Origin of the sequence: Mycobacterium sp. RTGN6 (assembly GCF_033804605.1) — a bacterium.
Classification (GTDB): Bacteria; Actinomycetota; Actinomycetes; order Mycobacteriales; family Mycobacteriaceae; genus Mycobacterium.
The window spans coordinates 54389-110609 of sequence record NZ_JAPZKZ010000015.1; the positions used below are offsets into that span (position 1 = coordinate 54389).

58 protein-coding genes, 1 tRNA gene, 1 other RNA gene and 1 pseudogene (2 of these 61 cut by a window edge) are annotated in these 56221 nt (G+C 66.9%); 38 read left to right on the forward strand and 23 right to left on the reverse strand.

Features of this window, described 5'->3' with window-relative positions:
* From glnT to SLQ33_RS30205, 7 genes are all read left to right on the forward strand, one after another.
* Positions 1-263, forward strand: partial view of a type III glutamate--ammonia ligase gene (gene glnT, locus SLQ33_RS30175; RefSeq protein ID WP_319457597.1) — the final stretch only. 1051 nt of this gene lie to the left of the window's left edge; the window shows 263 of its 1314 coding nt (coding positions 1052-1314); its start codon lies beyond the left edge, outside the window; the stop codon is at positions 261-263.
* Positions 263-1159: a glutamine amidotransferase gene (locus SLQ33_RS30180; protein WP_319457598.1), complete on the forward strand. Its 897-nt coding sequence runs from the start codon at positions 263-265 to the stop codon at positions 1157-1159. The genes glnT and SLQ33_RS30180 overlap by 1 nt, the downstream gene beginning before the upstream one ends.
* Positions 1147-1833: a protein glxC gene (locus SLQ33_RS30185; protein ID WP_319457599.1), complete on the forward strand. Its 687-nt coding sequence runs from the start codon at positions 1147-1149 to the stop codon at positions 1831-1833. The genes SLQ33_RS30180 and SLQ33_RS30185 overlap by 13 nt, the downstream gene beginning before the upstream one ends.
* Entirely contained in the window at positions 1833-3161 is a 1329-nt protein-coding gene (locus SLQ33_RS30190) for an FMN-binding glutamate synthase family protein (protein WP_319457600.1), read from the forward strand. The genes SLQ33_RS30185 and SLQ33_RS30190 overlap by 1 nt, the downstream gene beginning before the upstream one ends.
* Positions 3158-4345 carry an FAD-binding oxidoreductase gene (locus SLQ33_RS30195; RefSeq protein WP_319457601.1) on the forward strand — a complete coding sequence of 396 codons (1188 nt, stop codon included), beginning with the start codon at positions 3158-3160 and terminating at the stop codon, positions 4343-4345. The genes SLQ33_RS30190 and SLQ33_RS30195 overlap by 4 nt, the downstream gene beginning before the upstream one ends.
* Before the next feature lie 10 nt (positions 4346-4355).
* Positions 4356-5003, forward strand: coding sequence for a helix-turn-helix domain-containing protein (locus tag SLQ33_RS30200; RefSeq protein WP_413467745.1), 648 nt, complete (start codon positions 4356-4358; stop codon positions 5001-5003).
* Positions 5004-5076: 73 nt separating this feature from the next.
* The gene (locus tag SLQ33_RS30205; protein WP_319457603.1) at positions 5077-6744 is read left to right on the forward strand and encodes a CHAT domain-containing protein; all 1668 of its coding nucleotides are present in this window, start codon (positions 5077-5079) and stop codon (positions 6742-6744) included.
* Between the two features lie 6 nt (positions 6745-6750).
* Here SLQ33_RS30205 and SLQ33_RS30210 read toward each other — a convergent pair whose 3' ends face one another.
* From SLQ33_RS30210 to SLQ33_RS30225, 4 genes are read right to left on the reverse strand one after another with little or no spacing between them, the layout of a single operon-like run.
* Positions 6751-7632, reverse strand: a complete 882-nt coding sequence (locus SLQ33_RS30210) for a caspase family protein (protein ID WP_319457604.1) — start codon at positions 7630-7632, stop codon at positions 6751-6753.
* Positions 7633-7656: 24 nt separating this feature from the next.
* Positions 7657-8526 carry a caspase family protein gene (locus SLQ33_RS30215; protein WP_319457605.1) on the reverse strand — a complete coding sequence of 290 codons (870 nt, stop codon included), beginning with the start codon at positions 8524-8526 and terminating at the stop codon, positions 7657-7659.
* Positions 8527-8533: 7 nt separating this feature from the next.
* Positions 8534-9391 carry a DNA/RNA non-specific endonuclease gene (locus tag SLQ33_RS30220; RefSeq protein WP_319457606.1) on the reverse strand — a complete coding sequence of 286 codons (858 nt, stop codon included), beginning with the start codon at positions 9389-9391 and terminating at the stop codon, positions 8534-8536.
* Between the two features lie 46 nt (positions 9392-9437).
* Positions 9438-10793 (reverse strand): M14 family metallopeptidase, encoded by a 1356-nt coding sequence (locus SLQ33_RS30225; protein ID WP_319457607.1) that lies wholly within the window; start codon positions 10791-10793, stop codon positions 9438-9440.
* Between the two features lie 397 nt (positions 10794-11190).
* Between SLQ33_RS30225 and leuA the strand changes: the two genes are divergently transcribed.
* Both leuA and SLQ33_RS30235 read left to right on the forward strand, forming a co-directional pair.
* Entirely contained in the window at positions 11191-13008 is a 1818-nt protein-coding gene (gene leuA, locus SLQ33_RS30230) for a 2-isopropylmalate synthase (RefSeq protein ID WP_319457608.1), read from the forward strand.
* 50 nt (positions 13009-13058) lie between these two features.
* On the forward strand, positions 13059-13445 hold the full coding sequence (locus SLQ33_RS30235; RefSeq protein WP_319457609.1) for an SHOCT domain-containing protein: 387 nt from the start codon (positions 13059-13061) through the stop codon (positions 13443-13445).
* On the opposite strand, the gene SLQ33_RS30240 is transcribed toward SLQ33_RS30235, so the two are convergent.
* On the reverse strand, positions 13442-14071 hold the full coding sequence (locus tag SLQ33_RS30240) for a class I SAM-dependent methyltransferase (protein WP_319457610.1): 630 nt from the start codon (positions 14069-14071) through the stop codon (positions 13442-13444). The genes SLQ33_RS30235 and SLQ33_RS30240 overlap by 4 nt on opposite strands.
* A 72-nt stretch (positions 14072-14143) precedes the next feature.
* Between SLQ33_RS30240 and SLQ33_RS30245 the strand changes: the two genes are divergently transcribed.
* The gene (locus SLQ33_RS30245) at positions 14144-14989 is read left to right on the forward strand and encodes an AraC family transcriptional regulator (protein ID WP_319457611.1); all 846 of its coding nucleotides are present in this window, start codon (positions 14144-14146) and stop codon (positions 14987-14989) included.
* Here the strand turns inward: SLQ33_RS30245 and SLQ33_RS30250 are convergent.
* Positions 14986-15975, reverse strand: coding sequence for a DEDDh family exonuclease (locus SLQ33_RS30250; protein WP_319457612.1), 990 nt, complete (start codon positions 15973-15975; stop codon positions 14986-14988). The two genes, SLQ33_RS30245 and SLQ33_RS30250, sit on opposite strands and share 4 nt — an antisense overlap.
* Before the next feature lie 88 nt (positions 15976-16063).
* Between SLQ33_RS30250 and SLQ33_RS30255 the strand changes: the two genes are divergently transcribed.
* Together SLQ33_RS30255 and SLQ33_RS30260 are read left to right on the forward strand one after the other, a co-directional pair.
* Positions 16064-17293, forward strand: a complete 1230-nt coding sequence (locus tag SLQ33_RS30255; RefSeq protein ID WP_319457613.1) for a Mur ligase family protein — start codon at positions 16064-16066, stop codon at positions 17291-17293.
* On the forward strand, positions 17286-18002 hold the full coding sequence (locus tag SLQ33_RS30260) for a glutamine amidotransferase (RefSeq protein WP_319457614.1): 717 nt from the start codon (positions 17286-17288) through the stop codon (positions 18000-18002). The genes SLQ33_RS30255 and SLQ33_RS30260 overlap by 8 nt, the downstream gene beginning before the upstream one ends.
* 17 nt (positions 18003-18019) lie before the next feature.
* Here SLQ33_RS30260 and SLQ33_RS30265 read toward each other — a convergent pair whose 3' ends face one another.
* From SLQ33_RS30265 to SLQ33_RS30275, 3 genes are read right to left on the reverse strand one after another with little or no spacing between them, the layout of a single operon-like run.
* The gene (locus tag SLQ33_RS30265; protein ID WP_319457615.1) at positions 18020-18418 is read right to left on the reverse strand and encodes a hypothetical protein; all 399 of its coding nucleotides are present in this window, start codon (positions 18416-18418) and stop codon (positions 18020-18022) included.
* Positions 18419-18427: 9 nt separating this feature from the next.
* Positions 18428-19039, reverse strand: a complete 612-nt coding sequence (gene recR / locus SLQ33_RS30270) for a recombination mediator RecR (RefSeq protein ID WP_319457616.1) — start codon at positions 19037-19039, stop codon at positions 18428-18430.
* Position 19040: 1 nt separating this feature from the next.
* Complete coding sequence (locus SLQ33_RS30275; RefSeq protein WP_319457617.1) at positions 19041-19373, reverse strand: YbaB/EbfC family nucleoid-associated protein; 333 nt, start codon at positions 19371-19373, stop codon at positions 19041-19043.
* Between the two features lie 110 nt (positions 19374-19483).
* On the opposite strand from SLQ33_RS30275, the gene SLQ33_RS30280 reads away from it, so the two are divergent.
* Positions 19484-20245 (forward strand): Rv3717 family N-acetylmuramoyl-L-alanine amidase, encoded by a 762-nt coding sequence (locus tag SLQ33_RS30280; protein ID WP_319457618.1) that lies wholly within the window; start codon positions 19484-19486, stop codon positions 20243-20245.
* Here the strand turns inward: SLQ33_RS30280 and SLQ33_RS30285 are convergent.
* Positions 20242-20682, reverse strand: coding sequence for an SRPBCC family protein (locus SLQ33_RS30285; protein WP_319457619.1), 441 nt, complete (start codon positions 20680-20682; stop codon positions 20242-20244). The genes SLQ33_RS30280 and SLQ33_RS30285 overlap by 4 nt on opposite strands.
* An 87-nt stretch (positions 20683-20769) precedes the next feature.
* On the opposite strand from SLQ33_RS30285, the gene SLQ33_RS30290 reads away from it, so the two are divergent.
* Positions 20770-22161 carry an FAD-binding oxidoreductase gene (locus SLQ33_RS30290; protein WP_319457620.1) on the forward strand — a complete coding sequence of 464 codons (1392 nt, stop codon included), beginning with the start codon at positions 20770-20772 and terminating at the stop codon, positions 22159-22161.
* Entirely contained in the window at positions 22158-23471 is a 1314-nt protein-coding gene (locus tag SLQ33_RS30295; protein WP_319457621.1) for a class I SAM-dependent methyltransferase, read from the forward strand. The genes SLQ33_RS30290 and SLQ33_RS30295 overlap by 4 nt, the downstream gene beginning before the upstream one ends.
* Here the strand turns inward: SLQ33_RS30295 and SLQ33_RS30300 are convergent.
* From SLQ33_RS30300 to ffs, 3 genes are all read right to left on the reverse strand, one after another.
* A complete protein-coding gene (locus SLQ33_RS30300) occupies positions 23468-25315 on the reverse strand; it encodes a DNA polymerase III subunits gamma/tau (RefSeq protein WP_319457622.1) in 1848 nt (615 codons plus the stop codon). The two genes, SLQ33_RS30295 and SLQ33_RS30300, sit on opposite strands and share 4 nt — an antisense overlap.
* A gap of 27 nt (positions 25316-25342) precedes the next feature.
* Entirely contained in the window at positions 25343-26635 is a 1293-nt protein-coding gene (locus tag SLQ33_RS30305) for an aminotransferase class I/II-fold pyridoxal phosphate-dependent enzyme (RefSeq protein ID WP_319457623.1), read from the reverse strand.
* 32 nt (positions 26636-26667) lie between these two features.
* Positions 26668-26764: signal recognition particle sRNA small type (gene ffs / locus SLQ33_RS30310), an RNA gene on the reverse strand.
* Between the two features lie 69 nt (positions 26765-26833).
* Between ffs and SLQ33_RS30315 the strand changes: the two genes are divergently transcribed.
* The 6 genes from SLQ33_RS30315 to SLQ33_RS30340 all read left to right on the forward strand — a co-directional run bounded on the left by SLQ33_RS30315 (position 26834) and on the right by SLQ33_RS30340 (position 31168).
* Positions 26834-26919 (forward strand) — tRNA-Ser (locus SLQ33_RS30315).
* A gap of 70 nt (positions 26920-26989) precedes the next feature.
* On the forward strand, positions 26990-27784 hold the full coding sequence (locus tag SLQ33_RS30320; protein WP_319457624.1) for a hypothetical protein: 795 nt from the start codon (positions 26990-26992) through the stop codon (positions 27782-27784).
* Positions 27785-27866: 82 nt separating this feature from the next.
* Positions 27867-28883: a S1C family serine protease gene (locus SLQ33_RS30325; protein WP_319457625.1), complete on the forward strand. Its 1017-nt coding sequence runs from the start codon at positions 27867-27869 to the stop codon at positions 28881-28883.
* A gap of 50 nt (positions 28884-28933) precedes the next feature.
* Complete coding sequence (locus tag SLQ33_RS30330; protein ID WP_319457626.1) at positions 28934-29998, forward strand: dihydrodipicolinate reductase; 1065 nt, start codon at positions 28934-28936, stop codon at positions 29996-29998.
* Positions 29999-30116: 118 nt separating this feature from the next.
* Positions 30117-30407: a hypothetical protein gene (locus SLQ33_RS30335; protein ID WP_319457627.1), complete on the forward strand. Its 291-nt coding sequence runs from the start codon at positions 30117-30119 to the stop codon at positions 30405-30407.
* A 515-nt stretch (positions 30408-30922) separates the two neighbouring features.
* Positions 30923-31168, forward strand: coding sequence for a hypothetical protein (locus SLQ33_RS30340; RefSeq protein ID WP_319457628.1), 246 nt, complete (start codon positions 30923-30925; stop codon positions 31166-31168).
* An 8-nt stretch (positions 31169-31176) separates the two neighbouring features.
* On the opposite strand, the gene ligD is transcribed toward SLQ33_RS30340, so the two are convergent.
* The 3 genes from ligD to SLQ33_RS30355 form a co-directional block, all read right to left on the reverse strand.
* Positions 31177-32226: a non-homologous end-joining DNA ligase gene (ligD, locus tag SLQ33_RS30345; protein ID WP_319457629.1), complete on the reverse strand. Its 1050-nt coding sequence runs from the start codon at positions 32224-32226 to the stop codon at positions 31177-31179.
* A gap of 1 nt (position 32227) precedes the next feature.
* Positions 32228-33310: an ATP-dependent DNA ligase gene (locus SLQ33_RS30350; protein WP_319457630.1), complete on the reverse strand. Its 1083-nt coding sequence runs from the start codon at positions 33308-33310 to the stop codon at positions 32228-32230.
* Between the two features lie 122 nt (positions 33311-33432).
* Positions 33433-33753 (reverse strand): hypothetical protein, encoded by a 321-nt coding sequence (locus tag SLQ33_RS30355; protein ID WP_319457631.1) that lies wholly within the window; start codon positions 33751-33753, stop codon positions 33433-33435.
* A gap of 71 nt (positions 33754-33824) precedes the next feature.
* On the opposite strand from SLQ33_RS30355, the gene SLQ33_RS30360 reads away from it, so the two are divergent.
* Positions 33825-34058 carry a hypothetical protein gene (locus tag SLQ33_RS30360; protein ID WP_319457632.1) on the forward strand — a complete coding sequence of 78 codons (234 nt, stop codon included), beginning with the start codon at positions 33825-33827 and terminating at the stop codon, positions 34056-34058.
* Positions 34059-34080: 22 nt separating this feature from the next.
* On the forward strand, positions 34081-35157 hold the full coding sequence (locus SLQ33_RS30365) for an ATP-dependent DNA ligase (RefSeq protein WP_319457633.1): 1077 nt from the start codon (positions 34081-34083) through the stop codon (positions 35155-35157).
* Here SLQ33_RS30365 and SLQ33_RS30370 read toward each other — a convergent pair.
* Positions 35154-35849 (reverse strand): FadR/GntR family transcriptional regulator, encoded by a 696-nt coding sequence (locus SLQ33_RS30370; RefSeq protein WP_319457634.1) that lies wholly within the window; start codon positions 35847-35849, stop codon positions 35154-35156. The genes SLQ33_RS30365 and SLQ33_RS30370 overlap by 4 nt on opposite strands.
* A gap of 115 nt (positions 35850-35964) precedes the next feature.
* On the opposite strand from SLQ33_RS30370, the gene SLQ33_RS30375 reads away from it, so the two are divergent.
* Positions 35965-36384 (forward strand): FCD domain-containing protein, encoded by a 420-nt coding sequence (locus SLQ33_RS30375; protein WP_319457635.1) that lies wholly within the window; start codon positions 35965-35967, stop codon positions 36382-36384.
* Here the strand turns inward: SLQ33_RS30375 and SLQ33_RS30380 are convergent.
* Positions 36381-36959 (reverse strand): helix-turn-helix domain-containing protein, encoded by a 579-nt coding sequence (locus tag SLQ33_RS30380; RefSeq protein WP_319457636.1) that lies wholly within the window; start codon positions 36957-36959, stop codon positions 36381-36383. The two genes, SLQ33_RS30375 and SLQ33_RS30380, sit on opposite strands and share 4 nt — an antisense overlap.
* Positions 36960-37069: 110 nt before the next feature.
* Here SLQ33_RS30380 and SLQ33_RS30385 point away from each other — a divergent pair, with 110 nt between their 5' ends.
* The 4 genes from SLQ33_RS30385 (at position 37070) to SLQ33_RS30400 (ending at position 40949) form a co-directional block, all read left to right on the forward strand.
* Complete coding sequence (locus tag SLQ33_RS30385) at positions 37070-38575, forward strand: amino acid permease (protein ID WP_319457637.1); 1506 nt, start codon at positions 37070-37072, stop codon at positions 38573-38575.
* A gap of 151 nt (positions 38576-38726) precedes the next feature.
* Entirely contained in the window at positions 38727-39032 is a 306-nt protein-coding gene (locus SLQ33_RS30390) for a hypothetical protein (protein WP_319457638.1), read from the forward strand.
* 97 nt (positions 39033-39129) lie between these two features.
* Positions 39130-39786: a response regulator transcription factor gene (locus SLQ33_RS30395; RefSeq protein ID WP_319457639.1), complete on the forward strand. Its 657-nt coding sequence runs from the start codon at positions 39130-39132 to the stop codon at positions 39784-39786.
* Positions 39787-39788: 2 nt separating this feature from the next.
* A complete protein-coding gene (locus SLQ33_RS30400) occupies positions 39789-40949 on the forward strand; it encodes a HAMP domain-containing sensor histidine kinase (RefSeq protein ID WP_319457640.1) in 1161 nt (386 codons plus the stop codon).
* On the opposite strand, the gene SLQ33_RS30405 is transcribed toward SLQ33_RS30400, so the two are convergent.
* Genes SLQ33_RS30405 through SLQ33_RS30425 form a run of 5 tightly spaced genes read right to left on the reverse strand, consistent with a single transcriptional unit; the run spans position 40943 to position 47197 of the window.
* The gene (locus SLQ33_RS30405; RefSeq protein ID WP_319457641.1) at positions 40943-41302 is read right to left on the reverse strand and encodes a hemophore-related protein; all 360 of its coding nucleotides are present in this window, start codon (positions 41300-41302) and stop codon (positions 40943-40945) included. The genes SLQ33_RS30400 and SLQ33_RS30405 overlap by 7 nt on opposite strands.
* 35 nt (positions 41303-41337) lie before the next feature.
* A complete protein-coding gene (locus SLQ33_RS30410; protein WP_319457642.1) occupies positions 41338-43059 on the reverse strand; it encodes a diol dehydratase reactivase ATPase-like domain-containing protein in 1722 nt (573 codons plus the stop codon).
* Positions 43056-43391 (reverse strand): diol dehydratase small subunit, encoded by a 336-nt coding sequence (locus SLQ33_RS30415; protein WP_319457643.1) that lies wholly within the window; start codon positions 43389-43391, stop codon positions 43056-43058. The genes SLQ33_RS30410 and SLQ33_RS30415 overlap by 4 nt, the downstream gene beginning before the upstream one ends.
* Positions 43388-45625 carry a propanediol/glycerol family dehydratase large subunit gene (locus tag SLQ33_RS30420; RefSeq protein ID WP_319457644.1) on the reverse strand — a complete coding sequence of 746 codons (2238 nt, stop codon included), beginning with the start codon at positions 45623-45625 and terminating at the stop codon, positions 43388-43390. Before SLQ33_RS30420 ends, SLQ33_RS30415 begins: the two co-directional genes overlap by 4 nt.
* 27 nt (positions 45626-45652) lie before the next feature.
* The gene (locus tag SLQ33_RS30425) at positions 45653-47197 is read right to left on the reverse strand and encodes an APC family permease (protein ID WP_319457645.1); all 1545 of its coding nucleotides are present in this window, start codon (positions 47195-47197) and stop codon (positions 45653-45655) included.
* 196 nt (positions 47198-47393) lie between these two features.
* On the opposite strand from SLQ33_RS30425, the gene SLQ33_RS30430 reads away from it, so the two are divergent.
* The 10 genes and pseudogenes from SLQ33_RS30430 to SLQ33_RS30475 all read left to right on the forward strand — a co-directional run.
* On the forward strand, positions 47394-48671 hold the full coding sequence (locus SLQ33_RS30430) for an aspartate aminotransferase family protein (protein ID WP_319457646.1): 1278 nt from the start codon (positions 47394-47396) through the stop codon (positions 48669-48671).
* The gene (locus SLQ33_RS30435; RefSeq protein ID WP_319457647.1) at positions 48671-49663 is read left to right on the forward strand and encodes a phosphotransferase enzyme family protein; all 993 of its coding nucleotides are present in this window, start codon (positions 48671-48673) and stop codon (positions 49661-49663) included. Before SLQ33_RS30430 ends, SLQ33_RS30435 begins: the two co-directional genes overlap by 1 nt.
* 28 nt (positions 49664-49691) lie before the next feature.
* The gene (fabG, locus tag SLQ33_RS30440; RefSeq protein ID WP_319457648.1) at positions 49692-50471 is read left to right on the forward strand and encodes a 3-oxoacyl-ACP reductase FabG; all 780 of its coding nucleotides are present in this window, start codon (positions 49692-49694) and stop codon (positions 50469-50471) included.
* Between the two features lie 64 nt (positions 50472-50535).
* The gene (locus tag SLQ33_RS30445) at positions 50536-51318 is read left to right on the forward strand and encodes a GntR family transcriptional regulator (protein WP_319457649.1); all 783 of its coding nucleotides are present in this window, start codon (positions 50536-50538) and stop codon (positions 51316-51318) included.
* A 94-nt stretch (positions 51319-51412) separates the two neighbouring features.
* Positions 51413-52060 (forward strand): MBL fold metallo-hydrolase, encoded by a 648-nt coding sequence (locus SLQ33_RS30450; protein ID WP_319457650.1) that lies wholly within the window; start codon positions 51413-51415, stop codon positions 52058-52060.
* Positions 52061-52163: 103 nt separating this feature from the next.
* Positions 52164-52763, forward strand: coding sequence for a helix-turn-helix domain-containing protein (locus SLQ33_RS30455; protein ID WP_319457651.1), 600 nt, complete (start codon positions 52164-52166; stop codon positions 52761-52763).
* 10 nt (positions 52764-52773) lie between these two features.
* Positions 52774-53529, forward strand: coding sequence for a sterol desaturase family protein (locus SLQ33_RS30460; RefSeq protein ID WP_319457652.1), 756 nt, complete (start codon positions 52774-52776; stop codon positions 53527-53529).
* Between the two features lie 9 nt (positions 53530-53538).
* On the forward strand, positions 53539-54411 hold the full coding sequence (gene gluQRS, locus SLQ33_RS30465) for a tRNA glutamyl-Q(34) synthetase GluQRS (RefSeq protein ID WP_319457653.1): 873 nt from the start codon (positions 53539-53541) through the stop codon (positions 54409-54411).
* Between the two features lie 95 nt (positions 54412-54506).
* Positions 54507-54761, forward strand: a pseudogene (locus SLQ33_RS33665) (transporter substrate-binding domain-containing protein); the annotation flags it as partial.
* Positions 54762-55208: 447 nt separating this feature from the next.
* Positions 55209-56221: the 5' portion of an ABC transporter permease subunit gene (locus tag SLQ33_RS30475; protein ID WP_319457720.1), read on the forward strand. It continues 442 nt past the right edge of the window; only the first 1013 of its 1455 coding nucleotides appear in the window; it begins with the start codon at positions 55209-55211; its stop codon lies beyond the right edge, outside the window.

The window sequence follows — 56221 nt, forward strand, 5'->3', positions numbered from 1 at the left end:
CGCTGGGCGCAGGCATCGACGGCATCAAGCGCAGCCTCGACCCTGGCGCGGTGGGTGCCGTCGCCGCAGGGCGACCCACGCTGCCACCGACGCTGCTGCACGCCGTCGACGAATTGGCCTCCGACTCAGTGATATCCGGCGTGCTCGACAGCGTCGGCGAGGGCGTCGCGAGCTACTACGGCGGACTCAAGCGCGACGAGTTCTTCGCCTACCACAGCACGGTCAGCCCCTGGGAGATCGACCAGTACCTGACGGCGTTCTGATGTGCGGCATCGTCGGGCTGCACCTGCGTAATCCAGCCCTGTATCCGCGGTTGGGCGAACTGTTGACCGGCATGCTGTGCGAGATGTCGAACCGCGGCAGTGACTCGGCAGGCGTCGCGGTGTACGGCGACCCGGAGTGGACCCCACCCGGACAGGGTTGCGTATCCCTGCTCGAGGTCGACGGCGACGCCGAATCCATCAGCGCGGCAGTCGGTTCCGCGCTTGGCGCACCGGTGCAGGTGACGGCGCTCGGCGATACCCACCTGCTGACCGCCGACGTCGATTCGGCGGCTCTGCTCGCCGCGGCCAAGACGGCGCATCCCGCCGCGTTGGTCGCCGGCTTCGGCGCGGACCTCGCCGTGCTCAAGGGCGTCGGCGACCCCGCGACGCTGGCCCGGTCCTGGGGCCTCGCGGGTGCACGAGGCTGGCAGGGCGTCGGCCACACCCGCATGGCCACCGAGTCGGCCGTCACCCCGTCGGGGGCCCACCCGTATGCCGTCGGACCCGAACAATGCCTGGTGCACAACGGATCGTTCGCCAACCACGCCACCATACGGCGCGAATTGCAGGCCACCGGTGTGCAATTCGACAGCGAGAACGACACCGAGGTGGGTGCGCGGTTCGTCGCGGCCCGGCTCGCCGAGGGCCGCGACGTCGAGACCGCATTGAAGGACCTCTGCGCCACGTTCGACGGTTTCTACACCCTGCTGGTGTCCAACCGCGACTCGTTCGCCGTCGTGCGCGACGCGATCGCATGCAAACCCGCCGTCATCGCCGAGACCGCCGATTGGGTGGCGATGGGCAGCGAGTACCGCGCCCTCTCCGGCCTGCCCGGGGTCGAACACGCCGCGATCTGGGAACCGGAGCCGGAGGTCGTCTACGCATGGACGCGGTAACGAGATACGACCTCGCGAGCACTGCACTGCGTGACGTCAACGCCGCGCTGCACGCACCCGCCCTTCGCGGCGAAATCGTCATCGAGCATCCCGCCGGTGCACACAACGTTGCGGTCGGAATCGATGCGCCAGTCAAGCTGACCATCGACGGACACGTCGGCTACTACGCCGCGGGCATGAACCAGCAGGCCGATGTCACCATCGACGGCAACGCGGGCACCGGAGTCGCCGAGAACATGATGAGCGGCAGCGTGTGGGTCAAGGGCAACGCGTCGCAGTCGGCTGGCGCCACGGCGCATGGCGGACTGCTGGTCATCGAGGGCAATGCCGCTGCGCGGTGCGGTATTTCGATGAAGGGCGTCGACATCGTCGTCGGGGGGGACGTCGGGCACATGAGTGCGTTCATGGCTCAGGCCGGACGGCTGGTGATACGCGGAGACGCGGGTGACGCGCTCGGCGACTCGGTCTACGAGGCTCGCATCTACCTGCGCGGCACACCCGCCTCACTGGGCGCCGACTGCGTGGCCAAGGAGATGCGGGCCGAACACCACGAAGAGCTCGGCCGGCTGCTGAAGGCAGCGGGCTTCGAGAACGACGACACCAGCGACTACACGCGCTACGGATCGGCCCGCAGCCTCTACCACTTTCACGTCGACCACGCCGGGAGCTACTGATGCTGACCGATGACGCCAGGGCGCGACTGGGGCTGCGCGAGTCCGCCACGTTCGACCGCGCCACCATCGCAGGCATTCAGCGCGCCGCCGAGACGGGCATCTACGACATCCGTGGGTGGGGCGCCAAGCGGCCGCTGCCGCACTTCGACGACCTCCTGTTCCTCGGCGCGTCGATGTCGCGGTATCCGCTGGAGGGCTACCGGGAACGCTGCGACACCGACGTCGTGCTCGGCGACCGGCACGCGAAACACCCTCTGCACCTGGACATTCCCGTCACAATCGCCGGGATGTCGTTCGGCGCACTGTCCGGCCCGGCCAAGGAGGCCCTTGGGCGCGGCGCCAGCGAGGTCGGCACGTCGACCACCACGGGTGACGGCGGCATGACCCCAGAAGAGCGCGGGCAGAGCAAACACCTGGTGTACCAATACCTTCCGTCGCGCTACGGCATGAACCCCGACGACCTGCGCAAGGCCGACGCGATCGAGGTGGTGCTCGGGCAGGGCGCCAAGCCTGGCGGCGGCGGCATGTTGCTCGGCCAGAAGATCTCGCCTCGCGTGGCGGGCATGCGCACGCTGCCGGAGGGCATCGACCAACGCTCGGCCTGCAGACACCCGGACTGGACGGGCCCCGACGACCTCACCATCAAGATCAACGAGCTGCGCGAGCTCACCGACTGGGAGAAGCCGATCTACGTGAAGGTCGGCGCCACCCGCACGTACTACGACGTCAAGCTCGCGGTGCACGCGGGCGCCGACGTCGTGGTGGTCGATGGCATGCAGGGCGGAACGGCGGCCACCCAGGACGTGTTCATCGAACACGTGGGGATACCGACGCTCGCCGCCGTGCCCCAAGCGGTGCAGGCGCTGGCGGAACTCGGCGTCCATCGGAAGGTTCAGCTCATCGTGTCCGGCGGCATCCGCACGGGCGCCGACGTCGCGAAGGCGCTGGCGCTCGGGGCCGACGCGGTGGCGATCGGCACGGCGGCCCTCATCGCCCTTGGCGACAACCACCCCCGGTACGAGGCCGAGTACGAAAAGCTTGGCAGCGCAGCCGGTTTCTTCGACGACTTCCAGGACGGCACCGATCCGGCGGGCATCAGCACGCAGGACCCCGAACTGGCCGCCCGGTTCGACCCCATCGCCGGCGGGCACCGGCTGGCCAACTACCTGCGCGTGCTCACGATGGAGGCCCAGACCATCGCCAGGGCCTGCGGCAAGGCACACGTGCAGCACCTCGAGCCCGAAGACCTCGTCGCCGTCACCATCGAGGCGGCCGCGATGGCCCGCGTGCCGCTGGCGGGGACGGACTGGATCCCGGGATCGCGATGAGCGAGACCGCGGACGTCGTCATCGTCGGCGGCGGCATCGAAGGCGCCTCTACCGCATGGGCGTTGGCCCAACGCGGCGTCACCGACGTCATCGTTCTGGAACGCAACACCGTCGGCTCTGGCATGACGGGCAAGTCCAGCGGGATCGTCCGCTGCCACTACGGCGTCAGCTCGCTCGCCGCGATGGCGACCGCCAGCCTCGAGGTGTTCGAGAAGGCTGAGGAGCTCTTCGGGTCCGACATCGGGTTCCGTCCAACGGGTTACGTCGTGGGTGTCGGCGCACCGAACGTCGACTCGCTGCGCAAGAGCCTGGTCGCCCAGCGATCGGTCGGCGTCCAGACCGAGGAGATCGACCACGCGGAAGTGGCTCGGCTGTGGCCATTCGCCGACCTCTCGCCGTTCGCCGCATTCGCCTGGGAGGCCCGCGGCGGGTACGGCGACGCCTATCAGACGGCACAGGCGTTCGCGATCGGGGCCCGCGCCGCGGGAGTGCGAATTCGTCAGGGCGCCAACGTCACCGAGCTCGTCCAGGCCGGCAGTCGAGTGACCGGCGTACGGCTGGCGGACGGCAGCGTGGTGTCCGCAGGCACCGTCGTCGTCGCCACCGGCGTGTGGGCCCGCCCGTTCCTGGCGCCATACGACGTCGACGTCCCGATCCGCGTGGTGCGCGAACAGCTCGTCATGATCTCCCCAGGCGTCGAGCTTGGCCGCGTCCCAGTGTTCTCCGATCTCGTTTCCCTGCAATACATCCGCCCGGAACCCGACGGCACCGTGCTCTTCGGCAACAGCGACCTCTCCCATGTCGAGGACGCCGACCCCGACGCGTACTCCAACCGCGCGAGCGACGCGTTCATCGAGTTGACCATCGACCGCGTCGGCACCCGATTCCCCGGCTTCCCAGCCCCCGCCATCACGACCAGCTACGCCGGCTGCTACGACGTCACGCCCGACTGGAATCCGGTGATCTCCCGCACCGACGTCGACGGGCTCTTGGTCGCCGCCGGGTTCAGCGGGCACGGCTTCAAGATCGCGCCCGCGGTCGGGCGACTGGTCGCCGACCTCGTCGTCGACGGTCGCAGCGCCGATCCACGCATCCCGGAGTCCGACTTCCGGCTGTCCCGCTTCGCCGAGGGCCAGCCGCTCAAGACGCCGTATCCGTATGTCGGTGCCGGCGAGATGCGTTAGACAGGAAGCCGTGAGCGACATTCCGCTGCTTCGCAACAAGTCCGGCACCGCCCGTGACCGCGACCCGCGCGAACCCGTCGACGAGCTCGAGATCGAGGTGGCCATCGGCCGCAACGTGCGTCAGCTCCGGCAGCAGCACGGGCTCACCGTCGCGGACATGGCCACGCGCGTCGGCATCTCCAAGGCGATGCTGAGCAAGATCGAGAACGCGCAGACGTCGTGCAGCCTGTCCACGCTTGCGCTGCTGGCCAAGGGTTTGGACGTCCCGGTGACCAGCCTGTTCCGCGGGGCGGAGGTCGAGCGACCTGCCGCATTCGTGAAGTCAGGAACTGGGGCGCGGATCGTCCGCAACGGCACCAAGGAAGGCCACGAGTATCAACTGCTCGGATCGCTGCGCGGCGAACACAAGCGGCTCGAATGTCTTCACGTCACGCTGTCGGAGAAGAGCAGTACCTATCCGCTGTTCCAACACCCCGGCACGGAGTTCATCTTCATGCTCGAGGGCGTCATGGACTACAGCCACAGCCGGTCGGTGTACCGCCTGCACGCCGGCGACTCATTGCAGTTCGACGGCGAGGGCGCGCACGGACCGGTCGACCTGGTCGAGGTGCCGATCCGGTTCCTCTCGGTGATCGCCTTCCCCGACTCCCAGATCTAGTCGCCACCTGGCCTGGTGCCCGTTTCACGAATTCGGTAGCGGACGGCGAAGCGTGTCTCACACTGGAGGTGCCATGGCCAGCATCATTGAGTTAGAGGTGACCGCCGCCGCGGCGGAGGGCAGTTACACCGTGCGCGTAGTGCGGCCGGCTTCCGACGAGCACGCGACCACGACGATGCAACTAGATGCAGGAGCGTTCATCACCTCCCGCGACGACTTGGAGACGGCGGTGTTGGCGTCCGCGGTGGCCGGCCGCAGGATTCTCTCCCCGGGGGAGCAGCGACTCCGCACCGTAGGTACGGAACTGTTCGACGCATTGTTCAGCGGGCCAGTGGGTGAGACCTACCGCGCAAGCGCAAACGCAGCCAACCTGCGTGGCGAACGGTTGCAGGTGGTGCTCCGGCTGGACGTACCGGGGCTGGCCGCCATCCCATGGGAGTCGATGTACGACAGGCAGAACGACGAATACATCGGCCTAACGGATCCGGTGATACGCCACATTCCGTCGGCGGATGCCGAGCCGCTCGCGATCGTCGCGCCGCTCAAGGTGCTCGTGTTGGTGGCGTCGCCGGACGGTATGACGGCCTTGGACGTCGAGTCCGAGCGTACGAAACTGTCTCAAGCGCTCGCGGAACCCATCGCCGATGGCCGGATTCAGCTCAAGTGGCTAATGCAGGCCAGTTGGGAGCAAGTCCAGGACGAATTACTGTCCGGCACATGGCATGTATTGCATTTCATCGGCCACGGCGACTACGACCGTAGGACCGACCAAGGGGTGATCGCGCTCGTCGGTGACGACGGAGGCACACACCTCGTGGAAGCCGACAGACTCGCGCGCCTGCTCAACGAGGCCAGACCAACGCCCATGCTGGTGGTGTTGAATTCGTGCCAGTCCGGCAGAAGCGGCACGCAGGATCTGTTCTCGAGCACCGCGGCGACGCTGGTGCGCCAGGGCATCAGCGCCGCGGCAGCGATGCAGTTCTCGATCAGCGACGCCGGCGCGACCAAGTTCGCCCGCGGGCTGTACAGCGCGCTGGCCAGTGGCCGCAGCATCGGCGACGCCATGGGAAGCGGACGTGTGGGTCTGCTGAGTACACCCGGTTCCCTGGAGTGGGTGACCCCGGTGCTCTACGTACGGGGCGACACCTCGACGCTGTTCACGATCACTGCTGCGCCCGCTCCAGCTGCGGCGCCAGCCGATGTCCCAACCCGAACCGGGCCAAACAAGAAGATGCTGGCCATCATCGGCGCGATCGCTGCTGCGGTGGTCGTCGGCGTGGTCATTCTGGTGATCCTGCTCAATTCGTCCGACCCCAAGCCGCCCCTCACGGGGCCCACGACCACGCCGGCAGTCACGTCGCCCACGACGTCCACCTCCGAGGTCGTCACACCACCACCGAGCGACGCTGACACACTCATCCGGACACTCGCCGCAGCGGGCATCGACAACACGCTGCGGGGCGGAAACACTGAACTCGCACGCTATCTCGCGAATTCCGAATACACGGTGTATCCAGCCGTCGCCAGTGCACTTCTCGACGCGATCGGCACCATGCAGCTACGACAGCCCGTGGCGATCGACGCCATCGTCTTCGACTACGAGGTGTTCGCAGGTGCGCCGCCGCCGAACCGGGCCGATCTCGTAGACGCCGACGTGCTCAAGAGGTCAGTGGCGTACGAGTACATGAGTCGGTACGGGGGCGGTGCCGTCACCTTCGAGTCGTTGTTGGTCCGGCGCTAGTCCGAATCAGACTGCTGCGACGGCGCTTTCGTCGCTGAATGGCCGCTGCGCCAGCATCGCTTTGACACCGTCGCCATAGTAGAAGATCTGGGGTTCCTGGTCGGAGTTCTCGATGGCGTGGAGCACGTCCTTCTGGAGGTCCCGATAGTCCTTTCGGTAGTCGCCGCCGGTCTTCTCCCAGACCTGCAGGAACGCGTAGGTGAACGCGCCGTTGCCCGGTCCGTCCATCGACGTCTGCTCGTCCTTGCACCCGGAGATCAGCACCACCTTCGCGGGAGAGTCGGCGCCGGGCAGCTGTTTCGGCGGCCACCACGTCTTCTGCTCCTCATAGGCCTTCTCGTTCTTCTCGTACTCGGCCGTGGTGAATTCGAGCGGCGCTCGCTTTGACTTGGGTCCCCCCTGGTTGTCCACGAATGCGCGCCGATTTTCGCGGGCCCCGATGCGGTCGCGTCCAGGTCCGCGGCGAGCGACGGTCTCGCTGTGGCAGCTGTCCGACATCATGAAGATCCGCACTCCCTTCTTGAAAGTGCACAGGGCACCGTAGAGGGAATCGTCGACGAGTTCAGTGTCGTAGAGGCACCACGTCTCGTCATAGCCATCGATTTCGTCGCCGTTCTGGTCGGGGACTTGGCCGCCATGTCCGGAGTAGGTAAGGAAGAAGAAGTCGCCGTCCTCAAGCTCGGCCGCGTACTCATTGAGCTTGTCACGCACATTGCCGATGGTCGCCTGCTCATCGATCAGCTGTTCGGCTGTGAAGCCGCGGCTTTCGGCAATCTCCTTCATGGCGTCGGCGTCGTTGATGCACCCCGAGAGCGCACCGTCCCAGCCGCCGTACTGGTCCGGGTCGACGCGGTTCAATCCGATGTGAAGTGACTTGCGTGTACTCATGATCTCTCCTCCTGTGATTGTTGGTTAATTGAAGATGCTCCTGAACCCGGGCCGACCTGCCGCCGGGGCGCGGTCATCGCTGAACGGGATCTGCGGCAGCATGCCTGCCACGTCGACGCCGTAGAAGAAGATGCCGGGGGTCTGGTCTGCGTTGTCGACCGCAGCGACGATGTCGTTCCTGAGTTCCTGGTAACTCTTGCGGTAGTCGCTGGTCCACACCTGCAGGAACGCGGTGGTGAACGCGCCGTTGACCGGTCCGTCCATCGACGTCTGCTGATCTTGGCATCCCGAGATCAGCACCACGTTCGCATCGGCGTCCTTCGGCACCAACGGCTGCGGCTCCCACCAAGTGCTTTGCGCCGCATACACATCGCGGTTCTTGGCGAACTCCGCAGCCGTCGCCTCGAGCGGGGCCAACTTCGCCTTGTGACCGGGCCGCTCGGCCGCGCGCGACCGTGGCCGACGCCCTCGGGTGACGGTTTCGCTGTGACAGCTGTCCGACATCACGAAGACCCGCACACCGCGCTTGAAGGTGCAAAGCGCGCCGAAGAGCGAGTCGTCGACGAGCTCGGTGTCGTAGAGACACCACGTCTCGTCGAACGAATCACGTTCGTCTCCAGTGAGATCGGCGACCTGTCCGCCGTGGCCCGAGTAGGTCAGGAAGAAGAAGTCATCGGCGTCCAGCTCGGCGGCCGCCGCGTCGAGCCGGTCGCGTACCGCGGCGATCGTGGCGTGCTCGTCGATCAACAACGCCGGGGTGAAGCCGCGACCAACGGCGACGTCTCGCATGGCGTTCGCGTCGTTCACGCAGCCCGATAGTGCACCGTCCCAGCCGCCGTACTGAGCTGGATCGACCCTGTTCAGTCCGATGTGTAGGGACCTCCGCCTCGACATCTTCAGCTCACCAGTCGAGTTCGGCTTCGCGTTTCACGACGCGCGTCGCAGCACGCGCGCGCGTCTTTGGGCGCCCCCGGTGCTGAAGCTCGAGCAGGACGGGATCGAACTGGACCTGCGCCTTGTCCGCAATCTCTTCGACGGTCTTCTCCACGGTCACGAACTCGGCGAACGCATCGCGCGTCTTCAAGCCGTCCAACGATTGGGTGAGGATGAACGCGCGGGTCCGAATCTCGTTGTCCCGTTGGTAGACGAACACCTTCCAGAACTCGATGGGAACCCGAACCGCATCCTTGTACGACGGGTCGGTTTCGGACAGCACGGGGCCGCCCAAGACCGCGACCCTCGAGTTGTCCTCGTCGACGTGTTCGAGCAGTGCGTTCTCCAGCCGCCCCCACACGCCGTGGCGGGAGGACTGATTGAAGTTGTCCATCTGCGGGGTGATGTTGGTGAGGACGAAGGAGTCCGCGTTGGCCTGTACGGCCTCATCGTGTTCGCCCCACAACAGGTCGGCCCGACGGGCGACGTGGCCGCGGTCCAGCCGGTTGTTCTTGTAGACGTCGTTTCCGGTCTGCAGCTTCTTGTCGATGCGGTCGTCGGTGGTGAATGGGAGATCCTCGCGCCCGATCGGGTCGGGGCTGCCTTTGCCACGCAGCGTGGCTCCGTCGATGTTCCACGCCACCCAACGGCAGAGTCGTCGACTCTTGCTGAGTCCCAACGAGAAATGCGTGTAGTTCACGACGGGCGATCCGTCCACCAGCACGGCGTCGTCGGTGTCGAGGCCGGCGGGCGCATCGACGTGCTCCCCGACGAAGTTGGGGTCGTAACCCGCCCGCTGCTGCAACGTGTCGTCGGTGGTTGTCATCGTCAAACCTCCTGGTGTGGGTGTGCGCCCTGCCGGACATTCATCGTCAGCCCACCGCCGTAAGCGCACGGGAGGCGTTGATACGAACCGCTTCACCACAGAACGCGAGCAGCCCGCTCGTCATCTCGGCGATGATCTTCTTCATTTCCGGATAGGGCGGATGGAACGGCGTCGGGTTGTCCTCGGAACCCCATTCCACGGTGAAGGCAAGCACTTTGGTCAGTGCAGGGTCGACGAGGTGACGGCTGTAGGCGTAGTCGTCGGACGTGCCCGCGGTCGGATAGAGGTTCGCGGACTGCTGCACCCGGTAGCTGTGGCCCCGGGAGGCCTCGATGCCGGTGGCCATCGCCTCCCCGAGCCGAACAAGCAGTCGACGATCCTCGGAGGGCAAGTACTCGCGATACTCGTCGTCGAACACGCCGCGCCGGCGATCCCACCGGTCGTTGGTGAAACTCATTGAGGCATCGTCGGTTTGGTTCTCGTCGTCGCCCCAGCTGTACATGATCAGCTCGCCGTAGCTGTGCACGTCGACGAGATACGAGATCTCCGGATGCTCGTCGAGCAGCCATACGACGTTGCGCGTCTCCGGCTCCGACGTTGCGGTCGGACCGATGTAGACCTCCTTGTCGCACGGGCGGGTCGAGCACGACACCGCCGCGTCGGGACTGAAGGCCGTGGCGTAGTCCCACATGAAGTCGAAGTTGCGGTTGAGATCCACTCCGACGCATGACTCGTCGCCGTCGCGTTCCGATGGCGCGGGCCTGCGGTTCTTCCGCCAGAGCGGGTCGACGGTGAAGCTGTGATGACGCCCGTCGGGATTCACCTGGGGAACGATGTACACCGCGGTTTCGTCGACGAGCCGCGCAACGGCGGACGCCTGGAACCGGCGCCTGCCGATCGCTATCCCCTTCTTGTCGCGCCACGCCGAGAGCAGTCGCTCGGCGAAGCCCACCAGGATGTCGGGGCTGCCCCACTCACGCGCATGCAGACCTCCGAGCAGCAGGATCGCCGGCGCCTTCGCATCGCTACTGCCGATCCGGATCGCACGACATTCGCGGTTCTCCCAGGTGCGGTGCGGAAGCTCGACGAGGCGGGCTGCCCCCGCATACTTCCTGGCGAGTTCGACGACACGTTCGTCGACGTCCGCGACCGACAGGTAGCCGCCGGATGCCGCTCGGCCCCGTTCACGTGTGGGCGGACCCGTCCTCACCTCCTCGAGACGTTCCACGGCGAAGCCGGCGTCGGTCAATGCGTTGAGCGCATCGCCTTCGCCATAGGCCTGCACGCGGTACCGGCCATCGTCGAGCTCGCGAAGGGTCTGGCGGACGACCTGGACGCCGTCGGCGCGCATCAGGTCGGCCATTGCGCGCCGGTTCTCGCCGGTGATGTTCACGCGTTGCATTGATGACCTCCCGCACGACTCGCGTTCAGGGAATATGGTCCTGGCGTCGCGACGATCGGTATTGAGTAATCCACTACTCGAATGCGGTCGGGCGCGACACCACGCGGAGCGTTCACCAACGATTCGACGCGCATTCCCCACCTGCTTGCCCCGGTTCGCGGCTGAATTCGATTCTCTGCTCAGCTAGCCGCAATGCGACCACGTGCGCATGGGTCGCGGACCACATTCGCGAACTTTCCCGAGTTCTTTTGGCGGCCCGGTCTTGGTAGAGTGGTCGACGTGCAGCGGCTGCTCCTCCTCGGACGCCGCGACGGGGTCTGATCCAGACCGGCTTCCCGTCGCGGGTGTTCTTGATGCGCCGGTCTGAATTCGAACCAGACGAATCCGGAGCAGAACCGTGAACAACCCCAGCCACACCGAATCTTCCACCGACGCGTTCTCGTCGGTACGCACCATCTCCACCCCATCGGGCCCGCCGCACGCGGGCCAGCCCGCCTGGAACACCCAGCGCGCGACGTCGATGCCCGTCAGCAGGTACCGAACGTTCGCCGAAGAGGTCGAATCCGTCACCGTGGCCGATCGCACCTGGCCCGACAAGGTCGTCGAGACCGCCCCGATGTGGTGTGCCGTCGACCTGCGCGACGGCAACCAGGCCCTGATCGACCCGATGAGCCCTGCGCGCAAGCGGCGGATGTTCGACCTCTTGGTTCGCATGGGTTACAAGGAGATCGAGGTCGGCTTCCCGTCGGCCAGCCAGACCGACTTCGACTTCGTCCGCGAGATCATCACCCAAGGCGCGGTGCCCGACGACGTGACGATCCAGGTGCTGACCCAGTGCCGGCCGGAACTGATCGAGCGCACCTTCGAGGCGTGCGCGGGCGCACCAAGGGCAATCGTGCACTTCTACAACTCGACGTCGATCCTGCAGCGCCGAGTGGTGTTCCGCGCCGACCGCGATGCGGTCAAGGCCATCGCCACCGACGGGGCCCGCCTGTGCGTCGAGCAGGCGACGAAGTACCCGGATACGCAGTGGCGCTTCGAGTACAGCCCGGAGTCCTATACGGGCACGGAACTGGAGTACGCCGTGGAAGTCTGCGATGCGGTGGCCGACATCGTGCAGCCGACGCCCGAGGTGCCGCTCATCATCAACCTGCCTGCCACGGTCGAGATGGCGACGCCCAACGTCTACGCCGACTCGATCGAGTGGATGAGCCGAAACCTGGCCCGACGCGACTCGATAATCCTGAGCCTGCACCCGCACAATGACCGCGGAACCGCCGTCGCCGCAGCGGAATTGGGCTACCAGGCCGGAGCCGACCGCATCGAAGGCTGCCTGTTCGGCAACGGCGAGCGCACCGGCAACGTGTGTCTGGTGACGCTCGGGCTGAACCTATTCTCCCGCGGCGTGGACTCGCAGATCGACTTCTCCAACATCGACGAGATCCGTCGCACCGTCGAGTACTGCAACCAGCTGCCCGTCCACGAGCGGCACCCGTACGGCGGTGACCTGGTGTACACGGCGTTCTCGGGCAGCCATCAGGACGCCATCAACAAGGGCCTGGACGCCATGAAGATCTCTGCGGACGAGGCCGACGCCGACGTGGACGACATCCTGTGGCAGGTGCCGTACCTGCCGATCGACCCCAAGGACGTCGGCCGCACGTACGAGGCCGTGATCCGGGTGAACTCGCAGTCCGGCAAGGGTGGCGTGGCCTACATCATGAAGGCCGATCACGGGCTGGCGCTGCCGCGGAGGCTTCAGATCGAGTTCAGCCAGGCAATCCAGAAGATCACCGATGGGGAGGGCGGCGAGGTGTCGCCCAAGGAGATGTGGGACGTCTTCGCCGACGAGTACCTGTCGCCGATCCGGCCGCTGGAGCGGATGCGGCAGAAGGTCGACGCGGCCGAAGTCGACGGCGGCACCGACACCATCACGGCGGTGGTCAAGGTGAACGGCGTCGAGCGCGAGATCGTCGGCGCGGGCAACGGCCCGCTCGCCGCGTTCGTCGACGCCATCGGCGCTGTCGGCTTCGACGTGTCGGTGCTGGACTACTCCGAACACGCGATGTCGTCGGGCGAGGAAGCGCAGGCCGCGGCCTATGTGGAGGCGTCAGTCGGCGGCAAGACGGTGTGGGGCGTCGGCATCGCGACGTCGATCACGACGGCCTCCTTGCGTGCGGTGGTATCGGCCGTCAACCGCGCTGCCCGAAGCTAGGCTGACGAACGCGTCAAAACGACGCGGATCACAACGCTTAAGGAGTAGACGTGAACTGGGGCTCGACGTGGGACTTCCTGTGGCACTTCCTCATCATCTTCGCGTGGGTCGCCTATCTGTTGGTGCTGTTCCAGATCCTCACGGATCTGTTCTGGCGGGACCACAAGACGTCGGGCTTCATCAAGGCGGTGTGGGTCTTCTTCCTGATCCTGATCCCCTGGCTGACGGCCGTGCTGTACCTGATCTTCCGCGGTCAGGGCATGGCGCAGCGCTCCCACGACGCCGCCGTGGCGGCCAAGCAAGCGACCGATAACTACATCAAGCAGGCCGCCGGCCGCTCGCCCGCCGAGGAGATTGCACACGCCAAGGAACTGCTCGATGCGGGCACGATCTCCCAGGGCGAGTACGACTCGCTGAAGGCGAAGGCGCTCAGCTAGGGCCGAATCCCCCGGTAGAACGCCACCGGACCAACCACGCGCAGCCGCCGCGAGCCACCCGCGGTGTATTCGAAGCCGCTGTTGCGCAGCAGGCCCGGGATCGCGTCGGCGTCGTGAGCAACGGACAGGTGATGACCAACGACGTCGACGATGTGGATGCTCCCGCCCGGCCTCAACACCCGGAAGGCCTCGGCCAGCGCCGCGGCCTTCACGCCGTCGTCGAGGTGATGCAGCATCATCGACGACAGCACCCGATCGAACGACCCGTCGGCATACGGCAGCTCCTGCGCATACCCCTGCTCGAAGCGGATGCCGACCAGGCCGTCGGCCTTCCGGCGGGCCCGGCCCAGCGCCCGCGGATCGGGGTCCACCCCGGTGAGCTCCACGCCCGGGTGCGCACGTTTCGCCCTGATTGTGAGATTGGCTGTTCCGCAACCGATCTCGAGCACCTGGGCGCCGTCGTGGAGCTCGGCGGCATTGATGAGCTCGTCGTACGCCGGGGGCATGCCCAGCAGCCGGGTGAGCAGGTCGTAGGCCGGGAGCAGCAGGTCGTGCCCGGCGGCGGGCAGGTAGTCATGGCGGTTGCCCCACGCCCGCGTCACCGAATGTGAATGATCTTTCGTCATGACTCCATCATGGCGAGCCGCTCATCACAGGTGTCGTGACATCTTCGGCAAAAGTGGGATTATCTTTGGAGCATGACGTCGTCGGTCCGACCGGTCAGCCACCTCGACGGAATCCCCGTCTACGACTACCCCACCGACCCGGCGATACCGCCGGTGACGGTGTTTCGGATGCACCCCGGCAGCCTGCCCGAGAAGGGTCGCCACATCCACGCGTTTCCGATCCTGGCCTACCTGCCCGCCAGCGGAACGGTCCACGTCGTGGCCGCCGGCAAGACGATCGACCCGGCCTGGGCAAGTGGGCGCGACGACGGCATCGCGGTGTTCTTCGATCCCGGAGCCCTAGACGACGGCCCCCGGTCGCCATGGCCGACGTGGCGGAGCCACCCGCTGCTGTTTCCGTTCCTGCACGGACGCACCGGCGGCCTGCTGCACCTTCAGCTGCCACGGCAGCGAAAGGCGTTCTGGGACAATGTCATCGATTCCATGGAAGCCGAGCTACTGGATCGTCGGGAAGGCTTCCGGCAAGCGGCACTCGCGCATCTGACGCTACTGCTGATCGACCTGGCGCGGCTCACCGACGACATGGTCGGCGATCTCCGCCGCAGCGGCGAACCCCTGATCGCCGATGTCTTCGCAGTGATCGAGCGCCGCATCGGCGAGCCGCTCTCACTCTCCGACGTCGCCCGCGAACTGGGGCTCACCCCGGGTCATCTGACCACGGTGGTGCGCCGCCGCACCGGCCGCACGGTTGGCGAGTGGATCATCGAGCGCCGCATGTCCGAGGCGCGCACCCTGCTCGGCGGAACCGACCTCCCGATCGCCGACGTCGCCCGTCGCGTCGGCATCTCCGATCCCGGCTACTTCGCCCGCCTGTTCCGCGGCGTCCACGGTGTGTCACCGCGCAGTTGGCGCGCCTAGAAGAGCGTGAACTGGTCCCCGGTCAGCGTCGGGTCGGTGAACTCCTCGAGGTCTGTACCACCGACGACGTGCTTCAGCAAGGCCATGAACTCGGCGTCGCCGACCTGCGGGATGCCCAGTTCACGGGCCTGATAGCCCTTGCCTTGATCGGGTTCCGCCTCGTCGCAGATCACTAGCGACGTCTGTTGGTCGACCGCCTCCGCGTAAGACAGCCCGGCATGCAGCGTCCGCTCGATGAGCTCTTCGTAGGTATGCGATACCTCCGCCGACAGCGCCACCCGCATGCCCTGCACCAACGGACGCCCCGTCATGAATCGGCCCGGATTCTCGTACGCGCACGGCAGCCGCGCGGCGACGGCCTTGAGTGGACGTAGTTCCTCATGGGTGGTCTGCCCGTTCGGCCAGGTGCGTCGGGTCACCGGGCGCACGGGCAACCAGGCCCCACGGTCGACGGCGCCGGCCAAGGCCGGCTTGAGGATCTGCGCCAGCACCAGTGCGTCGTCGAGCGCGTCATGCGGTCGCATCTGCGTGACACCCCAGTGCGCGGCAAGGGTTTCCAGCCGCAGGTTCTCGACGCCGAGGCGGAGCCTTCGGCTGAGTTCGACCGTGCACATGGCGGTGTCGATGGGCAGCTCGGCGCTGACCAACTCGGCCTCGGCGGCCAGGAACGAATAGTCGAACGCCACGTTGTGGGCTACCAGGGTGCGGCCCGCGAGGACGTCGACGAGGTCGCCGACGATGTCGGCGAACGTGGGTTGGCCCTCCAGCATCTCGGTGGTCAATCCGTGCACGTGCGTCGGCCCCGGATCGACACCGGGATCGAGCAGGGTGGAGAAGCTGCCCTCGAGGTTGCCGTCGTCACCGACCGCCAACGCGGCGACACTGACGATGCGCGCCTGCCCAGGCCGGAAGCCCGTCGTCTCGACGTCGACGACCGCCCAGCCCGCTCCGGGCTCGGTGGCTGGTCGGCCCCACTCCTGGCTCACGTTTCGAGGATGACACGCTCCCCCGACAAGCCCGCAGCGGTGACGCCGCGTGTCGCCCACCCAGTTTTGCCCTCCTAGACTGCCGGGGATGGTTACCGCTCGAGGACGCGTCGCGCTGGGCGCCGGTGGCGCTGCGCGCTGGGCGTCGCGGGTCACCGGTCGCGGCGCGGGCGCGATGATCGGCGGACTCGTCGCGATGACGCTCGACAAATCGATCCTGCGGCAGCTCGGCACGGGCCGTCGCTCCGTCGTCGTCACCGGAACGAACGGCAAGTCGACCACCACCCGGATGACCGCCGCGGCCCTCGCCACGCTGGGGCCCGTCGCCACCAACGCCGAAGGCGCGAACATGGACGCCGGGCTGGTGGCCGCACTGGCGGGCGCCCGCGACGCCGAGCTTGCCGCACTCGAGGTCGACGAGATGCACGTGCCGCACGTCTTGGATGCAGTGGAAGCTGCGGTCACCGTCTTGCTGAACCTGTCGCGCGACCAGCTGGATCGCGTCGGCGAGATCAACCACATCGAACGCACGCTGCGCGGTGGGCTGGCCCGTCACCCCGACACCGTGGTCGTGGCCAACTGCGACGACGTGCTGATGACGTCGGCCGCCTACGACTGCCCACACGTGGTGTGGGTGGCGGCCGGCGGCGGCTGGGCGGCCGACTCGGTGAGCTGCCCGCGAAGCGGCGAACTCATCGTCCGCGACCAAAACCATTGGTACTCAACGGGAACCGACTTCAAGCGGCCCACCCCCCAGTGGTGGTTCGACGACGTCAACGTTTACGGCCCGGATGGGTTGGTGCTGCCGATGAGCCTGTCGCTGCCCGGCACGGTCAACCGCGGCAACGCCACCCAGGCCATCGCCGCGGCCGTCGCACTCGGCGCGGATCCGGCGGCCGCGGTGGAGGCCGTCTCGTCGGTCGACGAGGTCGCGGGCCGCTACCGGACGGTGAAGCTCGGCGCGCACACCGCGCGGGTGCTGCTGGCCAAGAATCCGGCAGGCTGGCAGGAAGCGCTGTCGATGGTCGACAAGCAAGGGGCGGGTGTCGTGATCGCGGTCAACGGTCAGGTGCCCGACGGCGAGGACCTGTCGTGGCTGTGGGACGTGCGCTTCGAGCACTTCGAGGACACCGCGGTGGTGGCCGCGGGTGAGCGGGGCACCGACCTCGCGGTGCGGCTCGGCTACGCAGGCGTCGGGCACACCCTGGTGCACGACACGGTCAAGGCCATCGCGTCGTGCCCACCCGGGCATGTCGAGGTGATCGCCAACTACACGGCGTTTCTGCAGCTGAACAGGGTGTTGGCACGCAATGAGTGATTCGACCGTGCGGATCGGGCTGGTGCTGCCCGACGTGATGGGCACCTACGGCGACGGCGGCAACTCGGTGGTGCTGGCGCAGCGGCTGCGGCTGCGGGGCATCGACGCGGAGATCGTCGACATCACGCTGGCCGATCCGGTGCCGGATGGCCTCGACCTCTACACGCTTGGCGGTGCCGAGGACTACGCGCAGCGGCTGGCCACCAAGCACCTGATCCGCTATCCCGGATTGCAGCGGGCGGCCGAGCGCGGCGCGCCCGTGCTGGCGATCTGTGCGGCCATCCAGGTGCTCGGCCACTGGTACGAGACGTCGGCGGGCGAACGCGTGGAGGGCGTCGGACTGCTCGACGTCACCACGTCGCCGCAGCCGACGCGAACGATTGGCGAAGTGGTCTCCCAGCCCGTTGTGGATGGACTGACGCAGCGGCTCACCGGATTCGAAAACCACCGCGGCGGAACGGTTCTCGGGCCCGCGGCGCAACCGTTGGCCAAGGTGATCACTGGCGCAGGCAACCGGGCGGGCGATGGCATCGACGGAGCGGTGCAGGGCAGCGTCGTCGCCACCTACCTGCACGGCCCCTGTCTGGCGCGCAACCCCGAACTGGCCGACCAGCTGTTGTCGAGGGTCGTTGGTGACCTGGCGCCGCTGGAGTTGGCCGAGGTAGACCTGCTGCGTCGTGAGCGGCTGGCCGCTCCGCGGAGGGCTTAGGGCTTCCAGCCGCGGGCTTACAGGCCCAGGTCGCGCAGGAACTCCGGCTTGTAGGCCTCGAGGATTACGTACGACGGATCGGGCGCGGCGGTCTCGCGCGCACCATCGGACACGACGCCGCCGTCCGTCGGGTCGACCCACTCCTGCTTGCCGCCATCCCAGCGACTGATCGTGTACGTCGCTTCGAGGTGGTCGTCGGCCACCAGCTGCCGCACGGTGCGCTCGGCCTCCTGTGCGTCCGCCAGCGTGTGCGTGTACAGCTGAATCCAGTTGCCGTCGCGCGTCAGGGTCACCCGCGAACCGAGACGCTCCCGCGCCTCGTCGTCGAGATCCAGCGTCCTGAGCCGCTCCCAGAACGAGAACCCGTGCTCGTCGGTGCCAAGCTCGACTTCGACCTTGAACTCTTCGTCAGCCACCCGACAAACCTAAGCCATGGCCCTGCGGCCCGTGAGCGCCCGGCCCAGGGTGAGCTCGTCGGCGAACTCCAAATCCCCGCCCATCGGCAGCCCCGACGCGATGCGCGTCACCGTGAGCCCTGGGATGTCGCGCAGCATCCGCACCAGGTAGGTGGCGGTGGCCTCACCCTCGGTATTCGGGTCAGTGGCGATGATTACCTCCGCAACGTCCACGCCGTCGACGCGCTCACCAATCCGGTTGAGTAGTTCACGAATACGGAGTTGCTCAGGACCCACGCCCGACAGCGGATCCAGCGCGCCACCCAGTACGTGGTAGCGGCCGCGGTACTCACGGGTGCGCTCGACGGCCTGGACGTCCTTGGGCTCCTCCACCACGCACACCAGTGACGCGTCGCGCCGCGAGTCACTGCAGATGCGGCACTTGTCCTCGTCGGAGACGTTGCCGCACACCGCGCAGAACTTCACCCCGTCGCGCACCTTGCCGAGCACCGCCGTCAGCCGATCGATGTCCGGCGGCTCGACCGAAAGTAGGTGAAATGCGATGCGCTGCGCGCTCTTTGGCCCGATCCCCGGCAGCTTGCCGAGTTCGTCGATGAGATCTTGGACGGGCCCTTCGAACAACTCAGAGCCCCGGCATGCCGAGGTCGCCCAGCCCGCCCGCCAGCGGCCCGAGCCGTGACTGCGCGAGGATGGTCACCTGCTTGGCCGCGTCCTGCAGCGCCCCCACGATGAGATCCTGCAGGGTCTCGACGTCGTCGGGGTCGACGACCTTGGGGTCGATCTGGATCGCGATGATCTCGCCGCTGCCCTTCGACGTGACCTGAACGAGCCCTCCGCCGGCCTGCCCGTGCACCTCGGCCTTGGCGAGAGCCTCCTGCGCTTCCATCAGCTGCTGCTGCACCTGCTGTGCCTGCGCCAGGAGCGCCGACATGTCGGGTGCTTGACCGGGTTGCATGTCTGGTCCCCTTGCGTGTTGGTCTCGTGTCGGTATCGACTTGATTGCGCTCGTCCGCACGCGGCGGTTTGGGGTCCAAGACTAGTCGTCGCCGGGGCTACCGTGGCGCCGTGCACGTACCTGCCTGCCTGCGTGTCGGCGCCTCAGCCGCCGCCGCATTGCTCATCGCCGTGTCCACCGCGGCCGTCCCCGCCAGCGCGGCGCCCGTCAGCATCGCGGGGATGATCGTCTTCCTCGACCCCGGTCACAACGGCGCGAACGACGCGTCGCTCACGAAGCAGGTCCCCACGGGTCGCGGCGGAACCAAGGACTGCCAGACCAGCGGGACGACGACCGACGGCGGCTACTCCGAGCACTCGTTCAACTGGGAGACCGTGCTGCGCATCCGCCAGGAGTTGACGGCGCTCGGCGTGCGCACGGCGATGTCGCGCGGCGACGACACCAGCGTGGCCGCCTGCGTCGACGAGCGCGCGGCCATGGCCAACGCGTTGCGCCCCGACGCGATCGTGTCGATCCACGCCGACGGCGGGCCCGCCACCGGCCGCGGGTTCCACGTCAACTACTCGTCGCCGCCGCTCAACGACGTCCAGAAGGGACCGTCGGTGCAGTTCGCCCAGATCATGCGCGATCAGTTGCAGGCGTCTGGCCTGATGCCCTCCAACTACATCGGTCAGGCCGGGCTGCTTCCACGCGCCGACCTGACTGGGCTTAACCTCGCGCAGTTCCCGTCGGTGCTCGTCGAACTTGGCAACATGAAGAACCCGGCCGACGCGGCGCTGATCGAGTCACCCGAGGGCCGGCAGAAGTACGCCGACGCCGTGGTGAAGGGCATCGCCGGATTCCTGGGTTCGCGGCCGCAGCGAACGGCCTAACCCGCCTCGAGGTGAGCCTTCAGGTTCTCCAGCACCTGCGCCTGAATCTTGCGCAGCCCCAGGGGCGCGAACGTCTTCTCGAAGAAGCCGCCGATCCCGCCCGCCCCCTGCCATGACGTCTTCAGGGTGACGGACGACCCGGTTCCTGCCGGTGCGACGGTCCAGTTGGTCACCATCGTCGAGTTGGCGTCCTTCTCGATGACGGTGCGGCCCGCGACGTCGACGCTTGCTTTCACTTCGCGCACCCGCGACTTGGTGGCCTGTAGCTTCCAAGTGGCGACGGTTCCTGCGCCCTGGCCGCCCTCGAGCACCTGGTACCCGCTGTACTGCGACGAGAGAATCTTCGGGCGCACCGTCTGGTAATCGGCGACCGCCGTGAGCACCGCATCGGGCTCGGCGTTGATCAAGACGGTGCTGGACGCGCTGACCTGTCCCATCGGTGGTGACTCCTAGCTGACGACATGCGGGTGTGATCCAACCTGGCTTCTGTCGCATCGGCTGCGACCGCGGACTAGCGTATATGTGTGTCTGTTGTTGCCACCGGCGCACAGGCTGCGCACGCAGCGGGCGTGCAGCGGCTGCTCGCGAGCTACCGTGCGATACCTGCGACCGCGACCGTTCGGCTGTCCAAGCCCACCTCGAACCTGTTCCGAAAGCGCGCGAAGGCCACGGCCAAGGGCCTCGACGTGTCCGGGCTGACGGGCGTCATCTCCGTCGACCCCGACGCGCGCACCGCCGACGTCGCGGGCATGTGCACCTATCAGGACCTGGTCGACGCCACGCTGCCCTACGGGCTGTCGCCGCTGGTGGTGCCCCAGCTGAAGACCATCACCCTCGGCGGCGCGGTCACGGGGCTCGGCATCGAGGCGGCCTCGTTCCGCAACGGGCTGCCCCACGAGTCGGTGCTCGAGATGGACATCCTGACCGGGACTGGCGAGCTCGTCACGGCGTCGCGGGACAACCACGCCGACCTGTTCCGGGCATTCCCGAATTCCTATGGCACGCTTGGCTACTCGGTGCGGCTCAAGATCGAGCTCGAACCGGTGCGGCCATTCGTCGCACTCAAGCACTTGCGCTTTCATCAGGTGCGCGACCTGGTGACCGCAATGGATCGGATCATCGAGACCGGCGGGTACGCCGGAACCCCCGTCGACTACCTCGACGGCGTGGTGTTCAGCGCCGACGAGAGCTACCTGAGCCTCGGCATGCAGACGGCGACGCCCGGGCCGGTCAGCGACTACACCGGCCAGCACGTCTACTACCGCTCGATCCAACATGCCGACGGCGAGAAGCACGACCGGCTGACCATCCACGACTACCTGTGGCGGTGGGACACCGACTGGTTCTGGTGTTCGCGGGCCTTCGGTGCGCAGCACCCGACGGTCCGGCGGTTCTGGCCGCGGCGGTACCGGCGCAGCAGCTTCTACTGGAAGCTCATCGGCTACGACCAGCGCTTCGACATCGCCGACCGCATCGAGAAGCGCAACGGGCGTCCCCCGCTGGAGCGCGTCGTGCAGGATATCGAGGTGCCGATCGGACGGACCGCGGAGTTCATCGACTGGTTCCTGGACAACGTCCCGATCGAACCGATCTGGTTGTGCCCGCTGCGACTGCGTGAGGGAAGTGGACCGGCCCCCAATTGGCCCTTGTATCCGATTGCCGCACACCACACCTACGTCAACGTGGGGTTCTGGTCGTCAGTGCCGCAGGGGCCCGAGGACGGCCATACCAACAAGCTGATCGAGCGTCGGGTGAGCGAGCTCGACGGCCACAAGTCGCTGTACTCCGACGCGTATTACTCGCTCGACGAGTTCAACGAGCTCTATGGAGGGGAAACCTACAAAACGGTCAAGAAGAGCTACGACCCCGATTCACGCTTGCTTGATCTGTATGCGAAGGCGGTGCAAAGACAATGACGACATACAAGGAACAGTCGGGTACGCCGACCGAGCGATTGACGCTGGCCGAGATCCTCGAGATCTTCGCCGCAGGCGACGAGCTGCCGCTGAAGTTCACCGCGTACGACGGCAGCACCGCGGGTCCCGACGACGCCGAGCTCGGACTCGACCTGCGCACTCCGCGCGGCACCACCTACCTGGCCACCGCGCCAGGCGAATTGGGGCTGGCCCGCGCATACGTATCGGGCGACGTCGAGCCCCTCGGCGTCCATCCCGGTGATCCGTACGAGCTGCTGCTGGCACTGGCCGAGAAGCTCGACTTCAAGCGACCACCTGCGCGGGTACTGGCCAACATCGTCCGCTCCATCGGCATCGAGCATCTGGTGCCCATCGCACCACCCCCGCAGGAGGCGCTGCCACGTTGGCGTCGCATGGCGGAGGGCATGCGGCACAGCAAGACTCGCGATGCCGACGCCATCCACCACCACTACGACGTCTCCAACGCGTTCTACGAGTGGGTGCTCGGCCCGTCGATGACCTACACGTGCGCGTGCTACCCGGACGCCGACGCCTCGCTCGAGGAGGCGCAGGACAACAAGTACCGCCTGGTGTTCGAGAAGCTGCGCCTACAGCCGGGGGACCGGCTGCTCGACGTGGGCTGCGGGTGGGGCAGCATGGTGCGCTACGCCGCCAAGCACGGCGTGAAGACCATTGGGGTCACCCTGTCCAAGGAGCAGGCGGAGTGGGGTCAGCGGGCGATCGTGGAGCAAGGGCTGTCCGACCTCGCCGAGATCCGTCACAGTGACTATCGCGACGTGCGGGAGTCCGGGTTCGACGCGGTCTCGTCGATCGGGCTGACCGAGCACATCGGCGTGCAGAACTACCCGGCGTATTTCCGGTTCCTCAAGTCGAAGATGCGCACGGGCGCGCTGCTGCTCAACCACTGCATCACCCGCCACGACAACAGAACCGGCGCTGCTGCGGGAGGCTTCATCGACCGCTACGTGTTCCCCGACGGGGAGCTCACCGGGTCGGGCCGCATCATCACCGAGGCGCAGGACGTCGGGCTCGAGGTGGTGCACGAGGAGAACCTGCGCCAGCACTACGCGCTGACGCTGCGCGACTGGTGCCGCAACCTCGTCGAGCACTGGGACGAGGCGGTCGAGGAGGTGGGCCTGCCCACCGCCAAGGTGTGGGGGCTCTACATGGCCGGGTCCCGCGTCGGCTTCGAGACGAACGTCGTTCAGCTGCACCAGGTTCTGGCGGTGAAGCTCGACAACAAGGGCGGCGACGGCGGCTTGCCGTTGCGCCCGTGGTGGACGCCCTAGCCGTCGACCTTGCGGGCGCCGAGCTCGCTCTGCAGTAGCTCGAGCGCCACTTCCTCCGGGTCACGCCGGGGCGCAGGGTCCGCAGTGCTGGTTTCGGCGAGCATCTCGGCCGCCTCCGCCTCCTCGTCGACGGCCACGGGCGTGGCAGGCGTGGCCGGCGTCGCGCTTGGGGCGCCGACCTCGTAGCGCACCCGCCACTGCAAACCGAGGGCGTCGCGCAAGGCATCCTGAATGGTGTCCAGATTGCGTTGTTCGCCAAGGCGTTTGGCGAGGTTCGCGGATTCGTGCGACAGCACCAGCGTGGTGCCGTCGACGGCGCTGACCATGGCCCCGGCGAGCATCGCCGAGAGCGTGCGGCTGCGGTCGCGCACCTTGTCCATGACCGTCGTCCACTGCCTGCGGATGGCCGCGGCGTCGGGGTTGGCGGTGACGGGGTCGGCGGCAACTGGCTCCGGTACCGGTTCGGGGGCCGGCGGCTCGGGTACTGGCGACGGAGGAGGGGGCGGAGTCGGAGGCGCTACTGCAACGGGTTTGGGCGCAGGCGGTGGCTCCGCGGCCACTGGTTCGGGCGCGGGAGCGGGTGGCTCCGGGGCAGCTGGAGGTTCCGGGGCAGCTGCCGTCTTGCGGACGTACTGCTTGGCGGGGGCGACGGCAGGCACGTCGGCGCTCGAGCCCTCGGTGGGTGCGGCCATGGCCAACCGCGTCTCGATGCGCTCGACCCGTTGCAGCAGAGCGGATTCCGTGTCGCTGGCCGATGGAAGCAGCAACCGGGCGCACACCACCTCGAGCAGCAGTCGCGGCGCGGTGGCGCCACGCATCTCGCCGAGCCCGGCGTGGACGACCTCCGCGTATCGGGCCAGGGTGGCAGCGCCGAGCCGGCCCGCCTGGTCACGCATCCGCTCGAGCACGTCGGCCGGAGCGTCGACGACGCCACGCGCCGCGGCGTCGGGCACCGCCTGGATGATGATGAGGTCGCGGAACCGCTCGAGCAGGTCCGTTCCGAAGCGGCGGGGATCGTGACCGGCGTCGATGACCGCTTCGACCGCCCCGAACAACGCCGCGGCGTCTCCGACGGCCAACGCGTCGACCGCGTCGTCGATGAGCTCGAGGTCGGTGGCGCCCAGCAGCGCCAGCGCCCGCGGGTACGTGACGCGGTTCTCGTCGGCTCCGGCGAGCAGCTGGTCGAGCACCGACAGCGTGTCACGTGGCGACCCGCCGCCCGCCCGGATGACCAGCGGGTAGACCGTCTCGTCGACGACGACCTGCTCCTGGGTGCAGATGCGTTCCAGCAGGCCGCGCATGGTCTTGGGCGCCAGCAGCCGGAACGGGTAGTGGTGCGTGCGGGACCGGATGGTGGGCAGCACCTTCTCCGGTTCGGTGGTGGCGAACACGAAGATCAGGTGATCGGGTGGCTCCTCGACGATCTTCAGCAGCGCGTTGAAGCCGGCCGTGGTGACCATGTGCGCCTCGTCGATGATGAAGATGCGGTAGCGCGACTGTGCCGGGGCGTAGAACGCCCGGTCGCGCAGCTCGCGGGTGTCGTCGACGCCGCCGTGGCTGGCCGCGTCGAGTTCGGACACGTCGACGTTGCCTGGCCCGTTCGGCGCCAGCGCGACGCAGGAGTCGCACGTCCCGCACGGCGTGGCCGTCGGGCCCTGCTCGCAGTTCAGCGAGCGGGCCAGGATGCGCGCCGAGGACGTCTTGCCGCACCCGCGCGGCCCCGAGAACAGGTACGCGTGGTTGATCCGGTTGGACTCCAACGCCGTCGACAGCGGCTCGGTGACGTGCTCCTGGCCGACGACTTCGGCGAATGAGGCAGGTCGGTACTTGCGGTAGAGAGCCACGACGGTCAGGCTACCCAGCCGCCCCGACTAGTCGCGTGCCAGCAGCGCCTCAGTCGCCGAGAGCAGTGCACACGTCGCGAGCCCATCGATGGCCTGGCGCAGGTCGGCCTCCCCAGGAAAGGACGGTGCGACGCGGATGTTCTTGTCTTCCGGGTCTTTTCGATACGGAAATGCGGACCCGGCCTCGGTGACGGCGATGCCCGCGTCCTTGGCCAGTGCGACGGTGCGGCGCGCGGTGCCGGGCCACACGTCCAGGCTGACGAAGTAGCCACCCTTCGGGTCGGTCCACGACGCGATCTTGGACTCGGTGAGCCGGTCGTCGAGAATCTCCGCGACCAGCGCGAACTTCGGCGCCAACAGCGCCTGGTGACGTTGCATCTGCAGCCGCACCCCGTCGGCGTCGCCGAGGAACCGCAGGTGCCGCAGCTGATTGACCTTGTCGGGGCCGATGGTCTTCTTGCCCGCGTGCTGCAGGTACCACGCGATGTTTCCCAGCGAGCCGCCGAAGAAGCTGACCCCTGCGCCCGCGAAGGTGATCTTGGACGTCGACGAAAACACGAACGGTCGGTTCTGATGGCCCGCCTTGGCGGCCAACCCGAGCACGTCGACCTGACGGACGAACTCGTGGGTGAGCGTGTGCACCGGGTAGGCGTTGTCCCAGAACAGCCGGAAATCGCTTGCCGCGGTGCGCATCTGCACCAGTCGGCGCACGTTCTCCCAGGAGTAGGTGGCGCCGGTCGGGTTGGCGAACACCGGAACGCACCACATGCCCTTGATGGCGGCGTCCTCGGCGACGAGCTCCTCGACGACGTCGACGTCGGGGCCGTCCTCGCGCATCGGAACGGCGATCATCTCGATGCCGTAGCTCTCGGTGATCGCGAAGTGGCGGTCGTATCCGGGCGCCGGGCAGAGGAACTTGATCGGAAGGCCGTCGCACTGCTCATGTCCCCAAGGCCTTGGCGAGTCGACGGTGCCGTGTAGCAGCGCGAACACCAGCACGTCGTGCATCATCTCGAGGCTGGCGTTGTTGCCCGCAATCAGGTTCGGCACGGGGATGCCCAACAGTTCACCGAAGATCGCCCGGAGTTCGGGCAGCCCATGCTGTCCGCCGTAGTTCCTGGTGTCGGTGCCGTCGCCGTCGCGGTAGTCGTTGTCTCCCGGCAGGCTCAACAAGGCGTTCGACAAGTCCAGCTGCGCGGGCGAGGGCTTTCCGCGCGTGAGATCCAGGCTCAGCTTCTTGGCTTGCAGGTCGGCGTAGTTGCGGCGCTGCTGTTCGTGCTGCGCCTGCAGTTCGTCGCGGCCCAGGGACTGAAACGACACGGCGCGCCTTTCATTTCAATGGGCCGCGGATAACGAAGGGGACCCCGCGCACCCGCCAGAGCCCATTGACCCTTGCTGCCTTCCGGCCCTGGGGGAGTTCACAGGATAGACGCCGCGCGGGGTCCGGTGTTCGAGTGTAGTACCCGGCCGGCCAGCAGCTCGTCGGGCGTCGAGCGCCGGTCGGCTACCATGGCCCGCGGAGGATTCGCCTAGTGGCCTATGGCGCTCGCCTGGAACGCGGGTTGGGTTAATAGCCCTCAGGGGTTCAAATCCCCTATCCTCCGCACTGGTCGGGGGTGCGATCGGTCATCGAAAGATCTGGTCGCACCCCGACCATCGAACTCGAGGAGGAGTATGCGGCGCTCGGTCGCGGTGGCGTGGCACGCTTCGTTCTTCACCCTGGCCGGGGCTCTCTACTTCTTCTTCGTGCTGCCCCGCTGGTTCGAGCTCACGGGCGTCTGGACGTCGTCGCTAGGCAATCCGCTGCGCATCGTCGCCGGCGTGCTCATCGGGTTGTGCGCACTGCCCGTGGTGTTCACGCTGCTTCACACCCGCAAGCCGGAGTTCGGCACGCCGCAGCTGGCTCTGTCGCTGCGGTTCTGGTCGATCGTGCTTCACGTGCTCGCCGGTGTGCTCGTCGTCGGCGCGGCAACGGCCGAGATCTGGATCAGCCTGGACAGCGCCGGCCAGTGGTTGTTCGGCATCTACGGAGCGGCCGCCGCGATCGCGGTGCTCGGTGCGCTCGGCTTCTACCTCGCCTACGTGGCGGAACTGCCGCCTCCCCCACCGAAGCCGCTCAAGGTCAAGGAACGGCCCGCCCGTCGTGGTCGCGGCAAGTCGGTCGAGGACGCTGAGGACTTCGACGACGCCGTCGAGGCCGAATCGGGCGAGGACTCAGAGCCCGTCAGCGTCACCGATGCCGACGAAGTCGACGAAGTCGACGAGCCCGAAAGTGCCGAGCCCACAACTGATCCCGAAACCACGACCGAGACCGCATCCGAAGCCGAGACCGCATCGGACGACGATGACGAGTCCGACGCCGAGGCCGATGACGATTCGGACGGCAAGCTGCGCAACCGCCGCCCGGGCGACAAGTCGACGACCCGTCGCTTCCGCCGTCGGCGCGGTGGTGTCGCGCTCGACGACTGACGTCAGCGGCGCTCTCGTCGACAGCGGGGATTATCACCGTCAGTATTGGGGTAGCTACTCAGCGAGCTGCGGAAGGTCGTACATGGGCAGGTTCAACACCCGGGGGCGGGCCGTCATGGCGGTCGCCGTCGGAGCGATGCTTGCCGTGGTCGCCGCCGCGCCGGCAGCTGCCGTCCCCGTCGACATGTCGGGGGCGATAGCCCAGGTCGAACCCGGCGTCGCGCGGCTCGACACCACGATCAACTACCAGCACGCCATCGGAGCGGGCACCGGCATCGTGCTCGATCCCGGCGGCGCGGTCCTGACCAACTTCCACGTGGTTCAGGGTGCCGACAGCATCACTGCGTCCATCGGCGGCGGTTCCTTCCCCGCCGATCTGGTCGGATACGACCGCGGCCACGACATCGCCGTCCTCCAATTGCGCGGCGCCGGGGGGCTGCCTGCGGCGCCGATCGGCGACTCGTCACGGCTCGGGCAGGGCGACGCCGTCGTGGCGCTCGGAAACGCCAGCGGGTCGGGCAGTCCGCTCACGCAGGAAGCCGGCCAGGTGGTCGGCTTCGGCCGCACCATCAGCGCCAAGGACGAGTTGACGGGAAGCTCCGAGCAGATGACGGGGCTGATCGAGTTCGCGGCGCCGGTGCGCGCGGGTGACTCCGGCGGACCGCTCGTCAACGCCGCGGGCCAGGTGGTCGGCGTAACCACCGCGGCAACGCTGAACTTCCGGATGGGCCCGGGCGGCGAGGGTTTCGCGATACCCATCAACGACGCGATGGTGACCGTCGGCCAGATCCGGTCGCTGGTTCCCAGCGACTCCGTGCACATCGGCCCTCCGACCCTGCTCGGCGTCGGCGTCAGTGCCAGAGAGCAGCAGCACGACCTGCCGGGCATCATCCTTCACGAGGTGCTGCGCGGTGGGCCTGCTCAGCAGGCGGGCCTGCTCGACGGCGACGTGCTGGTCACCATCGACGGCGTTCAGCTGAATTCGGCCACCGCGCTGACCACCATGTTGGACCGGCACTACCCCGGCGACGTCGTCGACCTCGGCTGGATCGACCGAGCGGGCCAGCAGCGCACCGGCAAGGCCGCGCTGACGTCCTGAGTTCCACCAAAATACTCGACCGGGTCCGGCGCAGTCCCTATGCTGAGCGAGTGCACAACAATTCCCATTATCGCGTCGTTCAATGGACGACCGGCAACGTCGGCAAGAGCTCCGTCGCAGCCATCGCGCGCAACCCCACTCTCGAACTCGTCGGCTGTTACGCCTGGTCAGCGGACAAGGCCGGCCGCGACGTCGGGGAATTGTGTGGCATCGAGCCCCTTGGCGTGACGGCCACCAACGACGTCGACGCACTCCTGGCGCTCAAGCCCGACGTCGTGGTCTACAACCCGATGTGGATCGACGTCGACGAACTCGTCAAGATCCTGGCGGCCGGCGTCAACGTGGTCGCGACCGCATCGTTCATCACCGGACACAACCAGGGCGACGGCCGCGACAGGATCGCCGCAGCATGCGCGCAGGGCGGCTCGACGATGTTCGGCTCCGGTATCAGCCCGGGGTACGTCAACCAGCTGTCGATCGTCGCGGCGGGCATCTGCGACCGCGTCGACAAGATCACCGTCAACGAAGCCGCGGACACCACGTTCTACGACTCGCCGGCGACCGAGAAGCCGGTCGGGTTCGGCCAGCCGATCGACCATCCCGACCTGCAGGCGATGACCGCGCACGGCACCGGGGTGTTCGGGGAAGCGGTCCGGATGGTCGCCGACGCGCTCGGCATCGAACTCGACGAGGTGCGCTGCGACGCGGAGTACGCGCAGACCACCGAAGACCTCGACCTCGGCTCTTGGACCATCGGTGCGGGCTGCGTCGCAGGTGTCCATGCCAGCTGGAAGGGGATCGTCGATGGGGTGACGCGAGTCGAGATCACCGTCCGGTGGCGCAAGGGCCAGACGCTGGAGCCCGACTGGAAGATCGACCAGGACGGTTGGGTCATCGAGGTCGCGGGCAGGCCGACTGTCACGATGAAGGTCGGCTTCCTGCCGCCTCCCGACTTCGAGGCCACCACGCTCGAGGAATTCATGGTGTTGGGCCACATCATGACGGCGACCCCGCCGCTGAACGCGATCCCCGCCGTCGTCGCCGCGCCGCCGGGGATCGTCACCTACAACGACCTCCCCCTGATCCTTCCGCGCGGAGTGGTCGCAGCCAGCTAATTACCTAGCTTTGCTGGGCTTTTACCGACGCGCGCGACGCGCCGGAGTGTGCTTGTTCCGGACTGTGACCGGGGCTACATTGCATCCAAAGTGGAGTCGAGCGGCAAGGGGGCGCGCCGTGCTATGGACCTGTGTGATGGTCTACCTCGCGGGGTGGATCGTGGCCTCGGCTGGCGTGTTTGCCGCAGGCAACCGGCTGTGCGAGCCAGGCATGCCGCCCAGCTACCGGCTGATTCTGAGCGTCGCAGCGGGGTCCATTTGGCCGATGCTCCTGGTCGGTGCCGTCGAGTTGAGTTCGATGGCGGTCTACTCGAGTGCGGAGCAATTCGCGGCCACGAAGGGCCCCGAATCACCGTTTTCGCAGGTGGACGCCGAGCAAACTTACGGCGTCGTCACGCCGCTGCGCTGACGCGCCCATCCGTCGCCTCCTAGGCACCAGGGGCTGAACTGCGCGAATGGTGCAATTGGGGTGCGGCTGCCCAGTGTGGCCCGTGGTTCGTCGGCCGTTGCCTTCGCGGTTCCCCCGATCGTTGGCCGTGAAGGCGCCGCGGGAGGGACTGGCGGTCCACGCCACTCCCCGCCCGTCCGGGTGCCGCTGGCGCGGGCCTGGGCAGCACGTAGCGCGGACCGAGCGTCGCGCTGGAGTTCCGGGCCCCGGCGAACCCCACCGCGTAGCGGGGCCCCCGTGGCACGTGGCGGCGACTCGTTCATCGACGCCCTGAGCGCGGAAAACAAGATCAATTATCTTCGTCGTAAATATTTTCAAACAATCTTGAAGTTTGCTGTGTGACGTTTGCGTCAATTGGCCGTGGCACCGCAGTTCGGCTCGAAAGCGAACTTGTAGTTCACGTCACAGCGTTAAAACAAACTTTTTCCCTGTTTTGGGGTGGACTATCGTTCCCTCCGTCGGTAATGTCCTCGACCATGGCCGATATGCCCGTCGAAAACCCCGACGAGGAACTCATTCCGCACCATCACCACGACACGCCATGCCAATGCGGACACCGCCACGCGGAGCACTCGATGTTCGGGTCGTGCCACGGCTGCAACGACTGCAGTGACGACGACGACCTCGAAGCCGAGCACGGGCATCCATATCAGCGGTGCGCGTGCACCATGTTCCAGCTCGTCGTTACGTTCGACGAGGACGAGCTCGCACTAACGGGCTAGCCGACTAACTAACCGCTCACCGGGTTGCCCTCTTCGTCCCAATTGGCCGCCACCTTCTTGCTGGGCTGAACGCGCGGCGGCTCGCCTGGCATTTTCGGATAACTCGGCGGATACGGCAGATCTCCGAGCCCACGCTCCTCGTCGGCCTCGACCAGCTTCAGCAGCGGCTCCAACGAATGGGCCACCTCATCGATGGCCGCCCATGGGTCGTCGCGTGCGGCGACCAGGGCCCCAGCGGTGGCGATGGTGTAGTCGTCGGGATCGGCGCCGGCCAACTCGTCCCACGTCAACGGCATGGAGACGGTCGCGATCTCGGTGCGCCGCACCGAATAGGCCGACGCGAACGTCCGGTCGCGGGCGTTCTGGTTGTAGTCGATGAACATCCGCTTGCCGCGTTCCTCCTTCCACCACGACGTCGTGACGGCGTCGGGCGCCCGCCGCTCGACCTCGCGTGCCAGCGCGATGCCTGCCCGCCGGACCGCGACGAAGTCCCAGTCCGGTTTGATGCGGACGAAGACGTGCACGCCGCGGCCGCCCGACGTCTTCGGATAGCCGACGAGCCCAAGCTCGTCGAGCACGGGCTTGAGCACGTCGACGGCGATCGTGCGGGCATCGTTGAAGTCGGTGCCCGGCTGTGGGTCGAGGTCGACGCGGAGCTCGTCGGGGTGCTCGGTGTCGGGGCAGCGGACCTGCCAGGGATGGAAGGTGATGGTGCCCATCTGCGCGCCCCATGCGATGGCCGACGGATGGGTGACCTTGAGCGCGTCGGCGGTACGGCCCGACGGGAAGGTGACCGTGCACGTCTCGAGGTAGTCGGGATGCTTTTGCGGAACCCGCTTTTGGTAGATCTCCTCGCCGTCGATGCCGTCGGGGAACCGTTGCAGGTGCGTGGGCCGGTCCCGTAGCGCCGCCAGCATCGGCTTCGCAACCGACAGGTAGTACTCGACCACCGTGCGCTTGGTGCCGCCGGACCCAAGTTTCGGGAAGTACACCTTGTCCGGACTGGTCAACCGGACCGCGACGCCGTCGACGTCCAGTTCTTCTGCGGGAGTGGCCATTTCATGACTCCAAGACGTCGTACAGATCGTAGTTCAGCGGCACGTCGAGCTGGGCGAAGGTGCAGCTCGACGGGTCGCGGTCGGGGCGCCATCGGACGAACTTCACCGCGTGCCGGAACCGCTGCCCGTGGCCTGATGTCGCCGGCAGCCCGGCTCCGTGGGCGGGGTTGCCCTCCATCTGGTCGTAGGCGACCTCGGCGACCTTCTCCGGCCGCACGGGTATCCACCGCTTGTCGGCGGCCGAGTTCCACCGGCTCGCTTCGCCGTCGTTGACCTGGTCGCCCTCGCGCAACGGCTCGAGGTCGGCGAGCAGCTTGATCCTGTCCTTGACGCTGAAAGATGCTGCCCCGCCGATCATCTGGAGCTCACCGTCGTCGCGGTAGAGCCCAAGCAGGATCGATCCGACGCCCTCTCCGCTCTTGTGAATCCGGTAGCCGATGGCCACGCAGTCGGCGTCTCTGGCGTGCTTGATCTTGACCATCTCGCGCTTGCCCGGCACGTAGCGTCCGTCGAGCCGCTTGGCGATCACGCCGTCGAGGCCAGCGCCCTCGAACGTGGTCAGCCAGCGCGCCCCCTGCTCGGGATCCTCAGTGGTCCGCGTGACGTGGCACCACTGCTTCTCGTTCACCGCCGCCAACAACGCCTCTCGCCGCGCCCGGAACGGCTCGTCCATCAAGGAGCGGGCTCCGGTGGCCAGCGCATCGAATCCGATGAAGTGCGCGGGTGTCTGTTCGGCGAGCATCCGCACGCGGCTCTCGGCGGGATGGATGCGCTGGCTCAGCGACTCCCAGTCCAGCCGGATCCGACCATCGAGCTCCCGCGGGACCACGACCTCACCGTCGAGCACACATCGCGGTGCGAGCTCGTCCCGCAGCGCATCGAGCAGTTCGGGAAAGTAGCGCCCCAACTCCTTGCCGTTGCGCGACTGCAGCACCACCTCGTCGCCGTCCCGGAACGCCAGCGCCCGGAACCCGTCCCACTTGGGCTCGAAGGACCACACCCCCGGATCGTCGGGCACCGTGGTGGCCGCCTTCGCGAGCATCGGGTCGACGGGTGGCTGCACCGGTAGGTCCACGCTTTCCATACTCACGTAGACCCGTGGGCCGGGGCAATGTCATCGGGGCGCCGGAAAGCACCGCACTCACTGCAACCCGGCGTTGGGCGTGGAGCGTCTCGATTCATGACTAACCGACACGCGCGCTGGCGTTATGGCACGACCACGGGAACACCGGCGGTGGCGACAGCCGTGAATCCGTCCTGATTGTCTCCGTCACTGCCAGCCGAAGCCTGGCTGCCCGCCCCGGCCGCGAACGCGGTGTTGCCGGTGTTGTTGTCGCCGTCAGCACCGGCCAGCGCGACCCCCTGGTTGATGGCCGTCGCGGTGTTGCCGTCGTTGTTGTCGGGATCGGCGGAAGTGAAAAAGCCCCCGGCCACCGCGACGGAATCGACACCATCGGCGAAGGCGCTGTTGCCGTCGTTGTCGATGCCGGTAGTGCCGGCGTCTGCCTGGGCACCGTTGGTGGCCACCGCGGAATTGCCGGTGTTTTCGCTGTTGGGGGGCGGCTCAGACAGCCGGCCGGCTCGAGGTAAGGCACAAGGTGCCGTACTCCGATCTGGCGTCGTTGCCTGAGGAAGAACGGCTGACTCTCTTCGGACGCGACGCGCCACTGGAATTCGGGCATAGCCTCGAACAGATCATCGGCGGCCTGTCGGCTGAAGGCCTGTGTGTCAACGGATTCCTTGAAGAGTTCGACGCGCGCGAACGGATGGGCGAGTACTTTCCAAGCTTTTTCGTGTTGCGCGCTGGCAGAGAGGCCGGTGCTTGCACGTAGTTTTCGGGGCCACAATGAGGCAATGAAGCTGCCCGTCATGCCGCCAGTGTCGCCGATGTTGGCCAAGTCGGTTCCAACGATCCCGCCCGATGCCTCCTATGAACCGAAGTGGGACGGCTTCCGGTCGATCTGCTTTCGCGACGGCGCTGAGGTCGAGCTCGGCAGCCGCAACGAACGCCCGCTGACCCGGTACTTCCCCGAACTGGTCGCGGCGGTCACCGCGGAACTTCCGCGGCGCTGCGTCGTCGACGGCGAGATCGTCATCGCCGGAGCGCACGGCTTGGACTTCGAGGCGCTGCAGCAGCGCATCCACCCGGCCGATTCGCGGGTGCGGATGCTCGCCGACAAGACGCCGGCCTCCTTCATCGCGTTCGACCTGCTCGCCCTCGGTGACGACGACTTCACGGGACGGCCCTTCCACGAACGTCGCGCAGCGCTCGTCGAGGCATTGGCCACGTCTGGCCCCACGATCCACGTCACGCCCGCGACCACCGAGCTCGCCACAGCGGAGCGCTGGTTCGACGAATTCGAGGGCGCCGGCCTCGACGGCGTCGTCGCCAAGCCGCTGACCGTGACTTACCAGCCGGACAAGCGAGTCATGTTCAAGATCAAGCACGTTCGGACTGCCGACTGCGTGGTCGCGGGCTATCGGGTCCACAAGTCGGGCGACGACGCGATCGGCTCGCTGCTGCTCGGACTGTTCTCCGATGACGGCACACTCGCATCGGTCGGCGTCATCGGTGCGTTCCCGATGGCGACGCGGCGGGAGCTGTTCGCCGAATTGCAGTCGCTCATAACAACTTTCGACGAACATCCGTGGAACTGGGCGGCGCACATGTCGGGAGACCGCACCCCGCGTCGCAACGAGGGCTCCCGCTGGAACGGCGGCAAGGACTTGTCGTTCGTCCCGCTGCGCCCCGAGCGGGTGGTCGAGGTCCGCTACGACCACATGGAAGGTGAAAGGTTCCGTCACACAGCGCAATTCAACCGCTGGCGGCCCGACCGCGAACCACGCTCGTGCACCTACGCACAGCTCGAGCAGCCGCTGACATTCAGCCTTGGCGACATCGTGCCCGGCCTCGGGGGCCAACCCATCTAGTTGATGAGGTCGTTCACCACGGAGTCGACGATGGCGAGGTGAGCAGCCATCGCGGCGGCCGCGTCGGTCTGCGATCCGTCGGCGATGGCCTTGACGATCGCGCGGTGTTCGACTCCGTTGGCCTCTCGCCGCTTGGGCACTGTGTTGAGCAGCCTGGACTGCTCGGTGAGGGTTTGACGCATTTCGGCGACCACGGCACCAAACACGCGGTTGCCGCTCGCCCGGGCGATCGCGAGGTGAAGCTCACCGTCCAGGCGGACCCACTCGGTGGGATCGAGCACGACGTCCATCGCATTGATCAGTGCCCACAGGTGGTCCAACTGTTCGGAGGTTCGGCGGAGCGCAGCCAGCCCGGCGCCGGGCACTTCGATGTGCGGGCGCGCTTCCCGCAGTTCGTGGACCGAGTACTGCCCCAGCAAGGTTTCGGCGTTGGCCTTGTCGGAGACGATGAAGGTGCCCTTGCCGGTGTGGGTGGCGGTGAGTCCCAACGCGGTGGTGGTGCGCAGCGCCTCACGGATCACGGATCGGCTGACGCTGTAGCGGGCCGCCAGCGCTGCTTCGGCCGGCAACTTGGTGCCAACTGGCAGCTCGCCGCGATCGATGGATGCGCGCAGGTCGGCGAGCACCGCCTCCGCCGCCCCGACCCGGGCGAAATTCGGCTGACGATCAGTCCAGCTGTCCGACAGGCTCATGGGCCGATGCTACCTCAGAACCTGTGAACTGCCGTTTCGAGTTGCCGACCTCGGGTGTACGGGGCACTATTCACATATGGACCTGTCAGACAGCCATACAGTCAGTCAACATGATGTGTCGATTGACCATGACGCCCTGGTGGGCGCCTGGTGTCAGCTCGCGGCACTCTGCGCGGCGGACGCCGCCCGCGGCGCCACTGGCGAGGACATTCGATCGCTCCGCGTGCTACTCGACGCGGCCGGATCAGAATCCGGAGCGTCCGTCTGGTCGTCGCTGATGGCGTCGGCGTACCTCACGATCTGCGAGGCCGCCCACAACGGTCTCTACGAATCGGTCGTGCTCGAGCTGTGGCACAAGATCGACGACGACGGGTGCAGCGACGTGTTGATGGCGCAACTCTGGGACCGCCGTGTCGATGCCGAGCGGTCGTTGTGGCAGGTGGTGTCGGGCATCGCTGACTTCGATGCGGACCGCGCTCACTCCGCGATGTCGACGCACCTAATGCTCGTCGGCAGGCACGCGGTCGGACGTTAGGTCGTCGGCGTCGGGCATCGATCGTCGAGTGCGATCACCACGAACACCGAGTCGGCACTGCCCGCGTCACAGCGATAGGACGTGCCGGCTCCACACAGCAGACGGTCGCCGGGGTGAAGTTCGTGGCTCGTCTCGGCCCCAGCGGGGACCGCAGAGCTGACCGACAACTGTCCGCTGACGACGTAGATGACGGTGTCGTGGCGACTTGAGCACCACCCATCGGGCACGCCATTCATGCCCACGTACTCGGCGACGCGGACCGCACCGCCTTCCCGCCCCAGCTCCCGCACCGACCCCAGGCGCTGATGATCAGCCCGGCTGACCTCCACGACACTGTTCTCACGCGCGGCATCCAGAAGGTCGGTGTCTCGGCAGTCGAGTGCCTGAGCGATGAGGGACAGCGACTGCAAAGACGGTGTGGCACGGTCGTTCTCGATTTGTGAGAGGAACGGGACCGACAGGCCGCTGCGCTCGCTCAGTTGCGCGAGGGTCAAACCGTTTACCCGGCGCAGCCGTCGTACCACCCGGCCGACGCGCACGGTCGGACTGCGCAGCTCATCCTGAACCTGCGCCACGTTACGCACTCTTAACGTTCTTCGGCTTCCATCCGGTGCCCATCGCCCTTAGCCTACCAAACATCCGATGTCATCAAATGTTTGATGACTGCTAATGTTTGGAGAACCGCATGTCAGACTCCGTGGCGTACGACACGTCGGCGCTGGCTCACGAAGAAGAGGGCTACGACAAGGGCCTCAAACCGCGCCAGTTGCAGATGATCGCCATCGGTGGGGCGATCGGCACCGGCTTGTTCATGGGTGCCGGTGGTCGGTTGCACTCCGCTGGGCCAGGCCTTTTCATCGTCTACGCCGTCTGCGGTGTCTTCGTGTTCTTCATTCTCCGTGCGCTGGGCGAGCTGGTGTTGCACCGGCCATCCTCGGGATCGTTCGTGTCCTACGCTCGTGAATTCCTCGGCGAGAAGGCCGCTTACGTCGCGGGCTGGATGTACTTCTTCAACTGGGCGTGCACCTCGATCGTCGACGTCACCGCCATCGCGCTCTACATGCACTACTGGGGAGCGTTCGAGGCGATACCGCAGTGGACCATCGCGCTCATCGCGCTGCTGATCACGCTGACCGTGAACATGATCTCGGTCAAGGTGTTCGGCGAGATGGAGTTCTGGGCCGCGCTCATCAAGGTCGTCGCACTGGTGACGTTCCTGGTGGTCGGCATCGTGTTCCTGGCGGGCCGCTTCACCGTGGCTGGCGCGACCACCGGCCCGTCGGTCATCGCCGACAACGGCGGCATCCTGCCCACCGGAATCCTGCAACTGGTCATCATCACCTCCGGCGTCATCTTCGCCTACGCCGCAGTCGAACTGGTCGGCACCGCAGCAGGCGAAACCGCCGAACCCGCCAAGGTCATGCCCAAGGCCATCAACTCGGTGGTCTTCCGCATCGCGGTGTTCTACGTCGGATCACTGATCCTGCTGGCCCTGCTGCTGCCGTACACCGCCTACAAGCAAGGCACCAGCCCGTTCGTCACCTTCTTCTCCAGCATCGGCGTGCCCGCCGCCGGCGACATCATGAACTTCGTGGTGCTCACCGCCGCGCTGTCCAGCCTGAATGCAGGGCTGTACTCGACTGGCCGCATCCTGCGCTCCATGTCGATGAACGGCAGCGCACCACAATTCACCTCCAAGATGACCAAACGCGGTGTGCCGTTTGCCGGTATCGCGCTGACCGCTTGCTTCACCGTCGTCGGCGTCTTCCTCAACCTGGTCGTGCCGTCGGAGGCCTTCAACATCGCGCTGGACCTGTCCGCGCTGGGCATCATCGCGTCCTGGGCCACCATCGTGATCTGCCAGATCCAGCTCTACCGCTGGTCGAAGAAGGGCATCTTGGCCCGCCCCTCCTTCCAACTGTTCGGTACTCCCTACACCAGCTACGCCACCCTGGTGTTCCTCTTCGCCGTCACCGCACTGATGTGCTGGGAGAACTACTGGAACCTCGTCGCACTGCTCGTCATCGTGCCCGCCCTCGTCATCGGCTGGTACGCCGTGCGCGGCAGAGTGATGGAGATGGCACAAGAACGCGTCGGATACACCGGCAACTACCCCGTCATCGCCGAAACCCCGCTGATGGACGAGTTCCTGGAGAAGGACGCCAAGGAAGCCAAGGAACACCAGGACTGAGCACCAAGCTTCACCAAACGGTTGAACCCCGTGGCGACTGCGCCGCGGGGTTCAAGCGTTGGCGCAGTTGAGCATCGCGTCCTCACGGCACCCAAACGGCCGGACTTGCACCATGGTCGTCGTCGGGATCCGCAGAGGAATGGAGCACAACATGACAATCAAACACGTGGCAATCCGCCGGGCGGCAGCGGCGGCGCTGGGCGCAGCCGCGATCATCGCCGTCCCCGGCGGCGTCGCGTCCGCCGATCCGGGCATCGGATGGGGTGCGCCAGGACCGGGCATCCTGCCCGGCCTTGGCCTTGGCGGGTTCGGCGGGCCCGCGTCCGGCTTGGGGCTGCTGCCCGGCGCCGGATTCGGCCTGCCAGGCATCGGCCTCGGCGGCGTCGGCGGACCGGGGTCGGGGCTGGGCGTGCTGCCTGGCGTTGGCTGGGGGCTGCCGGGGCCCGGCCTCTTCTAGAACCGTGGGGGATGCTGCGTCCCTCTCGGCGCGGCATCCCCCGCTTCCCCTCCGGTCCTCACGCGCGTCAAACGCCACCGGCAGGCACCATGGTCAGATGCGAGTTCTAGTGGTCGAGGACGAGAAGCTCCTGGCCGACGCGATCGCCGCCGGCTTGCGCCGCCACGCCATGGCCGTCGACGTGGTCTACGACGGCGCAATGGCGTTGGAATACACCAGCGTCAACGACTATGACGTGGTGGTGCTCGACCGCCAGCTGCCCGCCGTTTCCGGCGACCAGGTGTGCGCGCACGTCACTGCGTCCGAGACCACGACCCGCATCCTGATGCTGACGGCGGCCACCGCCATAACGGATCGCGTCGCCGGACTGGGCCTCGGCGCCGACGACTACCTCAGCAAGCCCTTCGCATTCGCCGAACTAGTGGCCCGGGTTCAAGCGCTGGCCCGGCGGTCACGGCCGGCCACCCCACCGGTACTCGAGCGACGCGGCATCCGACTCGACCAACATCGCCAGACAGTCACCCGTGATGGCGTGCCGATACCGTTGACCCGCAAGGAATTTGCGGTGCTCTTGGAACTGATGCTGGCCGACGGCGGAGTAGTGTCCGCCGAGCACCTGTTGGAGAAGGCCTGGGACGAGCACATCGACCCGTTCACCGGCGTCGTCCGCTACACCATCATGATGGTCCGCCGCAGGCTCGGCGACCCGCCCCTGATCGAGACCGAACCCGGAGCGGGGTATCGCATCTCGTGAACGTGTGGCGCAGATCCACCATCCGCACCCGGCTCACCATCCTGTACGCCGGCGCGTTCTTCATCGCTGGCGCGCTCCTCGTCGCGGTCACCTACTTCTATCTCCAGCAGTCGCTCGAGCATCGACCGGGCAGCGGAATACCCGCCCTGGTACAGCAGTTCGCCGGGGAACGTGGGCTACGCGGCATGCCGGTTCTGGAACGTCTGGCGACCGCCATTTCCGCGCAGGCCGAACAGGATCGCCGCGAAACGCTTCAGTCGATGTTGACCTGGTCGCTTGTCTCGCTCGTCGCGATCGGGGTGGCCGCGGGCGGATTCGGCTGGCTGCTCGCCGGGCGCGCGCTGCAACCGTTGCAGGACGTGACCGCTACGGCCCGCCGGGTCGCCGATCGGAACCTGCACGAGCGGATCGCGCTCACCGGCCCCAACGACGAGATCAAGGTACTGGCCGATACGTTCGACGCGATGCTCGAGCGCCTCGACCGCGCGTTCGACGGTCAACGCCGCTTCGTGGCCAACGCCTCCCACGAACTCCGAACGCCGTTGGCGATCAATCGCACCTTGATCGAAGTCGCGCTCGACGATCCCGACACTCAGGAATCCACCCGCAAGCTCGGGGAGACGCTGCTGGCCGTCAACCAGCGCCAGGAACGCCTCATCGACGGCCTCCTGATGCTCGCCGGGAGTGCCCAACGGCTGGAGACCAACGTCCGCGTCGACCTGGCGCAATCGGCTCAGCGCGCGTTGACGACGTCCGACCCCGCTGCGAAGCAGGCCGGGATCACCTTCTCGACGGACCTGAATCACGTTGACGTACAGGGTGATCCGGTGCTGCTCGACCGGTTGGCGCAGAACCTCGTCGACAACGCAGTGCGCTACAACGTCACTGAGCACGGTTGGGTGCACGTGCACGTCGCACGGGTCGGCGACGTGGCCAGATTGGTCGTGCAAAACTCCGGACCTCCTGTGTCGCCCGGCGACGTGGGCGCCTTGTTCGAGCCATTCCGTCGACTCGGCCACCAGCCGGTGTCGGGAGGTGGTGGCACCGGGCTCGGCCTGTCCATCGTGCGATCCATCGCGACCGCGCACGGCGGCGACGTGCAGGCCACCGCGCGACCCGAGGGCGGCCTCGAGGTGGTGGTGAGCCTGCCTGCCCGTCAGTAGTCGTGACAGGTCTCGGCGATCCGGGCCAGCATCGCGACCTTCTCCTGCCCCTCCGGCGTGTTGCGCTTCTCCTCGATCGCACTGCGCCACTGAGGGTTACGGTCGAGCACGTCCTTCAGCCGCTGCTTGCGCTGGTCCACCGGCAAATCGATGAGCTCCTGCAACTTGGCCTGCGCCGCGGGACGCGAGGCGAGCTCAGCCGCCAAGTTGGGCGCCTGCACCTTCAACGCGGACTCGAATTGCGCGTAGCTGCACGTCGTCGCGATGAGTGGGCCGTCACCGGGTTCCGCGGCAGCCTGCGGCACCACCGTCAGAGCGAGCATGGTCAGGCCGAGGAGCAGAGGCGACTTCATGCGCACAGTTCATCAATCCGCGCGTTTGGTCGGCGCTAGGGAACTGTGGGCCGACCGCCGGTCGCGTATAGGTGCACCAGACCGCTGGCCACGGCGAACCGCGGGCCGTGCCTTCCTTCGATGTTGGCCCGCCCGACGACGACGGGCACCGTGCGCAGTGCCTCGCCGACGGTGCGCATCAGTTCGTCGTCCAGCGCACCGCCACCCGCGAGCACCAAAGCGGTTGGCGCCCGGTCGAAGTCTCGCAGGCACCGCGCGATGTTGGCCGCGACGGTCTCCTGTTTGATCGCGAGCCGCAGACTGCGCCACTCCTCGGCCGCCAGCCTGCTGGAGAACGGCACCAGTCCGGCGGCCCCTCTGGTGCAGAGTCTGCCGATCGCGTCCGACGACGCCGGCGAGTCCAGGAACACCCGGCGGCCGTCCTCCTCGTGCGCGACGTGCGGTCCCTCGACCCGCACGGCTGGAGTCCGCTTGACCGTTTCGGCGAGCGCACGGGGTATTCCGAGCACGCGCGCCACGGCGATGGTGATCGACTCCCCCGCCCCGGCCGCCACCACGGTGCGCTCGGTGCCGATCAGGTCGATGGTGCCGCCGCCGATGTCGCACACCATGGAATCCTGCGGAAGGCCGGGCGTGGTGCGGGCGCCCCATGCGGCGGCTTGCGACTCGGTGGCCAGCGTCCGCGTCGGCCGGCCAGTCAACGCGGTGAGCGTGGCGGCGGCGTCGGAGACCTCGTCGGCCGCAAGTATTGCGACGACGGTGCCGTTTGCATCGGCGATTCCACGCCGCAGCCATGCCCCGCTGTCGATCGACGCCAAATCGGTGAAAAATGCGTCCTCCACGGCGATCCCGTGTTCGGCAGTTGGTATCGCGCGTAGCCGGACACGCTCGACTGACCCCGGCGGGGCGAGTCGTAGCACCGAGTGCGCCTGCGCCGGTGAGTACCGCACCGCCGCCCCGTCGACCAGGCAGTCGACGTAGTCGTCGTCAGTCGCTGGGGGCTCCGGCGGCCCGGTCCGGCGCGTGACCGCAATCGCCGCGGAGTCAGCGAGCTCACGGCAGAACTCGGCGACGTCGGCGATCTCGTCGGGCGGCAGCTGCAACGCCGCCGTCAGCGCGATCGGATCGGCCATCGCGCGATAGGACCGGCCCTCCTCGACCACCTCCACCGCCACCAACGCCCCGGGTTCGAGGCCGTCGACGTCGGCCTCGTCGACCACTGGGACGTCGACGGGGATGCGGTTGCGGATCAACACCGCGTCGTCCTGCGCGGCGATCACCCCGACCACTTGCCAGCCGCGTTGCACCGCGCTCGAAATCCCGCTTGCCGCCACCTCGAAGTCGCAGGAGCCGTCGACGGAGACGATGACGGGTCCGACCGCTACGTCACCACCGAGCGCGGACAGCGGGACATGTTGCCCCACTCCATATCCCGAGCCCGCCGGAGTGCTCGCCTCGGGTCTGCGCAGGCTCCGGACGGGCGAGCGCGGTGACGACGCGGGTGGGATGGGCGCGGTTGCGGTGTCGACCGGCCGTAACGCCGACAGCAGCAGCTCGTCGGCCGCGACGCCGGCGTCTACCTCGATCCTGTGCAGTAGCGCGGCCGCGCCCTTGAGCGACTCGGCGGAACCCTTGCGCCCGCGGGTCGGGGCCTGGCCGTGCGCGAGCGTCGCAACGTTGCCGTCGCTCACTCGCGCCAGCACTAGCTCCGTGGTGTGGTTGCCGACGTCGATGCCCGCCACGACGCACGCGCTCAACGCAACAGACCCCGCCTGGCATAGACGACGGCCGCGTGGGCCACCAGCTCCGCGCACCGGCCCGCGCCGCGCGCCTCCAATGACGCCCGGAGTTCCTCCAGCTGCGCGGCGGTCGAGCGGTGCGGGCGCAGCGCCTCATACAAGCCCATCACCTCCTCGTCGTCGATGATCGCCAATTCGGCTGCCCGCAGGAAGTTTTCGGCCAGTTGCGGGTTACCGCCCTGCTCCGCGACGGCGGCCTGGTGTGCCAGCGCCGCCGGATCCATGCGCAGGTCCGACAACCCGAGCTTGCCGTCGACGGCGTTCTCGACGGTGAACCTGTCGTCGGTCATGGCCGCTCTACTTCGACGGTGACGGGTGGCTGGCCAGGTCCGCAGGCCTCGCGTTCCAGCGCGACGAGCGCGACCGCCCTGGCGTGGTACCGCGCGGAGATCGACTCGTCGGTGCCTCCGGTGAAGATCGGGACCGGCGCCATCCCCTTCGCGTGCCTGGCCGCATTCTTGCCGAGCTCGCGGTACATCTTGGCGTTCAGCAACGGCGCGACGCTGAACAGCTCCAGGTTCGCCAGCGGAGCCAGGTCGCGCCGGTGTATCAACGACGTGCCCTTGCCCTGCAACCCGATTCCGATGCCGGAGCCCGACAGCCGCGCGGCCGTCAGCCCGATCAGTCCGACGTCGATGGTGGATCGCACCCGCACCAACCGGGGCACGCAGCCCTCTTCCTCGAGGCCTGCGGAGAGCTGCCGCAGCACCTCGCCAACGGTCAGCCCGCACAGGGTGAGCCAGACGCTGCGCCCCCAGGCCGGGGACAGTCCGATGCAGACCTCACGGGGGTCGCTGCCCTGGCGCGCGGGTTCGACGTCGGTGACGGTGACGTGGCCTTGGTGCTCGGCCTGGTCGGCAGTCAACTCGGCGACGGTGCGGGCCTGGCGGATGCCGTCGAGCTCAGCCCGGCGCTGGTCCGTCAGCGCGTATCCCGTGCCAGGACCGGCATAGTCGTTGGGGTCGGTCAGCTTCGAGAGCACGCGGAACTCTTCGTCGAAGATGGCCGACGTCTGCAGCTGGTCGCCACGCAGCCGTTCGCGGGTCAACCGCATGATCGCGGCAGCCTCAGCGTCGTAACCCGTGCGCTGCAGCGACGCGATCACGTCGAACACCGTCAGCTGTTTGGCCTCGATCGAGGCCGCCGCCTCCGCGACCATCTTGGGGTGCCCCGCCGACAGGTCGCGGGATCCGTTGGCTGCCACCACCTCATCGACACGTGCGTCGTCGTAGTCGGCCAGCCCGAGGTCGCGGTACACGGCCTGGACCGCTTTGGCCGCTCGGCGGCGAACGGCGGCGAGGTGTTCGGGCGACACCGTGCGCAGACCGCCGTCGGCGCCCCAGTCGCGTTGCAGCACGAGGAAGTCGTCCATGTCGTCGGAGTTGAAGTTGGACAGCGCAAACGCGTTGTCGTAGCGCGGGATCGACCCGAAGCCGGAGAAGATGAAGTCGGCGCCCGCGAGCAGCACCGGCAGCGTGTGGGCGCTCCGCCGGATGTCGGACTCCGAAATGAGGTTGTCGTTGCCCGCGCATGACTCGAGGTCGCGCATCATCACCATGAGGTTCTCGGCGAGCAACTCCTTCATGCCCTCGGGCACCGAGGCCACCACGCCGACGCCGTCGATACCGCCGTTCTGCACCCCTTGCGAGCCCAGCGCCCTGGCCAGCGAGACGCATCGCGACTCCAGGTACAGGATCGAGCACTTCTCGGCGGCCCCCATGAGCACCTCGGCGCCGCCGCCGCTGGTGACCCGCATCTTCAGCCCGCGGGACGCATAGGCCGACGTCAGAATCGCCTTGCTGAACGGGGTGTCGTCGCCGTCGGTGAAGACCTGCTCGGTGCCGTAGATGGAGATCGTCTCGGCGTAGCTGGTCAGCCCGCGCAGCCCAAGCCGCAGCTCGAGGGCCTCCTCGATCGAGCACTGCGCCATGGCTCCCGGCGTACCCACCTGGCTACCGATCAACAGCGCAACGGCATTCGACGGTGCATCGCCAAGCACGGGCACCGTCGTCTCGACCTCCCGGAACCCGTACGCGACCGCGCTGGCCGCGTCGGCGGCGACGAGCAGCGGATCGTCGAGCTGGTTGGTGACGTGCGCCTGGTTGCTCGGCGTGCGCCGCGCTCGCATCTTGGACATTGCCATCTGCATCTCGACCGGGGACATCACGGCGATGACCCTGGCGAGCTTGGCCGGGGTGGTGCCGCCGATGAGCCGCACCACCTCCGCACGCGACACGTTGACGTCAACGGCCATGCGGGCCAACGCCGTATCGTCGAGCGCCATCGCCTCGTCGGCGGCGACGAGGTCGATGCCGTACCGGGCGATGAACTCGTCGATCACGTCGAACTCGTCGGCCGGCTTTCCATCGAGTTCGACGACCTCCCCGTCGCGAATGGTCAGCGACGGGGAGGGGTCAAAGGGGCTGCGCATCGCGACCAGGCCGAGGTCTGGGTTCGCGACACTGAATCCGTCGAGGTTGACCGGCTTCGCATTGAGTACGCGAAACCGGCCTAGCTCATCCACGTTCAGAGGCCTCCCTCGTCGATCGAATCAGTCGCGAACCTCGGCGTCCTCGTACAGGACCCGGCCGATGAGTTCGTACCGCCGCGGGTCACGGAACTTGAAGTACAGCGCCATTGCGGCCCCGAACACGAACAGCCCCACCACGATCCACGGCGTCAGCTTGAACAACAGCGTGCCCGAAGCGGCGCCGGCGGCGGTGTCCTTGTGCACCCACAGCAGGTACACCACGTACAGCATGCCGATGCCGCCGAGCAGCGGCGCCAGGAACGTCTTGAACCAGTGCGCGCTGGACGGGTGGAACTTGTGGAAGTGGAAGTACGCGATCACCGCGAAGGCGCAGAGCGACTGCACCACCAGAATGGCCATGGTGCCAAGGATCGCCAGCAGTCCGTACAGGTGGATGTACGGATCCATGCCCGCGAAGAAGAACGCCAGGACAAGCACTAGCGTGATGCCGGTCTGAACGAACGACGCGACGTGGGGCGAGCCGTGCTTGTGGTGCGTCGCACCGAGCGTCTTCTGCAGCCCCGCCGACAGGCCTTCCCGACTCATGGCGTACAGGTATCTGGACGCACAGTTGTGAAAGGCCATGCCGCACGCGAACGATCCCGTCACCAGCAGCAGCTTGAACAGCGTCACGGCCCAGCTACCGTAGGTAGCCTGCACCGGATCGAAGAAGATGTTGCCCGCCGTTGCCGAATCCTGCGCCAACTCAACGGACTTCTGCGGCCCCGTGCCCGCGATGGCCATCCACGAGATGAACACGTAGAAGATGCCAACGCCGAGCACGCTGATCATGGTGGCGCGCGGGATGATTCGCTTCGGGTCCTTGGACTCCTCGCCGTACATCGCCGTCGACTCGAAGCCGACCCACGACCAGAACGCGAAGAAGAGCCCGATCCCGGCGCTCGCTCCAGCGATACCTGCCGCAGGCGTGAATGCGCCCACCGGGTTGAGCGTCTCGGCTACCGCGAAGCCGTCCGGGCCGCCGCCCCGGAACAGTACGGCCAGGGCGCCGAGCGACAGCATGAAGATCTCGGTGATGAGGAAGACGCCCAGCACCTTGGCCGCCAGGTTCACGTCGAAGTAGGTGAGCACACAGTTCAGCACCAGCATCAGGATCGCGGGAATCAGCCAGGGTACGTCGAGCTGGAACTGCGTCGCCGCGAAGTCCCGGAAGAAGTACGCGAAGATGCCGATCAGCGAACCCTCGAACACGACGTAGGCCATCGTGATGATCAGGCCGCTGGCCATCCCGACGACACGGCCGAGTCCGTGCGAGATGTAGCCGTAGAACGCGCCCGTGGCAGTGATGTGCTTGGCCATGGTTGCGTAGCCGATTGCGAACAGGCCCAGCACCACCGTGGCGAAGAGGTAACCCGCAGGCGCATGCGAACCATTTCCGAACCCGACGGCGATGGGCACGTTGCCGACCATTGCCGTGATGGGCGCGGCGGTGGCCACGGCCATGAAGATGACGGCAAGGGTCCCGATGGCGTTGCGCTTGAGCCGTTGGACTGAGTCACCAGTGTTTTCAGTGTTCTCTTCGCGAGACAAGACTTTGTCGGTCATCTGCGGGGATACCTTTCCGGCGAACGGTAGGGGTCCGGTGTGGTCCATCCCACATCGCGAACTTTCGTATATTGGCACTACCAAATAGCCAGCGCAACCGCTGCAGGCAAGAATTGACATAAATGGTTGGACCTTTTTAGGGTGAGCGGGTCGCGGCCCGACGAAGACTGCGGCGCGTTCAAGGCAGGGAGCTCCGTTGTACGACTACGGCACATTCTCGTTCGAGTCCAAGGCGCAGGTGCTGGAGCTGGCGAAGAAGTTCTGGAATCCGGACAAGACGCAGTTCTGGACCGACGCCGGCGTCGACCTCGTCATCGACCGCAGGGAGGGCTACTTCCTGTGGGACATGAGCGGCAAGCGTCTGATCGACATGCACCTCAACGGTGGCACGTACAACCTCGGGCACCGCAACCCCGAAATCATGCAGGCACTCATCGACGGTATGGCCTACTTCGACGTCGGCAACCACCACTTCCCGTCGGTCGCTCGCACGGCGCTGGCGCAGCGACTGGTCGAGTCGGCGCCGGCGTCGATCACCAAGGTGGCCTTCGGTTCCGGCGGCGGCGAAGCCATCGACATCGCGCTCAAGAGTGCCAGGCACGCCACCCAGCGCCGAAAGATCGTCTCGATCGTCAAGGCCTACCACGGCCACACGGGCCTGGCGGTGGCCACCGGCGACGACCGCTTCTCCAAGTTGTTCCTCTCCGATCGCCCCGACGAGTTCGTGCACGTCCCGTTCGGTGACGTCGACGCCATGGACGTGGCGTTGCGGGGCGGGGACGTCGCCGCGGTCATCATGGAGACGATCCCCGCAACGTACGGATTCCCGCTTCCGCCAACGGGTTATCTCGAGGCTGTCAAGGACCTCTGCGTCCGCTACGACGCGCTCTACATCGCCGACGAGGTGCAGACTGGATTGATGCGCACCGGGGAATTGTGGGGAATCACCAAGCACGGCATCGAACCGGACATCATGGTCGCGGGCAAGGGGTTGTCCGGTGGGATGTACCCGATCACCGCGGCGATGCTCGGCGACCGGGCCGCGCAGTGGCTCGATCAGGACGGGTTCGCCCACATCTCGACGTTCGGTGGCGCCGAACTCGGCTGCGTCGCCGCGATCAAGACGCTCGAGATCACCACCCGACCCGAGGTCCGGGAGTCGGTACACCGCATCGCCGACTTCTTCGCCGAGGGACTCGCCCGCATTCGGGCCGACTACCCGGACTGGTTCGTCGGGATCCGGCAGAACGGCGTCGTGATCGGCCTCGAGTTCGACCACCCCGAGGGCGCCAAGTTCGTGATGCGCGAGCTCTACGAGAACGGGGTGTGGGCGATCTTCTCGACACTGGATCCCCGTGTGCTGCAGTTCAAACCGGGTCTGCTGCTCACCCAGGAGCTGTGCGAGGAAGTGCTGGACCGGCTCGACACTGCGGTGGGCAAGGCCAGGACGGCGAGCGGATCCGGCAAGCACTGATGGACGCCTTCGTCGCGGACGATGTCGAGGTCGCCGAACGCGCCCTCGCCTTCTACGATTTGGCGCCCAGTTCGACGCTTCGGCTGTTGAACCTCTCGGAGAACGCCACCTACGCCGTGGAGGACGCCGAGACCGGCACGCGTTCGATCCTGCGCGTGCACCGCAAGGACTACCACCGGCCCCAGGAGATCTCCTCCGAGCTCGACTGGATTGACGCGCTCCGACACGACGGCGACGTCACTGTGCCGACCGTGCTCCCCACGCGCGACGGTCGTCGCGTCGTGACGGTGGACCACGACGGAACGGAGCGCCACGTCGTGCACTTCGACATGGTCGCGGGAACCGAACCCGACGAGAAGACACTGACCGTCGCGGAATTCCACACGCTGGGCCGGATCACCGCGGCGCTGCACGACCATTCGCGGGCCTGGACCCGCCCGCCAGGGTTCGCTCGATTCTCCTGGGATTGGCAGCACAGCCTGGGTGATCAGCCGCGCTGGGGGCGGTGGGAGGACGCCGTCGGCGTCGGCGACCGGGAGCGGAACGTGCTCGACCGAGCCTGCCGACTGCTCGAGCGACGCTTGAACGAGTACGGCACCGGGCCGGAGGTCTTCGGCCTCGTTCATGCCGATCTCCGGCTGGCCAACCTTCTGGTCGACGGCCCGACCATCACGGTCATTGACTTCGACGACTGCGGCTTCGGTTGGTACTTCTACGATTTCGGCACTGCGGTGTCGTTCTTCGAGGACGATCCAGCCGTACCGGAATGGCAGGACGCGTGGGCGGCGGGCTATCGCACCCGCAGGCCGCTGCCCGCCGCCGACGAGGCGATGCTGCCCTCGTTCGTACTTCTGCGCCGGATGCTGTTGCTTGCTTGGATGGGTTCTCACAGTCACTCCAAGGAATCGCAGGCCATGTCGGTCAGCTACGCCGAAGGCAGTTGTGCGCTCGCCGAGCGCTACCTCACCTTCGACGGCCGACGGCTGGCCTGACCCTCACCACCGAAAGGCGACACCCACGATGTTCAGTTCACTGCAGGGCCGTTCCGCCATCGTCACCGGGGGAAGCAAGGGCATCGGCCGCGGAATCGCGGAGACGTTCGCCAACGCAGGCGTGAACGTCGTCGTCACCGGGCGCAACCAGGCCGACATCGACACCGCCGTCGCTGAACTGGCCGGCACGGCAGGCACAGTCAGCGGGTTCGCGGCCGACGTGACGAGCCCGGACGACTGCCGTCGCGCGGTCGCCGCAGCGGTCGAACGGCACGGCGGACTCGACATCGTGTGCGCCAACGCAGGCATCTTCCCGTCGGGCCGACTCGAAGACCTGACCCCCGAGGACATCGAGCAGGTGATCGGCGTCAACTTCAAGGGCACCGTCTTCATCGTGCAGGCCGCGCTCTCGGCGCTCGCGGCCAGCGGACACGGCCGGGTCGTGATCACGTCGTCGATCACGGGGCCGATCACCGGCTACCCGGGGTGGTCGCACTACGGCGCCAGCAAGGCGGCCCAACTCGGCTTCCTGCGCACCGCAGCAATGGAGTTGGCGCCCAAGAAGATCACCGTCAACGCCGTGCTGCCGGGCAACATCATCACCGAAGGACTGGTCGAAATGGGCCAGGAATACATGGACCAAATGGCCGCCGCCGTGCCTGCGGGGAAGCTCGGTAGCGTCGCGGACATCGGCAACGCCGCGCTGTTCTTCGCCACCGACGAGGCGGCCTACATCACGGGCCAATCCTTGGTGGTGGACGGCGGGCAGATTCTGCCGGAGTCCCAGGCGGCGATAGCCGACATGTAGGAAGCGCGAGACCGTGGGCATCGACTAGAATTGGTCGTACCAAATCTCATGGGCAGGGGGGCAGGTGCCGACGCCATCCGAGGAACTGCGACGCCGGATCGTCGCCGACATCAACGCCGGCGCCCCCGGTGCGAAACTCGGCAGCGAACGTGACCTGGCCGAGCGGTACGGCACCAGCCGGTCCAGCCTTCGCCAGGTGCTGGCGGCCCTCGAGGAGGCCGGCCTCGTCAACCGAGTGATCGGCCGTGCGGGCGGCATCTTCATCAGCCACGTCCAGGTGCAGCGCAGCTTGTCCGACGTCGTCGGCGTGCCCGCGTTCCTCGCCAGTCAGGGCTACGTGGCGGGCACTCGCGTGTTGTCCACGAAGATCACCACCGCCGACCGCACCACGCAACAGGCCCTGCACCTCGGCGCGGACGACTTCGTCGTCGAGATTCAGCGCGTGCGGCTGGCAGACGGGTCGCCCATCTCGCTGGAGTTGGCCCAGTTCCCCGCCGACGCCTTTCCCGGGTTGCTCGAGCAACAACTCGGAGGATCCATCTACGAGATCCTGGAGACCCACTACGGTCTCGTCACGTCACGTGCGGACGAACGCATCGAAGCGGTGAACGCCACTCCGGAGGAAGCCACGCTGTTGGGCATCAAACAGCGTTCGGCCCTACTGCTGATCACCCGCATCGCCTACGACCAACACGAGAAGCCGTGCGAGTTCTCCCGCGACCTGTTCCGCGGCGACCGCACGTGCCTGGCCGTCACGGTGAAGGGGCACGGTCGAGGCGTCCAGTCGTCGGCGGACAAGGCATCGGTGGCCCTGCAGCGCCAGGAAGCCGGACCGAAGGCGAGCTGAGGACGGTCGAGCTCAGGACGTCCGAGAAAAACGTCTTGACCTCAAGTGAGGTTCATGTTCGAGGGTGGTGTCAACCGATCGAAGGACGACCACCATGCGACTGATCCGATCCGATCTCTGGGAGACCCGCGTCGATACTCCATACCCAGGGCTCACCACCCACGCATACCTCTGGACCGGCGGCCCGAACGGCAACGTGCTGTTCTACGGCACCCAGACCGACGCCGAGTTCGACGAACTCGATCAGCTGGGAGGTGTTGCACACCAATATCTTTCACACCGCGACGAAGCGGGACCGATGCTGGCCCGCATCCGGGAGCGCTTCGGGGCGCGGCTGCACGCGCCTGCGGTGGAACTCCTCGAGATCGGCCAACACGCGCACGTCGACGTTCCGCTCGCCAGCCGCCACGTCGACTCCAACGGCATCGAGGTGATCCCGACGCCCGGCCACTCCCCCGGCAGCACCTGCTACCTGGTGCCGGGCGCCAACGGTCAGACGTACCTGTACACCGGCGACACCATCATGCTCGGCACCGACGGCGACTGGGTGGCCGGCTACATTCCGCCCATCAGTGACGCGGGCCCGCTCGCGCAGAGCCTGCAACTCCTGGCTCCGCTGCGGCCCGACCTGGTGATCTCGAGTGCGTTCCCGGGCGACACGGCCGTGCACGTGCCGGGCCGGCTGCACTGGTCGGACTGCGTAGCCCAGGCGCGGGCGCGGTTAGCCGACGCAGCAGCCTGACTAGCGGCAGGGCTTGCCTTCCCGAAACAGCACGTGATACACATGTGTCACCTACTGTTCCAGCTAGGGTGTCGACATGAGCCCGCATCCGAAGGACGAACCCATGAGTGCATCGACCGTGACGATTCGTCGCACGCTCGACGCGCGCCAACGCGACGTCCGCACGCGGATCCTGGAGGCGGCCCGCCAGCTGATTCACGACCAGGGACACGAGACGGTCGGGATGGAACTCATCGCAGCGACGGCCGGGGTGTCGAGGGCGACGATGTACCGGTACTTCGCGTCCAAGGAGCACGTCGTCTGTGATGCCGCGCTGGCGTGGGGACACGAACTCGCCAGCCGCATCCCCTCCGCCATCGCCGCCGCAGGGCCCGCCAACGCGATCGACGTCGCCATCGAGCAAGTGGTTCGCGAGGCCGCTTCCGACCTGCCGATGGTGCGAGCCACCATGACCTCGGTGCTGGCGCTCGGCCCCGTCGCCGACGAATTCCGCCTCGGCGTGCGCGGCATGTTCCAGGCGCTGACCGCTGGGGCTGCCGACGAGTTGCCGGCAGGCCTGGAGGCCTCGATGACGCTGCTCGGCCGCGTGTTCTTCGCAGACCTGGCGCTGCTGAGCGTCGGCGACATCGACATCGAGCAATGCATCGGCGAGCTACGCACTGCCGCGCAGCGGATTCTGCTCGCAGAGACGTCCGGCGAATAGGAGTGAACCCATGAATCAGTCAGCACTGCAGCCGATTTGGAATTGGTTGCTCACTGAATTACGCGTGGGGTTCTTCGCATTCCCGCTATACTTCCTGCCCGTCGTGGTCGCGGTGGTGCTGGTGACCGGAGTGTTCTTCTCGATTCTGGACGTCGCCGTCTTCCACAAGATCCCGGCTGCAACCGCGTGGCGGGACGGACTGCGCGTGATGTCGACATACGTCGGCTCTGCGGCGCTGCTGCTGGTGCTGAACGCCAAGTTCCACCCGTGGTCACTCGACGTGCCGAGCGCTGCACCGACATTGGTGACCTTCGCCGTACAGGTTGCGCTCTTCATGGTGATCGGCGAGTTCCTCACCTACTGGTGGCATCGACTGGAACACGGCAGCAAGTTCGTCTTCAAATACGTGCACTACAAGCACCACCAGGTCGATTCACCCCTGACCATTTGGACCAACTTCGTCGTCCATCCCGTCGAAGGTCTGATGGTGATGCTCTGCCTCTACGTCCCGCCACTGGTGCTCGGAGTACACCCGATGGTGATGGTGGCCTACGCGGTCGCGAACACGACGGCCATGGTGGTCACGCACTGCGGCTATGACGTCCGGTTCTACCCGCGCTGGCTGCTGCCGCCAGCGTCCGGGCACGAACTGCACCACACCGAGAAGCAGCCGACCAACCTGTCGGTGGTCATGAGCTTCGGCGACAAGTTCTTTGGAACGTACAAGAATCCGATCGGCGTCGAGTCTGAGTTGATCAGCCGCTAGATTGCGGCTATGAGCCTTGCCGGTCGGTACGCCCCGAGCCCGTCGGCAGATCTGCATCTCGGCAACCTGCGCACCGCGATCCTGGCGTGGCTGTTCGCCCGCTCGACGGGCCGCCGCTTCCTGCTGCGGGTTGAGGATCTCGACGACCGCACGTTCCCCGACATCGCCGAACGCCAGGTGACCGACCTCGCCGCCATCGGGATCACCTGGGACGAGCCGCTCGAGTTTCAGACGGCACACCAGGACCGCTACCACGCCGTCATCGACGACCTGACCGCCCGGGGCCTGACCTTCGAATGCTTTTGCAGCAGAAGGGACATCCAACAAGCACCGCGCGCACCGCACGCACCCGAGGGCGCGTACCCGGGCACGTGCCTGACACTGACCGACGACGAACGAGCCGAGCGCGGCGCAGATGACCGACCACCCGCGCTCCGATTGCGTTCCGCCGTAGACGAATTCACCGTGACCGACGTGTTGCACGGCGAGTACACCGGCCTCGTCGACGACTTCGTGCTGCGCCGCGGTGACGGCGTACCCGCCTACAACCTGGCCGTCGTCGTCGACGATGCCGCCCACGGCGTTGATCAGGTGGTGCGGGGTGACGATCTCCTGTCGTCGTCACCGCGGCAGGCGTATCTGGCGACGCTGCTGGGCCATCCCGTGCCGTCGTATGCCCATGTGCCACTGGTGCTCAACGCCGAGGGCAAGCGGCTGGCCAAGCGCGACGGCGCGGTGACGTTGTCGGAGTTGGGGGTTGAGCATTCGCTCACCCTCATCGCGGCATCACTCGGATACGTGGCGACGACGGTCGACGGGATGCTGGCCGAGTTCGACCCGGCGAACCTGCCGCGCGAGCCGTGGACTTACCAGCGAGTCTGAGCAGAACTCTTTGCGGCCTCTCAGGTTGTTGTTACCGTCCGCCGGTGACTTCCTTCATACGGCGGGCGTTGCTCGCCGTCGTACTCGTCGCAGCGGTGATCCTCAGCGCCGCTGGCTGCGGATCGTCGGACGACAAGGGCAAAGACCCGATCAAGGCGGCAGGCGTACTGCGGGTCGGCACTGAGGGCGTCTACTCGCCGTTCAGCTATCACGATCAAGCCACCGGCGAACTCGCCGGCTACGACGTCGACGTCGCGAAGGCGGTCGGTGAAAAGCTGGGCGTGAATGTCGAGTTCGTCGAGACCCCGTGGGACTCGATGTTCGCCGCCTTGGAGGCCGACCGCTTCGACGTCGTCGCCAACCAGGTGACCATCAACCCAGAGCGCCAGGCCAAGTACGACCTTTCGCAGCCGTACACGGTCGGCGAGGGCGTCATCGTCACGCGCGCGAACGACAATTCGATCAAGTCGCTCGACGACATCAAGGGCAAGACCGCCGCGGAGAACGCCACCAGCAACTGGTCGGAGGTCGCGCGCAAGGCCGGCGCCAACGTCGAATCCGTCGAGGGTTTCGCACAAGCGATCACGCTGCTCAACCAGGGCCGTGTCGACGTCGTGATCAACGACAGCGTCGCCGTCTACGCGTACCTCGCCGAGACGGGCGACAAGTCGGTGAAGATCGCGGGCACCGTCGGCGAGAAGAGCGAGCAGGGTTTCGCCGCCCGCAAGGACAGCGGATACCTACCGGAACTCAACGGCGCACTCAGCGAACTGCGCGCCGACGGCACGCTCGCCAAGATCTCGCAGAAGTACCTAAAGGCCGACGCGACGGGCGCGCCTGCGGACACGCCGATCAGATCCGCTGGGGTGCTTCGTGTCGGAACCGAGGGCACGTACTCGCCGTTCAGCTACCACGACCAAGCGACCGGAGAACTGACCGGGTACGACGTCGACGTCGCGAAGGCCGTCGGTGAGAAGCTCGGCGTGCCAGTCGAGTTCGTCGAGACCCCGTGGGATTCGATATTCGCCGCGTTGGAAGCCAAACGCTTCGACGTGGTGGCCAACGAGGTCACCATCAACCCCGAACGCCAGGCCAAGTACGACCTTTCGCAGCCGTACTCCGTCGGCGAGGGCGTCATCGTCACGCGCGCGAACGACGATTCGATCAAGTCACTGGGCGACCTCAAGGGCAAGACCACGGCCCAGTCCAGCACCAGCAACTGGGCGCAAGTCGCCCGCGATGCCGGCGCCAACGTCGAAGCCGTTGAGGGCTTCGCACAGGCGATCACCCTGCTGAACCAGGGCCGCATCGATGCCACCGTCAACGACAGCATCGCGGTCTACGCCTACCTCGCCGAGACGGGCGACAAGTCGGTGAAGATCGCGGCGAACACGGGTGAGAAGAGCGAGCAGGGGCTCGCCGCCACCAAGAACAGCGGTCTGCTGCCCGAACTCAACGGCGCACTCGACGACCTGCGCGCCGACGGCACGCTGTCCAAGATCTCGCAGAAGTACCTCAAGGCCGATGCGACAGGTGTGGCCGCGGGCGCACCGCAGGCCGGTGGGGCAGCAGCCCCGCCACCGGCGCCCAAATCGGCGTGGAAGCTGGTCTTGGACAACCTGTGGCCGCTGGCCAAGGCCGCACTCACGGCCACCATCCCGCTGACCATCATCAGCTTCATCGTCGGCCTGGTGATCGCGTTGGCGGTGGCGCTGGCGCGACTGTCGTCGAACGTCATCCTCTCCAACGCGGCCCGCTTCTACATATCCATCATCCGCGGTACGCCCCTGCTGGTGCAGTTGGTGATCGT

What these genes read in the sequence shown, in the direction of transcription:
- SLQ33_RS30450 (WP_319457650.1), top strand. Translation starts at nt 51,413, where the DNA reads ATGCGACTGATCCGATCCGATCTCTGGGAGACCCGCGTCGATACTCCA.
- SLQ33_RS30385 (WP_319457637.1), top strand. Translation starts at nt 37,070, where the DNA reads ATGTCAGACTCCGTGGCGTACGACACGTCGGCGCTGGCTCACGAAGAA.
- SLQ33_RS30405 (WP_319457641.1), bottom strand. Translation starts at nt 41,302, where the DNA reads ATGAAGTCGCCTCTGCTCCTCGGCCTGACCATGCTCGCTCTGACGGTG.
- SLQ33_RS30320 (WP_319457624.1), top strand. Translation starts at nt 26,990, where the DNA reads ATGCGGCGCTCGGTCGCGGTGGCGTGGCACGCTTCGTTCTTCACCCTG.
- SLQ33_RS30285 (WP_319457619.1), bottom strand. Translation starts at nt 20,682, where the DNA reads ATGGGACAGGTCAGCGCGTCCAGCACCGTCTTGATCAACGCCGAGCCC.
- SLQ33_RS30225 (WP_319457607.1), bottom strand. Translation starts at nt 10,793, where the DNA reads ATGCAACGCGTGAACATCACCGGCGAGAACCGGCGCGCAATGGCCGAC.
- SLQ33_RS30325 (WP_319457625.1), top strand. Translation starts at nt 27,867, where the DNA reads ATGGGCAGGTTCAACACCCGGGGGCGGGCCGTCATGGCGGTCGCCGTC.
- SLQ33_RS30275 (WP_319457617.1), bottom strand. Translation starts at nt 19,373, where the DNA reads ATGCAACCCGGTCAAGCACCCGACATGTCGGCGCTCCTGGCGCAGGCA.
- SLQ33_RS30370 (WP_319457634.1), bottom strand. Translation starts at nt 35,849, where the DNA reads ATGAGCCTGTCGGACAGCTGGACTGATCGTCAGCCGAATTTCGCCCGG.
- SLQ33_RS30185 (WP_319457599.1), top strand. Translation starts at nt 1,147, where the DNA reads ATGGACGCGGTAACGAGATACGACCTCGCGAGCACTGCACTGCGTGAC.
- SLQ33_RS30210 (WP_319457604.1), bottom strand. Translation starts at nt 7,632, where the DNA reads ATGAGTACACGCAAGTCACTTCACATCGGATTGAACCGCGTCGACCCG.
- SLQ33_RS30180 (WP_319457598.1), top strand. Translation starts at nt 263, where the DNA reads ATGTGCGGCATCGTCGGGCTGCACCTGCGTAATCCAGCCCTGTATCCG.
- SLQ33_RS30245 (WP_319457611.1), top strand. Translation starts at nt 14,144, where the DNA reads ATGACGTCGTCGGTCCGACCGGTCAGCCACCTCGACGGAATCCCCGTC.
- SLQ33_RS30190 (WP_319457600.1), top strand. Translation starts at nt 1,833, where the DNA reads ATGCTGACCGATGACGCCAGGGCGCGACTGGGGCTGCGCGAGTCCGCC.
- SLQ33_RS30455 (WP_319457651.1), top strand. Translation starts at nt 52,164, where the DNA reads ATGAGTGCATCGACCGTGACGATTCGTCGCACGCTCGACGCGCGCCAA.
- SLQ33_RS30295 (WP_319457621.1), top strand. Translation starts at nt 22,158, where the DNA reads ATGACGACATACAAGGAACAGTCGGGTACGCCGACCGAGCGATTGACG.
- SLQ33_RS30415 (WP_319457643.1), bottom strand. Translation starts at nt 43,391, where the DNA reads ATGACCGACGACAGGTTCACCGTCGAGAACGCCGTCGACGGCAAGCTC.
- SLQ33_RS30260 (WP_319457614.1), top strand. Translation starts at nt 17,286, where the DNA reads ATGAGTGATTCGACCGTGCGGATCGGGCTGGTGCTGCCCGACGTGATG.
- SLQ33_RS30220 (WP_319457606.1), bottom strand. Translation starts at nt 9,391, where the DNA reads ATGACAACCACCGACGACACGTTGCAGCAGCGGGCGGGTTACGACCCC.
- SLQ33_RS30195 (WP_319457601.1), top strand. Translation starts at nt 3,158, where the DNA reads ATGAGCGAGACCGCGGACGTCGTCATCGTCGGCGGCGGCATCGAAGGC.
- SLQ33_RS30215 (WP_319457605.1), bottom strand. Translation starts at nt 8,526, where the DNA reads ATGTCGAGGCGGAGGTCCCTACACATCGGACTGAACAGGGTCGATCCA.
- fabG (WP_319457648.1), top strand. Translation starts at nt 49,692, where the DNA reads ATGTTCAGTTCACTGCAGGGCCGTTCCGCCATCGTCACCGGGGGAAGC.
- SLQ33_RS30390 (WP_319457638.1), top strand. Translation starts at nt 38,727, where the DNA reads ATGACAATCAAACACGTGGCAATCCGCCGGGCGGCAGCGGCGGCGCTG.
- SLQ33_RS30255 (WP_319457613.1), top strand. Translation starts at nt 16,064, where the DNA reads ATGGTTACCGCTCGAGGACGCGTCGCGCTGGGCGCCGGTGGCGCTGCG.
- SLQ33_RS30240 (WP_319457610.1), bottom strand. Translation starts at nt 14,071, where the DNA reads ATGACGAAAGATCATTCACATTCGGTGACGCGGGCGTGGGGCAACCGC.
- gluQRS (WP_319457653.1), top strand. Translation starts at nt 53,539, where the DNA reads ATGAGCCTTGCCGGTCGGTACGCCCCGAGCCCGTCGGCAGATCTGCAT.
- SLQ33_RS30365 (WP_319457633.1), top strand. Translation starts at nt 34,081, where the DNA reads ATGAAGCTGCCCGTCATGCCGCCAGTGTCGCCGATGTTGGCCAAGTCG.
- SLQ33_RS30350 (WP_319457630.1), bottom strand. Translation starts at nt 33,310, where the DNA reads ATGGAAAGCGTGGACCTACCGGTGCAGCCACCCGTCGACCCGATGCTC.
- SLQ33_RS30205 (WP_319457603.1), top strand. Translation starts at nt 5,077, where the DNA reads ATGGCCAGCATCATTGAGTTAGAGGTGACCGCCGCCGCGGCGGAGGGC.
- SLQ33_RS30460 (WP_319457652.1), top strand. Translation starts at nt 52,774, where the DNA reads ATGAATCAGTCAGCACTGCAGCCGATTTGGAATTGGTTGCTCACTGAA.
- SLQ33_RS30395 (WP_319457639.1), top strand. Translation starts at nt 39,130, where the DNA reads ATGCGAGTTCTAGTGGTCGAGGACGAGAAGCTCCTGGCCGACGCGATC.
- SLQ33_RS30425 (WP_319457645.1), bottom strand. Translation starts at nt 47,197, where the DNA reads ATGACCGACAAAGTCTTGTCTCGCGAAGAGAACACTGAAAACACTGGT.
- SLQ33_RS30340 (WP_319457628.1), top strand. Translation starts at nt 30,923, where the DNA reads ATGGCCGATATGCCCGTCGAAAACCCCGACGAGGAACTCATTCCGCAC.
- SLQ33_RS30435 (WP_319457647.1), top strand. Translation starts at nt 48,671, where the DNA reads ATGGACGCCTTCGTCGCGGACGATGTCGAGGTCGCCGAACGCGCCCTC.
- ligD (WP_319457629.1), bottom strand. Translation starts at nt 32,226, where the DNA reads ATGGCCACTCCCGCAGAAGAACTGGACGTCGACGGCGTCGCGGTCCGG.